General features: G+C 74.9%; 56 protein-coding genes and 1 pseudogene (2 of these 57 running past the window's edge). 34 read left to right on the top strand and 23 right to left on the bottom strand.

Going from position 1 to position 56562, the window contains the following annotated elements; genetic code table 11:
- The 4 genes from ABD990_RS07385 to ABD990_RS07370 form a co-directional block, all read left to right on the top strand.
- A protein-coding gene (locus ABD990_RS07385; RefSeq protein WP_345379267.1) for a lyase family protein crosses the window boundary here: on the top strand, positions 1-682 show its 3' portion. It extends 458 nt beyond the left edge of the window; 682 of the gene's 1140 nt are visible here — the last part of the coding sequence; its start codon lies off the left edge, out of view; it ends in the stop codon at positions 680-682.
- A complete protein-coding gene (locus tag ABD990_RS07380) occupies positions 679-1479 on the top strand; it encodes an IclR family transcriptional regulator domain-containing protein (RefSeq protein ID WP_345379266.1) in 801 nt (266 codons plus the stop codon). The genes ABD990_RS07385 and ABD990_RS07380 overlap by 4 nt, the downstream gene beginning before the upstream one ends.
- Positions 1480-1573: 94 nt before the next feature.
- Positions 1574-2494, top strand: a complete 921-nt coding sequence (locus tag ABD990_RS07375; RefSeq protein ID WP_345379264.1) for an LLM class flavin-dependent oxidoreductase — start codon at positions 1574-1576, stop codon at positions 2492-2494.
- 40 nt (positions 2495-2534) lie between these two features.
- On the top strand, positions 2535-3587 hold the full coding sequence (locus tag ABD990_RS07370) for a winged helix DNA-binding domain-containing protein (protein WP_345379263.1): 1053 nt from the start codon (positions 2535-2537) through the stop codon (positions 3585-3587).
- A 60-nt stretch (positions 3588-3647) separates the two neighbouring features.
- Here the strand turns inward: ABD990_RS07370 and ABD990_RS07365 are convergent, their stop codons facing one another.
- Positions 3648-3869: a hypothetical protein gene (locus ABD990_RS07365; protein WP_345379262.1), complete on the bottom strand. Its 222-nt coding sequence runs from the start codon at positions 3867-3869 to the stop codon at positions 3648-3650.
- 86 nt (positions 3870-3955) lie between these two features.
- On the opposite strand from ABD990_RS07365, the gene ABD990_RS07360 reads away from it, so the two are divergent.
- A complete protein-coding gene (locus ABD990_RS07360) occupies positions 3956-4918 on the top strand; it encodes a helix-turn-helix domain-containing protein (RefSeq protein ID WP_345379261.1) in 963 nt (320 codons plus the stop codon).
- A 175-nt stretch (positions 4919-5093) separates the two neighbouring features.
- Positions 5094-6461 (top strand): FAD-dependent oxidoreductase, encoded by a 1368-nt coding sequence (locus ABD990_RS07355; RefSeq protein ID WP_345379260.1) that lies wholly within the window; start codon positions 5094-5096, stop codon positions 6459-6461.
- Positions 6462-6490: 29 nt separating this feature from the next.
- On the opposite strand, the gene ABD990_RS07350 is transcribed toward ABD990_RS07355, so the two are convergent.
- From ABD990_RS07350 to ctaE, 5 genes are all read right to left on the bottom strand, one after another.
- A complete protein-coding gene (locus ABD990_RS07350; RefSeq protein WP_345379259.1) occupies positions 6491-6799 on the bottom strand; it encodes a hypothetical protein in 309 nt (102 codons plus the stop codon).
- A 365-nt stretch (positions 6800-7164) separates the two neighbouring features.
- Positions 7165-8862, bottom strand: coding sequence for a cytochrome bc1 complex cytochrome b subunit (gene qcrB, locus ABD990_RS07345; RefSeq protein WP_345379258.1), 1698 nt, complete (start codon positions 8860-8862; stop codon positions 7165-7167).
- Entirely contained in the window at positions 8859-9980 is a 1122-nt protein-coding gene (gene qcrA / locus ABD990_RS07340; protein ID WP_345379257.1) for a cytochrome bc1 complex Rieske iron-sulfur subunit, read from the bottom strand. Before qcrA ends, qcrB begins: the two co-directional genes overlap by 4 nt.
- The gene (gene qcrC, locus ABD990_RS07335; protein WP_345379255.1) at positions 9977-10831 is read right to left on the bottom strand and encodes a cytochrome bc1 complex diheme cytochrome c subunit; all 855 of its coding nucleotides are present in this window, start codon (positions 10829-10831) and stop codon (positions 9977-9979) included. Before qcrC ends, qcrA begins: the two co-directional genes overlap by 4 nt.
- 55 nt (positions 10832-10886) lie before the next feature.
- A complete protein-coding gene (ctaE, locus tag ABD990_RS07330; RefSeq protein ID WP_486362904.1) occupies positions 10887-11489 on the bottom strand; it encodes an aa3-type cytochrome oxidase subunit III in 603 nt (200 codons plus the stop codon).
- A gap of 229 nt (positions 11490-11718) precedes the next feature.
- Here ctaE and ABD990_RS07325 point away from each other — a divergent pair, with 229 nt between their 5' ends.
- The 3 genes from ABD990_RS07325 (at position 11719) to ABD990_RS07315 (ending at position 16740) form a co-directional block, all read left to right on the top strand.
- Positions 11719-12111 (top strand): response regulator, encoded by a 393-nt coding sequence (locus ABD990_RS07325; protein ID WP_345379543.1) that lies wholly within the window; start codon positions 11719-11721, stop codon positions 12109-12111.
- Positions 12111-13151, top strand: a complete 1041-nt coding sequence (trpD, locus tag ABD990_RS07320; protein WP_345379254.1) for an anthranilate phosphoribosyltransferase — start codon at positions 12111-12113, stop codon at positions 13149-13151. Before ABD990_RS07325 ends, trpD begins: the two co-directional genes overlap by 1 nt.
- 2389 nt (positions 13152-15540) lie before the next feature.
- Positions 15541-16740, top strand: a complete 1200-nt coding sequence (locus ABD990_RS07315; protein ID WP_345379253.1) for a glycoside hydrolase family 16 protein — start codon at positions 15541-15543, stop codon at positions 16738-16740.
- A 196-nt stretch (positions 16741-16936) separates the two neighbouring features.
- On the opposite strand, the pseudogene ABD990_RS34315 reads toward ABD990_RS07315, so the two are convergent.
- Positions 16937-17291, bottom strand: a pseudogene (locus ABD990_RS34315) (transposase); the annotation flags it as partial.
- Between the two features lie 122 nt (positions 17292-17413).
- Positions 17414-17545 (bottom strand): BBE domain-containing protein, encoded by a 132-nt coding sequence (locus tag ABD990_RS34310; RefSeq protein ID WP_425569515.1) that lies wholly within the window; start codon positions 17543-17545, stop codon positions 17414-17416.
- Between the two features lie 39 nt (positions 17546-17584).
- Between ABD990_RS34310 and ABD990_RS34305 the strand changes: the two genes are divergently transcribed.
- Entirely contained in the window at positions 17585-17851 is a 267-nt protein-coding gene (locus ABD990_RS34305; RefSeq protein WP_425569513.1) for a hypothetical protein, read from the top strand.
- A gap of 417 nt (positions 17852-18268) precedes the next feature.
- Here ABD990_RS34305 and ABD990_RS34300 read toward each other — a convergent pair whose 3' ends face one another.
- Positions 18269-18850, bottom strand: a complete 582-nt coding sequence (locus ABD990_RS34300; RefSeq protein ID WP_425569551.1) for an AAA family ATPase — start codon at positions 18848-18850, stop codon at positions 18269-18271.
- Between the two features lie 355 nt (positions 18851-19205).
- Between ABD990_RS34300 and ABD990_RS07305 the strand changes: the two genes are divergently transcribed.
- Genes ABD990_RS07305 through ABD990_RS07295 form a run of 3 tightly spaced genes read left to right on the top strand, consistent with a single transcriptional unit; the run spans position 19206 to position 20096 of the window.
- A complete protein-coding gene (locus tag ABD990_RS07305) occupies positions 19206-19403 on the top strand; it encodes a hypothetical protein (protein ID WP_345379251.1) in 198 nt (65 codons plus the stop codon).
- A 35-nt stretch (positions 19404-19438) separates the two neighbouring features.
- Entirely contained in the window at positions 19439-19927 is a 489-nt protein-coding gene (locus tag ABD990_RS07300) for a transposase (RefSeq protein ID WP_425569511.1), read from the top strand.
- A complete protein-coding gene (locus ABD990_RS07295; protein WP_037041250.1) occupies positions 19818-20096 on the top strand; it encodes an Lrp/AsnC family transcriptional regulator in 279 nt (92 codons plus the stop codon). The genes ABD990_RS07300 and ABD990_RS07295 overlap by 110 nt, the downstream gene beginning before the upstream one ends.
- A gap of 23 nt (positions 20097-20119) precedes the next feature.
- Here the strand turns inward: ABD990_RS07295 and ABD990_RS07290 are convergent, their stop codons facing one another.
- Complete coding sequence (locus tag ABD990_RS07290; RefSeq protein ID WP_345379248.1) at positions 20120-21856, bottom strand: DEDD exonuclease domain-containing protein; 1737 nt, start codon at positions 21854-21856, stop codon at positions 20120-20122.
- Between the two features lie 132 nt (positions 21857-21988).
- On the opposite strand from ABD990_RS07290, the gene ABD990_RS07285 reads away from it, so the two are divergent.
- From ABD990_RS07285 to ABD990_RS07270, 4 genes are all read left to right on the top strand, one after another.
- Complete coding sequence (locus ABD990_RS07285; protein ID WP_345379246.1) at positions 21989-23329, top strand: NYN domain-containing protein; 1341 nt, start codon at positions 21989-21991, stop codon at positions 23327-23329.
- A 107-nt stretch (positions 23330-23436) separates the two neighbouring features.
- A complete protein-coding gene (locus ABD990_RS07280; protein ID WP_345379244.1) occupies positions 23437-23763 on the top strand; it encodes a hypothetical protein in 327 nt (108 codons plus the stop codon).
- A gap of 269 nt (positions 23764-24032) precedes the next feature.
- Positions 24033-25241 carry an NlpC/P60 family protein gene (locus ABD990_RS07275; RefSeq protein WP_345379242.1) on the top strand — a complete coding sequence of 403 codons (1209 nt, stop codon included), beginning with the start codon at positions 24033-24035 and terminating at the stop codon, positions 25239-25241.
- Positions 25242-25364: 123 nt separating this feature from the next.
- On the top strand, positions 25365-26492 hold the full coding sequence (locus ABD990_RS07270; protein WP_345379241.1) for a glycosyltransferase family 4 protein: 1128 nt from the start codon (positions 25365-25367) through the stop codon (positions 26490-26492).
- 132 nt (positions 26493-26624) lie between these two features.
- On the opposite strand, the gene ABD990_RS07265 is transcribed toward ABD990_RS07270, so the two are convergent.
- Positions 26625-28436: an AMP-dependent synthetase/ligase gene (locus tag ABD990_RS07265; RefSeq protein ID WP_345379240.1), complete on the bottom strand. Its 1812-nt coding sequence runs from the start codon at positions 28434-28436 to the stop codon at positions 26625-26627.
- A gap of 201 nt (positions 28437-28637) precedes the next feature.
- Between ABD990_RS07265 and ABD990_RS07260 the strand changes: the two genes are divergently transcribed.
- Genes ABD990_RS07260 through ABD990_RS07235 form a run of 6 tightly spaced genes read left to right on the top strand, consistent with a single transcriptional unit; the run spans position 28638 to position 33056 of the window.
- Positions 28638-29039 carry a polyketide cyclase / dehydrase and lipid transport gene (locus ABD990_RS07260; protein WP_345379238.1) on the top strand — a complete coding sequence of 134 codons (402 nt, stop codon included), beginning with the start codon at positions 28638-28640 and terminating at the stop codon, positions 29037-29039.
- A gap of 55 nt (positions 29040-29094) precedes the next feature.
- Positions 29095-29883, top strand: a complete 789-nt coding sequence (locus ABD990_RS07255; protein ID WP_345379235.1) for a metallophosphoesterase family protein — start codon at positions 29095-29097, stop codon at positions 29881-29883.
- A gap of 22 nt (positions 29884-29905) precedes the next feature.
- Positions 29906-30346 (top strand): SRPBCC family protein, encoded by a 441-nt coding sequence (locus tag ABD990_RS07250; protein WP_345379233.1) that lies wholly within the window; start codon positions 29906-29908, stop codon positions 30344-30346.
- Positions 30347-30378: 32 nt separating this feature from the next.
- Positions 30379-31644: an ArsA family ATPase gene (locus ABD990_RS07245; RefSeq protein ID WP_345379232.1), complete on the top strand. Its 1266-nt coding sequence runs from the start codon at positions 30379-30381 to the stop codon at positions 31642-31644.
- Positions 31645-31657: 13 nt separating this feature from the next.
- Complete coding sequence (locus tag ABD990_RS07240; RefSeq protein WP_345379231.1) at positions 31658-32092, top strand: hypothetical protein; 435 nt, start codon at positions 31658-31660, stop codon at positions 32090-32092.
- 1 nt (position 32093) lies between these two features.
- The gene (locus ABD990_RS07235) at positions 32094-33056 is read left to right on the top strand and encodes an ROK family glucokinase (protein WP_345379229.1); all 963 of its coding nucleotides are present in this window, start codon (positions 32094-32096) and stop codon (positions 33054-33056) included.
- Positions 33057-33071: 15 nt separating this feature from the next.
- Here the strand turns inward: ABD990_RS07235 and ABD990_RS07230 are convergent, their stop codons facing one another.
- Positions 33072-33623: a hypothetical protein gene (locus tag ABD990_RS07230; RefSeq protein WP_345379228.1), complete on the bottom strand. Its 552-nt coding sequence runs from the start codon at positions 33621-33623 to the stop codon at positions 33072-33074.
- A 145-nt stretch (positions 33624-33768) separates the two neighbouring features.
- On the opposite strand from ABD990_RS07230, the gene ABD990_RS07225 reads away from it, so the two are divergent.
- Entirely contained in the window at positions 33769-34482 is a 714-nt protein-coding gene (locus ABD990_RS07225; protein WP_345379542.1) for a lysophospholipid acyltransferase family protein, read from the top strand.
- Positions 34483-34502: 20 nt separating this feature from the next.
- Here the strand turns inward: ABD990_RS07225 and ABD990_RS07220 are convergent, their stop codons facing one another.
- On the bottom strand, positions 34503-35819 hold the full coding sequence (locus ABD990_RS07220) for an ABC transporter substrate-binding protein (protein ID WP_345379227.1): 1317 nt from the start codon (positions 35817-35819) through the stop codon (positions 34503-34505).
- A gap of 169 nt (positions 35820-35988) precedes the next feature.
- Here ABD990_RS07220 and ABD990_RS07215 point away from each other — a divergent pair, with 169 nt between their 5' ends.
- Together ABD990_RS07215 and ABD990_RS07210 are read left to right on the top strand one after the other, a co-directional pair.
- Positions 35989-36477, top strand: coding sequence for a polyadenylate-specific 3'-exoribonuclease AS (locus ABD990_RS07215; RefSeq protein WP_345379226.1), 489 nt, complete (start codon positions 35989-35991; stop codon positions 36475-36477).
- Between the two features lie 78 nt (positions 36478-36555).
- On the top strand, positions 36556-37944 hold the full coding sequence (locus ABD990_RS07210) for a class II 3-deoxy-7-phosphoheptulonate synthase (protein ID WP_345379225.1): 1389 nt from the start codon (positions 36556-36558) through the stop codon (positions 37942-37944).
- 54 nt (positions 37945-37998) lie between these two features.
- Here the strand turns inward: ABD990_RS07210 and pknB are convergent, their stop codons facing one another.
- Positions 37999-39819 (bottom strand): Stk1 family PASTA domain-containing Ser/Thr kinase, encoded by a 1821-nt coding sequence (gene pknB / locus ABD990_RS07205; protein WP_345379223.1) that lies wholly within the window; start codon positions 39817-39819, stop codon positions 37999-38001.
- Between the two features lie 75 nt (positions 39820-39894).
- On the opposite strand from pknB, the gene ABD990_RS07200 reads away from it, so the two are divergent.
- The 3 genes from ABD990_RS07200 (at position 39895) to ABD990_RS07190 (ending at position 42144) form a co-directional block, all read left to right on the top strand.
- Positions 39895-40260 carry an Rv2175c family DNA-binding protein gene (locus ABD990_RS07200; RefSeq protein ID WP_345379222.1) on the top strand — a complete coding sequence of 122 codons (366 nt, stop codon included), beginning with the start codon at positions 39895-39897 and terminating at the stop codon, positions 40258-40260.
- A gap of 163 nt (positions 40261-40423) precedes the next feature.
- Positions 40424-40972 carry an SRPBCC family protein gene (locus ABD990_RS07195; RefSeq protein WP_345379220.1) on the top strand — a complete coding sequence of 183 codons (549 nt, stop codon included), beginning with the start codon at positions 40424-40426 and terminating at the stop codon, positions 40970-40972.
- A complete protein-coding gene (locus ABD990_RS07190; protein WP_345379219.1) occupies positions 40969-42144 on the top strand; it encodes a zinc-dependent alcohol dehydrogenase in 1176 nt (391 codons plus the stop codon). The genes ABD990_RS07195 and ABD990_RS07190 overlap by 4 nt, the downstream gene beginning before the upstream one ends.
- Before the next feature lie 8 nt (positions 42145-42152).
- Here ABD990_RS07190 and ABD990_RS07185 read toward each other — a convergent pair whose 3' ends face one another.
- The 4 genes from ABD990_RS07185 to ABD990_RS07170 all read right to left on the bottom strand — a co-directional run bounded on the left by ABD990_RS07185 (position 42153) and on the right by ABD990_RS07170 (position 47467).
- Complete coding sequence (locus ABD990_RS07185; RefSeq protein ID WP_345379217.1) at positions 42153-43097, bottom strand: phytoene/squalene synthase family protein; 945 nt, start codon at positions 43095-43097, stop codon at positions 42153-42155.
- Positions 43072-44697: a polyprenol phosphomannose-dependent alpha 1,6 mannosyltransferase MptB gene (gene mptB / locus ABD990_RS07180; RefSeq protein ID WP_345379216.1), complete on the bottom strand. Its 1626-nt coding sequence runs from the start codon at positions 44695-44697 to the stop codon at positions 43072-43074. The genes ABD990_RS07185 and mptB overlap by 26 nt, the downstream gene beginning before the upstream one ends.
- A gap of 129 nt (positions 44698-44826) precedes the next feature.
- Positions 44827-46335 carry a phytoene desaturase family protein gene (gene crtI, locus ABD990_RS07175; protein WP_345379215.1) on the bottom strand — a complete coding sequence of 503 codons (1509 nt, stop codon included), beginning with the start codon at positions 46333-46335 and terminating at the stop codon, positions 44827-44829.
- A gap of 7 nt (positions 46336-46342) precedes the next feature.
- Positions 46343-47467, bottom strand: a complete 1125-nt coding sequence (locus ABD990_RS07170) for a polyprenyl synthetase family protein (protein WP_425569505.1) — start codon at positions 47465-47467, stop codon at positions 46343-46345.
- 62 nt (positions 47468-47529) lie between these two features.
- Here ABD990_RS07170 and metF point away from each other — a divergent pair, with 62 nt between their 5' ends.
- Entirely contained in the window at positions 47530-48444 is a 915-nt protein-coding gene (gene metF / locus ABD990_RS07165; RefSeq protein ID WP_345379213.1) for a methylenetetrahydrofolate reductase [NAD(P)H], read from the top strand.
- A 16-nt stretch (positions 48445-48460) separates the two neighbouring features.
- Here metF and ABD990_RS07160 read toward each other — a convergent pair whose 3' ends face one another.
- Positions 48461-49093: an LppM family (lipo)protein gene (locus ABD990_RS07160; RefSeq protein ID WP_345379212.1), complete on the bottom strand. Its 633-nt coding sequence runs from the start codon at positions 49091-49093 to the stop codon at positions 48461-48463.
- A gap of 158 nt (positions 49094-49251) precedes the next feature.
- On the bottom strand, positions 49252-49851 hold the full coding sequence (locus tag ABD990_RS07155; RefSeq protein WP_345379211.1) for a GNAT family N-acetyltransferase: 600 nt from the start codon (positions 49849-49851) through the stop codon (positions 49252-49254).
- Positions 49852-50224: 373 nt separating this feature from the next.
- Between ABD990_RS07155 and ABD990_RS07150 the strand changes: the two genes are divergently transcribed.
- Both ABD990_RS07150 and ABD990_RS07145 read left to right on the top strand, forming a co-directional pair.
- Positions 50225-50548 carry a hypothetical protein gene (locus tag ABD990_RS07150; RefSeq protein ID WP_345379210.1) on the top strand — a complete coding sequence of 108 codons (324 nt, stop codon included), beginning with the start codon at positions 50225-50227 and terminating at the stop codon, positions 50546-50548.
- A 134-nt stretch (positions 50549-50682) separates the two neighbouring features.
- Positions 50683-51090, top strand: a complete 408-nt coding sequence (locus ABD990_RS07145) for an SAV_6107 family HEPN domain-containing protein (RefSeq protein ID WP_345379209.1) — start codon at positions 50683-50685, stop codon at positions 51088-51090.
- A 48-nt stretch (positions 51091-51138) separates the two neighbouring features.
- On the opposite strand, the gene ABD990_RS07140 is transcribed toward ABD990_RS07145, so the two are convergent.
- On the bottom strand, positions 51139-51960 hold the full coding sequence (locus tag ABD990_RS07140; RefSeq protein ID WP_345379208.1) for a ParA family protein: 822 nt from the start codon (positions 51958-51960) through the stop codon (positions 51139-51141).
- Positions 51961-52018: 58 nt separating this feature from the next.
- Between ABD990_RS07140 and ABD990_RS07135 the strand changes: the two genes are divergently transcribed.
- Complete coding sequence (locus ABD990_RS07135) at positions 52019-52825, top strand: class I SAM-dependent methyltransferase (RefSeq protein ID WP_345379207.1); 807 nt, start codon at positions 52019-52021, stop codon at positions 52823-52825.
- Positions 52826-53013: 188 nt separating this feature from the next.
- Positions 53014-53406, top strand: a complete 393-nt coding sequence (locus ABD990_RS07130) for a DUF3040 domain-containing protein (protein ID WP_345379539.1) — start codon at positions 53014-53016, stop codon at positions 53404-53406.
- Between the two features lie 209 nt (positions 53407-53615).
- Here the strand turns inward: ABD990_RS07130 and ABD990_RS07125 are convergent, their stop codons facing one another.
- A complete protein-coding gene (locus tag ABD990_RS07125) occupies positions 53616-55889 on the bottom strand; it encodes a transglutaminase TgpA family protein (protein WP_345379205.1) in 2274 nt (757 codons plus the stop codon).
- A gap of 58 nt (positions 55890-55947) precedes the next feature.
- Positions 55948-56562, bottom strand: partial view of a DUF58 domain-containing protein gene (locus ABD990_RS07120; protein ID WP_345379204.1) — the final stretch only. It continues 639 nt past the right edge of the window; only the last 615 of its 1254 coding nucleotides appear in the window; its start codon lies beyond the right edge, outside the window; it ends in the stop codon at positions 55948-55950.

Raw genomic sequence — 56562 nt, 5'->3', positions numbered from 1 at the left:
CGGCCAGCAGGCCCTGCCGACAACGTTCGGGCTGGTCGCCGCGGGCTGGGCCGCCGGGCTCGACACGGCGGCCCGCGAGCTCGGCGCCCGGGTCGACGCGCTGCCCGTCCAGTTCGGCGGTGCGGCCGGCACCCTCGCCGCCTCGCACCCGCACGGTCCCGCGGTGGCGGACGCGGTCGCCGACCTGCTGGGCCTCGCCCCGCAGGGGGTCCCCTGGCACACCGAGCGCACCCGGATCGGCGCGCTGGCCGCGGCGCTGGGGGTGGCGGCCGGAGCGTGCGCGAAGCCGGCGACGGACGTGGTGCTGCTGTCGCAGACCGAGGTCGGCGAGGTCTCGGAGGCCGCGCCCGGCGACTCGTCGTCCATGCCGCACAAGCGGAACCCGATCGCCGCGATCACCGCGCGTGCGTCGGCGCGCCGGGCCCCCGGCCTGGTCGCGACGCTGCTCGCCGCGATGGACCACGAGCACCAGCGCGCGGCCGGCGCCTGGCACGCGGAGTGGGGCACGCTGACCGACCTGCTCGCGGTCACCGGCGGCGCGGCGGCCCGGCTGCGCACCAGTCTGGAGGGCCTGCAGGTCCGCCCGGAGGCCATGCGCCGCAACCTCGCCGCGACCACCGACGGCGAGCCCGACACCGGGCACGCCGCCGAGCTCGTCGACCGCATCCTGGAGGCCCGGTGAGCGCGACCGGTCCCGAGCACGACCCCGCCGACCACGCGGTCCGGGCCGAGCACGTCCAGTCGCTCGCCCGCGGGCTGTCGGTGATCAAGGCGTTCGACGGGGCGCACCCGGCGCAGACCCTGTCGGACGTCGCCCGCGCCACCGGGCTGACCCGCGCGGCCGCGCGCCGGTTCCTGCTCACCCTCGTCGAGCTGGGGTACGTCCGCACGGACGGGCGGCTCTTCGCGCTCACCCCGCGCGTGCTGGAGCTGGGCTACTCCTACCTCTCGGCACTGTCGTTGCCCGAGCTGGCCGCCCCGCACCTGGAGGAGCTGGTCGAGACGGTGCACGAGTCCGCCTCGGTCTCCGTGCTCGACGGCGACGACGTCGTCTACGTCGCCCGGGTCGCGACCGCCCGGATCATGGCCGTGTCCATCACCGTCGGCACCCGCTTCCCGGCCTACGCCACCTCGATGGGCCGGGTGCTGCTGGCCGCCCTGCCGCCGGACGAGCTCGACGCCCGGCTCGGCGCCCTCGAGCCGCTGACCGACCGCACGGTCGCGGACCGGGACACCCTGCGGGACGTGCTCGGCGACGTCCGCGCCGCCGGCTACTGCCTCGTCGACCAGGAGCTGGAGGACGGGCTGCGCTCGGTCGCCGTGCCGATCCGGGACGCCGCGGGCACCGTCGTCGCGGCCGCCAACGTCAGCACCCACGCGTTGCGCAACAGCACCGCGTGGCTGCGTGACGAGGCCCTCCCGCACCTGCGCGCCTGCGCCGCGGCGGTCGAGGCGGACCTGAAGGGCGTACGGGGGTGACCCCGCCGGGCGCGGGAACCGCCAGCCGTGCTGCGATGGTGGGCCTGACACCCGATGCGCCGAGCCAGGCGCCGACGTAGACCCGGGGGGCCCCGTGGCCGAGCGACCGATCGTGCTGGGCGTGCAGCCGTGCGGGGAGGGGACCGATCCCGGACGGCACCTGGAGCGCCTGACCCTGGCGGCCCGGGGTGTCGACGTGCTGTTCCTCGCCGATCCGCCCGCCGGCCCCGGTCCGGGACCCGTCGCCGGACCTGCCGCGGTGCAGCCCCCGCTCGACGCCCTCGCGGTCGCCCTGCGGGTGGCCCCGGGCGTGCCGGGCACCGGGCTCGTGCCGCAGGTGCCCGCCACCGGGGCCGACGCCGTCGCCCTGCACGACGCCGTGGCCGCGCTCGACGCCGCCTCGCTCGGCCGGGCCGGGTGGGAGGTCGTGGTCACGGACCGCGTCGCGCCCACCCCGTCCGCCGAGCTGTGGGCCGAGGCCGCGGAGGTCGTGGAGGCGGCGCACCGGCTCCGGTCCGGCGGGTCCGGGTTCAGCGGCGAGTTCGTGCAGGTGCGCGACCGCATCCCCGTACCGCGGTCGCCGCAGGGCGGGCCGGTCGTGGTGGTCCGCGCCGACGAGCCCGAGGCGCTGCCGGTGGCGGCCCGGTGCGCGGACGTCGTGCGGATCTCCGCCGGTTCGGTCGCCGAGGCCGCGATGCGCCGGCTCGACGTCGAGGGCGCGGCCGCCGAGGCGGGCCGGGACCCGGCCACGCTGCGCGTGCTGGTCGACGTCGGCGTCGGGGCGGGGGAGGGGCTCCACCACTCCGGCTCCGCGGGGCTGGCGTCGCTGGCCCGCGAGGTCGCCCGCACCGGGGCGGACGGGGTGGTCTTCCTCCCCGCCCGGCCGCGCGGGCTGGAGAAGGTGGCGGACGACGTCGTCCCGCTGCTGCGGGCGCACCGGACCCCGCTGCGCACCCTGCGCGAGCGGTTCGCCCTGCCCCTGCCGGCCGCCGGGCTGGCCACCTCCGCGGGCTGAACCTCCCGTTCTGTCGGGGGCGGGTGGGACAGTGCCCGGCGTGGGGGAGCGGGTGCTGTCGTGGGGCGAGCTGAACCGCGCGCTGCTGGCGCGGCAGCTGCTGCTGGAACGGGCGGGCATCGGACCGGAACGCGCCGTCGAGCGGGTCGGCGGGCTGCAGACGCAGTACGCGCCGTCGGGGTACGTCGGGCTGTGGTCGCGGCTGCGGGACTTCCGCCGCGAGGACCTCACCGACGCGCTGACCGGCCGCCGGATCGTCCAGGCCTGGGTCATGCGCTGCACCATCCACATGGTGTCGGCGGCCGACCTCGCGCCGCTGACCGAGGCGGTGCGCGAGCCGCGGCGGCGGTGGTGGCTGCGCGCGCAGAAGGAGGCCGCGGGCCTCGACATGCCGGCCGTGGCCGCCGCCGTACGCGGCTATCTGGCCGAGGGGCCGTTGAAGCAGGCGGAGATCGTCGCGCGGCTGGTGGCGGACGGGTTCCCGAAGGTCGCGTTCCAGGGCGTGCAGCTGTGGCTCGACCTGGTCCGCGTCCCGCCGGCGGGGACCTGGGGGTCGCCCCGGGCGCACGTCTACGGGCTGGCCGAGCACTGGGTGCCGGCGGACGGGGCCGACCGCGCCAGCGGCGAGGAGCTCCTGGCCGAGCGCTACCTGCGCGGGTTCGGGCCGGCCTCGGCGCAGGACCTGGCCCGGTACGCCGGGTGGACGGTGACCGAGGCGCGGGCCGTGCTCACGCGGCTGGACACCCGCCGGTTCCGCGACCCCGCCGGCGGCGAGCTGGTCGACCTGCCGCGGTTGCCGATCCCGGCGGCCGACGAGCCCGCGCCCGTGCGGTTCCTGTCGACCTTCGACGCGGTGCTGCTGCTCGGGCACGCGACGCGGGCGGGCATCCTGCCCGCGGAGCACCGGGAGAAGGTGTTCGCCACGCGGATGCCGCAGTCCACCCCGACCTTCCTTGTCGACGGCCGGGTGGCCGGCACCTGGCGGTTCACGGACGGGCGGGTGGTGCCGGCGCCGTTCACGGAGCTGCGCCCCGCGGTGGCGCGGGAGGTCGCGGAGGAGGCGGAGCGGCTCACGGAGTTCCACCGGTCCTGAACACGTCGACAACACGCCGACGGGCCGACCCCGGTGGGGCCGGCCCGTCGGGGCGGGCATCTAGATCCGGAGCCGGGTCTCGATGTCGGCCGGCGAGTCGGGCAGCGCGCGCAGGTCCGCGAGGAGGCGTTCCCGGTCGCGGTCGGCGGGCAGCACGCCGGCGAACGGGGCCGCGGGGCGGAACTGCGCGAGGCGGAAGCGGCGTCGTCCGTCCCGGTGGGCACGAATCAGGCTCCAGCCGAGGACGACGAGGGCGGCGAGGGCGAGGATCGATGCGGTCATGGCAGGAAGTTTGCTCCAGGTCACTTCCTGCCAGAAGTGGCAGGGAAGACACCCTACGCAAAGATGCCGCCACTATGCTGGCGCGCATGCTGCGCAGCGTCGCCGTGCTCCTGATGCCCGAGCTCGCCGTGTTCGAGTTCGGCGTGCTGTGCGAGGTGTTCGGCATGGACCGCTCGGACGACGGGCTGCCGGTCCTCGAGTACCGCGTCTGCGGCGTGGAGGCCGGGAAGCCGGTCAGCACCACCGGGGGCGTCCAGGTCGTGCCGGAGTACGGGCTCGAGGGGCTCCGCGGTGCCGATCTCGTCGCCGTCCCCGCCACCCGGATGCGGGAGTTCCCGGAGGAGGCGCTGCAGGCCCTGCGGGAGGCCGAAGCGGCCGGCGCGATCCTGCTCAGCGTCTGCTCCGGCGTGTTCGTGCTGGCCGCGGCCGGGCTGCTCGACGGGCGCAAGGTCACCGTCCACTGGCACAGCGTCGAGGAGCTGCGCGAGCGGTATCCGACGGTCGAGGTGGACCCGGACGTCCTCTACGTCGACGACGGCAACCTCATCACCAGCGCGGGCACCGCCGCCGGCATCGACGCCTGCCTGCACCTCGTCCGCCGCGAGCTCGGCAGCGCGGTCGTCAACGGGATCGCCCGCCGGATGGTCGTGCCGCCGCAGCGCGAGGGCGGGCAGCGGCAGTTCATCGACCGGCCGGTGCCGGAGCACTCCGCCGACTCGCTCGGCCCGCTGCTCGACTGGATGCTGACGCACCTCGACCGCGAGCACACCGTCGCGGACCTGGCCAGGCGCGCCACGATGTCCGAGCGGACCTTCGCGCGCCGCTTCGTGAACGAGACGGGCACGACCCCGCTGCGCTGGCTCACCCGGCAGCGGGTGCTGCACGCGCGGCGCCTGCTCGAGGACACCGACCTGCCCGTCGACGCGGTGGCCGCCCGCTGCGGGTTCGGCAGCGCCACGTTGTTGCGCCACCACTTCCGCAAGGTCGTCGGGGTCGCCCCGGCCGACTACCGGCGTGTCTTCCGCACGGACGAGGAGCTCGTGGGCTGACCCATCGGGGCCACGAGGTGACCGATCTCACTCGCGGGGGCTCCCGGGCGGGCGATACTGGGCCGGACAGACGCGCATCCCCACCACCTGCGCCCCGGTCGCCGGCGGTGCCGGCCGCGGCCGGCACCCGTCGACCCCGACGACCGGGGGCGCGCGAGGAGCAGTGACGCCCGAGATGCCCGCGCAACCGAGAGTGGCGGTGGTCGGGGCCGGCCCGTCCGGCCTGTACGCCGCGGCCGCCCTGCTGGCCTCCGAGGTCCCCGTCGACGTCGACGTGCTCGACCGGCTGCCCGCCCCGTACGGCCTGGTCCGCTACGGGGTCGCGCCGGACCACGTGAAGATGAAGTCGGTCATCCGGGTGCTGCAGCAGCCGTTCGCCGACGGCTCGCGCGTCCGGTTCCTCGGCAACGTCCGGGTCGGGGAGGGCGGCATCCCGCTCGAGGTGCTCCGCGAGCACTACCACGCGATCGTGCACGCCTCGGGCAGCTCGGTGGACCGCGCCCTCGGCATCCCGGGCGAGGAGCTGGCGGGCAGCCACGGCTCCGGCGCCTTCGTGAGCTGGTACTGCGGGCACCCGGACTACGTGGACCTGGACCCGCAGCTCGACCACCCCGGCGTCGTCGTGGTGGGGGCGGGGAACGTGGCGCTCGACGTCGCCCGCGTCCTCGCCCGGGGGCACGCGGAGATGGCGGGGACGGACGTGCCGGACCGGGTGCTGGAGATCCTGCGCGGCAGCGCGGTGGCGGACGTCCACGTGGTGATCCGGCGCGGCCCGGAGCACGTCAAGTTCACCCCGGCCGAGCTGCGGCAGATCGGCGAGCTCGACGGCGTGCAGGTGCTGGTGCACGACGACGGCGTGCTCGCCGCGGGCGTCCCGGAACCCGAGGAGCGGCGGCAGAAGCAGAACCTGGCGCTACTCACGGAGTGGGCCGCCCACACGCCGGGTGACAGCCCCCGCCGGATCCACCTGCACTTCCTGCGCACCCCGGTCCGGCTGCTGGAGGAGGGCGGCCGGGTGGCCGGGATGGTGGTCGAGCGCAACGAGGTCCGGGACGGCAGGGTCGTCGGCACGCGCGAGGAGGAGACCCTCGAGGCCGGACTGGTCGTCCGCGCGATCGGGTACTCGGGCGAGCCGATCCCGGGCCTGCCCTACGACGAGCGCACCGGGATCGTGCCCAACGTGGCGGGCCGGGTCGTCGACGGCGACCGGCCGGTCCCGGGGGCCTACGTCACCGGATGGATCAAGCGAGGGCCCACCGGCGTGATCGGCACCAACAAGCACGACGCCGTCGAGACCGTCGCCTCCCTGCTCGACGACCTGCACACCCTGCCGGACCCGGAGTACCCGGACCCGGAGTCGGTCGTCGAGCGGCTGGAGGCCTACGGCATCGAGCCGGTCACCTGGTCGGACTGGGAACGGCTCGACGCCGAGGAGCTGCGCCGGGGCGAGGCCCGCGGCGGGGCGGAGCGGGTCAAGGTCGCCGAGCTGGCGGACATGCTCGCCGCCGCCCGCGGCGGGAACCGCGTCCGGGCCCCGCGGTAGGGCGGGGCGGGCCCGGAGGCCCCCTCGTCCTAGTACGGGTCGACGGACTCGACGCTCGGCAGGGCGCGGAGGCGGGTCGCGAACTCCGCGGCCTCCTCCGCGGTCATGCTGACCGAGCAGGTGAGCTCGCTGCAGCCGACGCCCTCGCGGACGTCGACGGCCATCTCCTTGACGAGGCCGCCGCAGGCGCGGAGCTCGGCGGCGACGCGCAGCACCCCGTCCATGCCGTCCGTGGTGACGATCGTGTGGCGGCGGAGGATGCGGCAGCCGGCGGTGCGGGCGGCGGGGGCGTGAGCGCTGCGGTGGATGTCGGTGGGGCGCTCGACGGTGATGCTCATGGACGTGCTCCGGGGAGTGCGTTCGTGGTGCTGCTGGGAACGCGAGCCAGGTCTCGGCAGGGTTCTCGGCTTCGGGGAGGGCGGGGCGAGAGGTCCCGCGGTGGCGCGACGGCAGCCTGGCTCAGCCGACGCGCGGGGCTACTACGAGCCCGGCGCGCGCGGCGAGGAGGATCGCTGCGAGTCGCACGTCCGCCACCGTAGCAGCCGCGCGTGGCCCGTGACACCTGGCTGCCCGGACAGGGTGAACGCCCGGACAGGTGACCGGCCTCCGGGGCGGGGTGACCGGCGAGGTGCGCGGGCCCGAGAACGGGAGAAGGGGCCCCGCGGTGCGGGACCCCTTCTCCGTGTTCTCGGACGACGGACCGTCAGTCGGTCTGGTCCTTCGGCCGCCCGGCGTCGGGCCGGCCGGCCAGCTCCAGCTCCTGGGCCGCCCCGGCGCGCCGGTCGCGCTCCTCGAGCTCGCGGTGGTGGTTGTCGGCGCGGGCCTGCTCGAGGGCCACCGTCTCCTCGACGGGGTCCGGGCCGAGCAGCGAGCCCGCGACCGGCGTACCGGCCGAGCCCAGCTGGTTCATCCGCTTGGGCACCGGGGCGCCCTGGTACTCCAGCGGGATCGGGTGGCCGTGCGCGTCCACCCCGGCCAGCGGCTGGTGCACCTCGATGAACTCACCGTGCGGCAGGCGCCGGATGATGCCCGTCTCGATGCCGTGCTCCAGCACCGCCCGGTCGCTCTTCTGCAGGCCGATGCAGATCCGGTAGGTCACCCAGTAGGCGATCGGCGGGACCACCAGCAGGCCGATGCGGCCCGCCCACGTGGTCGCGTTCAGCGAGACGTGGAAGAAGTAGGCGATCCAGTCGTTGACGCCGCAGAGCACCAGCCAGACGTAGAACGAGATGCCCATGATGCCGAGCGACGTGCGGACGGGGACGTCCCGCGGGCGCTGCAGCAGGTTGTGCAGCGCGTTGTCGCCGGTCATCTTGCGCTCGACCGCGGGGTAGATGCCCGCGACCACGAACAGCACCGGGAGGAACGCCACCGTGGCCCAGAACGCCGCCGGGATGGTGTACGTGCCGAACAGGTAGATCTCCCACGGCGGGAAGATGCGCGCCATGCCCTCGGAGAAGAGCATGTACCAGTCGGGCTGGGACCCGGCGGAGACGTGCGAGGCGTCGTAGGGGCCGAGATTCCAGATCGGGTTGATCTGGAAGATGCCGGCCATGATGCCGAGGACGCCGGTGACGATCGCGAAGAACGCGCCGCCCTTGGCCGCGAACGCCGGGAGGATCCGCACGCCGACGACGTTGGTCTCTTTGCGGCCGGGGCCGGGGAACTGCGTGTGCTTCTGGTACCAGACCAGCGCCAGGTGCACGCCGATCAGCGCGAGCAGGATGCCCGGGAAGATCAGCACGTGGACGATGTAGAGCCGCGGGATGATCTCCATGCCCGGGAACTCGCCGCCGAACAGCGCCCAGTGCGCCCAGGTGCCGATCAGCGGGATCGAGAGGATGAAGCCCGAGGCGATCCGCAGGCCGATCCCGGAGAGCAGGTCGTCCGGCAGCGAGTAGCCGGTGAAGCCCTCGAGCATGCCCAGCAGGATCAGGACCAGGCCGATGATCCAGTTCGCCTCACGCGGCTTGCGGAACGCGCCGGTGAAGAACGTGCGGAACATGTGCGCCACCATCGACGCCAGGAACAGCAGCGCCGCCCAGTGGTGGATCTGCCGCACGAACAGCCCGCCGCGGACCTCGAGGGAGATCTCGACCGCGCTCTCGTAGGCGCGCGACATGTGCACGCCGCGCAGGTTGTCGAAGGCGCCGTTGTAGACGACCTCGGTCATCGACGGGTCGAAGAACAGCCCGAGGTAGATGCCGGACAGCAGCAGGATGATGAAGCTGTAGAGCGCGACCTCACCCAGCATGAACGACCAGTGCGTGGGGAAGACCTTGTTGAACTGCTTCCGCAGCCCCGCCGCGGGGTGGTACCGCTGGTCCAGCTCGTCGAGCGCGGCGCCCGCCTTGCTCTTGGGGCCACCGGACTTGGTGACCGGTGTGGTGATGGCGCTCATGGCCTCCGCTCCCAGAATGCCGGTCCGACGGGCTCGATGAAGTCGCTCCGTGCCACGAAGTAACCCTCACTGTCCACGGTAATGGGCAACTGGGGAAGGGCGCGCGTCGCGGGACCGAAGACCGGGCGCGCGAACTCGGTGGCGAGGAACTGCGACTGGTGGCACGGGCACAGGATCCGGTTGTCCTGCGTCTGGTACAGCGACGCGGGGCAGCCCAGGTGCGTGCAGATCTTCGAGAAGGCGTAGTAGTCGCCGAAGTGGAAGTCCTCCTGGCCCTGCCGCTTGATCGTCTGCGTGCCCGGACGCAGGCGGATCAGCATGACCGGGGTGTCCGAGGCGCGCTGTGCGTGCAGCAGCGCCTCCTCGTTGCCCCGCTCCGACTCGCGGTAGGGGAACACCGTCTCCATGGAGCCGGGCTCCAGGTCCTCCGGCCGGACCCGGGAGATCTCGCCCAGGATTCCGGTGTCGCGGCGGAGGTAGACCGTCTCGCCGTTGACGGGCGCCCAGGGGGTGACCCACAGCGCGGCCTGGTCGCCGCCCTTCCACGGGTTGCGGATGAGCGGGCCGAGCGCCGCGATGCCGACGCCGATGCCGAAGATGCCGGCCGCGGCGCCCGCGGAGCGGGTGATCAGCTTGCGGCGCGCGATGTCGGTGGTCTTCCCGGCCGACGCCAGCTGGGCGATGATCGTCTTGCGGTCGACCTCGTCCGAGCGGCCGTCGTGCCGCTGCTGGACCGAGACCTCCTCCGGGAAGAACTTCCGCACGTACGCGATCACGCCGATGCCCAGGGCCAGCACCGTGAACCCGAACAGGAAGCCGATCGCCGGCGTGTACGAGGCGTACCAGCCGTAGCCGGGGGCGCCGGGCGCGACGTACTCGTGCGGCCAGGCGATGAAGGCGACGATGAAGCCGAGGGCGGACAGCGCCGACAGGAGGAACCAGGTCGCGACGGCCCGCTCGGCGCGCTTCTCGGCCCGGGTGCCCCGGACCGGCCACTTCGGCGCGTTGTGCACGACCTCGACGTCGTCGAGGGTGCCGGCGAGGCGGGCCAGCTCCTGCTGGCTCATCCCCTCGAGCTCCTCGGGGGTGGGGCGCCCGGGAGTGTCGGTGGCGCTCAATTCTTCGCTCCCAACCACATGGCGAAACCGACGACAGCGGTCAGGCCGACGACGAAGATGACCACGCCCTCGGTCGTCGGGCCGAGGCCCCCGAGGTCGTACCCGCCGACCTGGTTGCTGCCGTTGGTGACGGACTTGACGTACGCGATGATGTCCCGCTTCTCCTCCGGCGTGAGCTGCCGGTCGCCGAACTTCGGCATGTTCTGCGGGCCGGTGAGCATCGCGGTGTAGATCTGCTCCTCGGAGGGCGTCTTCAGCGTCGGGGCGTACTTGCCCGACGACAGCGCGCCGCCGACACCGGTGAAGTTGTGGCACGAGGCGCAGTTCAGGCGGAACAGCTGGCCGCCGCGGGCCGGGTCGTCGCCGCGGAGGGCGGCGCCGGTCTGCGCGGGGGTCTCGGGGCCGCCGCCGTTGGCCTGGATGTAGGCGCCCAGCGCGTCGAGGTTGGCCCGGCCCTCCTCGGTGTCCGGGTCGAACTCGGGCAGCGGGGGCTTGCGGCCGGCCTGGGCCTCCTGGCGCGCCAACGGCATGCGGCCGGAGGAGACCTGGAAGTAGACGGCGGCGTCGCCCACGCCGATCAGGCTGGGCCCGCGCTCCTCGACGCCCTGCAGGTTCGAGCCGTGGCAGGTGATGCAGGCGGAGTTGTAGAGCTCCTGGCCCTTGGCCACGAGCGCGGCGTCCGGCTGGGCGACCGCCTGGTTCTGCTCGACGTTGGGGGCGAACAGCGTGTACCCGCCGCCGACCGCCAGCAGGGCGATGCCGATCGCGAGGAGACCGGCGAACTTGCGCCGCATCTTGCCGTGCGGGCGCCGCTTCCGGGGCGCGGGTGGTGTGGTGGTCTCGGTGGTCATCGTCGGCGTCTAACCCTCACGGTCGGCGTTCGGTGCTTCCGGGGAGCGGGTTCGCTTACCGGATGAAGTAGATGACGGCGAAGAGGCCGATCCAGACGACGTCGACGAAGTGCCAGTAGTAGGACACGACGATCGCCGCGGTGGCCTGTGCCGGGGTGAACTTGCTCAGCCTGGTCCGGATCAGCAGGTAGACGAACGCGATCAGGCCGCCGGTCACGTGCAGGCCGTGGAAGCCCGTCGCCATGTAGAAGACCGTGCCGTAGGCGCTGGACGAGATCGTCGTCTCGTGCTCGGTGACCAGCGTGTGGTACTCGTTGATCTGCCCGAGCACGAAGAACGTGCCCATGAGCAGCGTGAGCGTGTACCAGCGCCGGAGGCCGAAGACGTCGCCGCGCTCGGCGGCGAACACCCCGAACTGGCACGTGAAGGACGACGCCACGAGGACGATCGTCACGACGAGTGCGTAGGGGACGTCGAGATGGGTCGGCGGCGGGGGCCACTCGCCGACGTTCTGGGCGCGCGCGGTGAAGTAGATCGCGAACAGACCGGCGAAGAACATCAGCTCGCTGGACAGCCAGACGATCGTGCCGATGCTGACCAGGTTCGGTCGGTTCAGCGAGTGGATCCGCGCGCTGATGTTGGGAGCCGCTGTCGTCACGCGGGCATTATGACCCCACGGGAACTTCTACAGCCTGTCGGGATACCCACTTCGTCAGGCAGAACCGGTCCGGCGACGGTCCGACAACGCCTCACCAGCCCCTCCGGGTTCCCGCGCGTGCGCGCCCACGGGTGTGAGGGTGCTGACTAGTATGCGGCGGGTGAGCAGCGCCGGAAGCCTTCCCGCGAGCAACAGCCCGTCCGCCGCGCCGGACCGGCGCACCTGGACCGTGCTCGTCTACAGCCACCGCCCCGAGGTCAGGGAGGCCGTCGTGACGGCGGTCGGGCGGCGCCCGGCGCCGGATCTCGGCCGGGTCCGCTACGTCGAGGCCTCCGGGGTCGCCGAGGTCCTCGCGGCGTGCGACGCCGGCGAGATCGACCTCGCGATCCTCGACGGCGAGGCGCAGCCGACCGGCGGGATGGGGCTCGCCCGGCAGCTCAAGGACGAGATCGCCGACTGTCCCCCGATCGTGATCTCCGTCCGGCGGGCTGACGACCGGTGGCTCGCCACCTGGTCGCGCGCCGACGCCGTGCTCGTGCACCCGCTCGACCCCCTGACCGCCGCCGAGACGGTGGCGGACGTGCTGCGCGGGCTGGGGTCCACGGCTCCCGCCACCACCTGATGGCGGACCAGACCTGGCCGGCCGTGCTCGGCCGGCTCATCGCGGGACAGGACCTCGCGGCCGAGGACACGGCCTGGGTGATGGACCGCGTGCTCTCGGCCGACGCCACGCCGGCCCAGCTCGCGGGCTTCCTCGTCGCGCTGCGGTCCAAGGGCGAGACCGCCTCGGAGATCACCGGGCTCGCCGCGGCGATGCTCGAGCACGCCAACCGGGTCACCGTCGCGGGGCGCGCGGTCGACATCGTCGGCACCGGCGGGGACCAGGCCAACACCGTCAACATCTCCACGATGGCGGCGATCGTCGTGGCCGCCGCCGGGGTGCCGGTGGTGAAGCACGGGAACCGGGCCGCGTCGTCGTCGTCGGGGGCGGCGGACGTGCTCGAGGCGCTCGGCGTGGTCATCGACCTGCCGCCGGGCGCCGTCGCGAGCTGCGTGGCGGAGGCCGGCATCGCCTTCTGCTTCGCCCCGGTCTTCCACCCGGCCATGCGACACGCCGGCCCGGTGCGCCGGGAGCTCGGCGTCCCGACGGCCATGAACATCCTCGGCCCGCTCACCAACCCGGCCCAGCCGTCGGCCGGCCTCGTGGGCTGCGCCGACCCGCGGCTCGCGCCGGTGATCGCCGAGGTGCTCGCCGGGCGCGGGGCCTCGGCGCTCGTCGTACGGGGCAACGACGGCCTCGACGAGCTCACCACCACCACGGTCAGCGCGGTCTGGGTCGCCGGCGGGGGAGAGGTGCGGCGGGAGACCGTCGACCCCGCCCGCCTCGGCATCGGCCCCGCCACCCGCGAGGACCTGCGGGGCGGCGACGCCCGCGCCAACGCCGAGGTCGCCCGGGACCTGGTGGCCGGGAAGCAGGGTCCTGTCCGCGAGGCGGTGCTGCTCAACGCCGCGGGCGCGCTCGCGGCCTTCGACGGCCCGGTGACCGACCTCGACGCCGCCCTGTCCGCGGGACTGGAGACCGCGGCCCGGGCCATCGACTCCGGCGCGGCCGAGCGGCTGCTCCTGAAGTGGGCCGAGGTCTCCACCCGGCTCAAGGGCTAGGTGTCCGGTGGGCTGCCCCGGTGGTGGGCGGCCCGTTCCGCGAGCGGGGCGATTCCGGGCTTCGTGATCGTTGTGAGCGGTACGCGAGGGCTGCCGAGGCAGCCGGCACGTCACTCTCGCCCTGATCATGACTCGAGTGAAGCGCGTTCGGAGCGCCGCGTAAGCGGTGTGACGCCCGCTGCTCGGGTGTGATCGCCGGTCGCGGTGCAGGGCGGTCGTCGGTGGCAGGGACGTGGTGCGCGTGCTGGTTGCATGATCAGCCCGAGTGTGACGTGAGTGCTGCCGGAGCAGCCGTCTGGTCACTGTCGCAGCGATCATGGCCGGTCGGCGGTCGCGGGGCCGTTCGGGGGCATGATCGCCGGTTGCGGTGGACGGCGCCGTGGGTGGCCGGGATGAGCCGCGCGTGCTGGTTGCATGATCGGTCCGAGTGTGACGCGAGTGCTGTCGGAGCGGCCGTCAGGTCACTGTCGCGGCGATCATGGCCGGCCGGAAGCGGTCGCGAGGCTCGTCGGTGCTGTGATCGCCGGTTGCGGTGGACAGCGCCGTGGTGCCGGAATGTGCCGCGCGTGCTGATCGCATGATCGGTCCGAGTGTGACGTGGGGGCTGTGGCGGCGGCCGTCAAGTCACTGTCGCGGTGATTATGGCCCGGCCGGAGGCCTTCGCGGGGCTGTTCGGTGCCGCTCGGGGGTGTGGCCGCCGGTCGCGGTGGACAGCGTCGTGGGTGCCGGGATGTGCTGCGCGTGCTGGTTGCATGATCAGTCCGAGTGTGACGTGCATGCTGCCGGAGCGGCCGCCTGGTCACTGTCGCGGCGATCATGGCCGGCCGGCGGCCGCGGGGCTGGTCGCGGAGGCTTTTGGTGCTCTGATCGCCGGTCGTGGTGCAGGGCGGTCGTGGGTGCCTGGGTGTGCCGCGGTCGACGACCAGGGGCGCGTGGCAGTCGAGAGGGCCTGCTCTGCGAGTCGACCCCACGTTCATGATCGTTGTGGGTGGTGCGTGAAGGCTGACGGGGCAGTCATCAGAGCACTCCCGCGATGATCACGCTGTGGGTGAAGTGTGTCCGGGGTGCCGCTGGGGCGGTGTGATCGTCGGCTGCGGTGCCTGGCGGCCGTGGACGGCCGGGATGTCCGCGCCTGGTGATCAGCGGTGGCTCGGCTCGGCGACGCTGAAGTGAAAGGTGGGGCCGGGTCTGCGGCCTGGCTCGAGGCGTTGCGTCCGCAGGCGTGCAAGGGGGCAGCGCCGTGCCGGAGGAGAGCACCAGCGTGCACGTAGGCGTCCAGTGCGTTCTTCTGCCGCGATCGAAGCACGCCGCCCGCTCCCTGGCCGCCCGGCCCGCCGACCGGAGCCGTGCTGGACCACGGCGCCATCTCACGATTCGTGACGATCTTGGCGACTGTCAGTCAGACACGCTGCTCAGCAGGGTGATCCGTGGCGCGCGTGGGTTTTCGGCCATCGCTGCGCCGAGTGACGCCCGACCGGGGAACGCGTCACGCCTTCGAGGGGCTTTGCCTGCTCCGCGGTGACCGAAAGCGGACATCCGCATCATGATTCCCGCCAGCACCACCTACCTCAACGACATCACGCGGTGCGGCGGGTAGTGACAGGCATATCGCGCTGAGTCACGACCCCGTCGAGCCGGGTTGCCCGCCCGGGCGACGGTGGTGCAGGCGAAAGGCGATCCGATGAAGCTCCGAACCCGCAGACAGCTCGCCCTGATCGCGACGATCGGTGCCCTGGGCCTGATCGGGCCCGGCGCCGCGCTCGCCCACGAGACGACGGGGCGGACCCCGGCCACCGCGCCGTCCGCAGGCCTCTCCGCGACCGCGCCCGCCGGCGCCGGGCTGCTCTCCTCCGACCCGGCCGGAACTCCGCTGCCGGCGTCGCAGGACCGAACCTCCGGCCTGTCGCCCGTCGCGGGGACCGCAGGGGCGCCGGCTCAGGCCGTGGACGCCGGGGCCGCTGCCCCTCAGCCCGCGGCGAGCGCGCCGAACCGGCCCACGGCCGGCGCCGCGTCCGGTCAGCCCGCGGGAACAGTTCCGGCTCAGCCTGCCGCGGGGACCCTGTCGGCACAGCCTGTCGCGGGGACCCTGCCGGCCCAGCCCGCAGCGCCAGCCGCTCCGGCGCCGGTCGTCGACCCCGCGGTGGCACCGATCGCCGGCGCGCCGGCAGCGGCTCCTGTCCCGCCGGCCTCGCCCGCCTCACCCGTGGGCGGGGCCGTGTCCGACCCGGCGGGCGCCGCTCCGGTGGGCGTCTCCGCTCCCGCAACGGGCCGGGCGCCGGTGACGGGTGCGGCACCCGTCGCGAGCCCGGCCGCCCCCGGGGCCGGCGCCCCGCCGACGGCCGGCGCGGTCACGGGTCCTGGTGGGGTCGCGGTGCAGGAGCCGCCTGCGGTGCCCCCGATCGACTCGCCGGCCGTCGGGACGCCGCCCGCGGTGCAGTCGCCGGTCGCGCCGTCGGCGCCGGCCGAGCCCACCACCGCCGCCGAGAAGTACGGCTGGGGCACGCCGCTGCCGGAGTCCGACGAGTTCGACTACACCGGCGGCCCCGACCCGGCCAAGTGGGACACGATCAACGGGTGCTGGGCCGGCCACAACGGCAACGGCAAGCGCTGCGGCGACCGCAGCACGGTGGACGGCGAGAAGTTGATCCAGACCGGCCTGCGCAACGGCGACACGGGCTGGCTCGCCTCGAAGCTCGACCAGCAGTACGGCCGTTGGGAGGCGCGGGTCCGCTCCTTCAACACGGGGGAGTCCGGCAAGGAGTACCACCCGCTGTTGATCGTGTGGCCGGAGTCGGACAGCTGGCCGCAGGACGGCGAGTACGACTTCCTCGAGAACCAGGCGCCCGGCGAGGAGTGCGCCAACGCCTTCATCCACTACCCGCACCCGCGGATGCCGGTGCAGCAGGAGTTCCTGGAGGAGAAGGACTGCGGGGCGCCGCTCTCCGAGTGGCACACCATCGCCTTCGAGTGGACCCCCGATCACGTGCGGGGCTACATCGACGGCAAGGAGTGGTACACGCTCGAGGACGGCGCCGGTCCCGGTGGCCGCAAGAACATCCAGGACATGCCCTCCGGGCACCTGACCATCCAGTTCGACAACTTCCACGGCGGCGGCATGCGCGAGGCCAGCTACGAGATCGACTGGGTGCGCATCTACTCGCTCGACGGTGCGGGGCAGCCCGCCGCCGGAGACCCCGCGACGACGCCGGGGGCCGGGGAGCCGGCGACCGAGCCGGGGACCGGCGAGCCGGCGACGGGCCAGGACCCGTCCGGCTCGACCTCAGACCCTGCCGCCTCGCCGGCATCGGGTGGGCCCGGCTCCGGCTCGGGCGGCTCGACCCCGTCCGGCGGTGACTCGTCCGGTGGTGATTCGTCGGGCGGTGACTCGTCGGGAAGCGACTCGTCGGGTGGTGACTCGTCCGGCAAGGACCCGTCCGGTGGTGACTCGTCGGGCGGTGACGCATCAGGCGACGACTCGTCCCACGGACACGGCTCCGGGGAGGAGCCGTCCTCCGAGGGGGCGATGACCGAGGCCGCGCCGGCCGCGTCGGCGACCCGGGCGTCGTCCTTCGACGCGAAGGACGACTAGTACTCCAGCCGTAGATCGTGATCATGTCGGCTGTCGGCGCTGGTAGTGGCTTTGCCTGGCGCGGTAGTGGTGACGGCGCCGCCGATGGCTCCAGTGCAGGACGGTGGTTAGGGAATGGACCGGGCCGGTGATCAGCCCGTTGATCAGGCGGGTGATCTCGTTGCAGGTCAGCGGGATCAACCCGGCGGGTTCGGCCGGCGTTCTCGACCCGGCCGGCGGTGCCGGTGTACTGGCGCTGCACCCCGACGGTGTGCTCGCCCTTCTTCAGGTCCCCGGACTCGTCGATGATCAGCACCCCCGTCCGGTTCGCCGAGGTGCTCGATCACGAACCCGCGCAGTTCCGCGGCGACCCCGTCGGTGTCCCAGCGGGCCCGGTCGAGCAGGTGCTGCATCCCGTCCGGGCTGGTCTCCCCGGCGTGTTCGGCGATGCTCCAACAGTTCTCGCGGGGCAGCTCGGCGAGCATCCCGCGCACGAACCTGGTGATGCGTTGCCGGGTGTCGACCCGGCCGAACCGACCGGTGACCCGGTCGAGGAGCCGACCTTCCCACACCGGCCACGAACCGGCCTCCAGGCTGTGGCCCGCGGCCACCGCATCGTCTTGAGTCCACACAACCCGAGATGATCATGCGGTGGCCGCGCCACGCCCCGGGCACCCCGCGCAGGCAGGCAAGATCACGAAGTTCGGCTGGAGTACCAGCTCGGCGGCGTGATGTTCGCTGCGTGCCGGAACAGGTTGTCCGGGTCGTGGGTGGCCTTGACGGCCGCGAGTCGGGCGTACTTCTTCGCGCCGAAGGCCTCCCGCACGTGGGTCCGGTCGGCTTGCAGCGAGTCGCGTTGAGGTAGGTGCCGCCGCTGGCGAACGGCGTCAACCTGGCCTTGGTGCTGCGGACCCATGCGGTCTCGACGGCGTCATCGGCCGGATCGGACCACATGCCCACCGGGTGCACCAGCCAGCTGGCGTCGCGGTGCGGAAAGGCGGTGGCCGCCTCGGGCACGTCGTTCACCGCCTGGCCCATCTGCGTGACGATGATCGCGCTGAGCGGTGACCGCTTGGCCCGCGTCGCCACCACCATCGCCTGCGCAAGCTGTGGCGGCAGGCTGTGGACGTAGGCCGCCGTCCAGTAGTTGCGCATGCCCCAGGGGTTGGGCTCGTCGGTCAACGCCTGCAGCGTCAGGTAGGACATCGGCCCGATGCTGTCGACCATCGGCGGACCCAACCTGCGCAGCGGGGCGAGCGCGCGTTCGCCCTGCGCGAGGTCGCCGAACCAGGCGAGGGTTGTGACGGCGATCGGCGCGCCGACCGCGGTCGGCGGCACGAAGGGTACGTCGGGGGCGGAGGCGAGGACGACGGCGCCGCCGAGGTCGGGGCCGGCGGCGGCCACCAGGCTCGAGTAGCGGGTCAGCAGCTCCTCGGCCATGGCCAGTGGATGCACCAGGACACCGGCGAGGAGCTGCGGCCCGACCTCGTGCAGCCGGTAGTCGAACCGGGTGTACGGGACGACGGCACGGGCCCGGCGCAGGATCCTCTCAGCCGAGGCCAGCGCCCCCGAGTCGAGCGCCCGCCGGCCCGCCTCGAGCATCAGCTCGGCCGCCACCTGCGCCCGATTGCCGTCGCGGTGCAGCTCGGCGGCGAGCAGGCACCACTCGCCCGGCAGGCCCGGATGCTGCTCCTCGATCACCTCGGCGGCGGAGCGGGCCAGGGCCGCGCGTTCCGGAGGCAGCAGCCGCGACGCGGAGCAGCCGGAGCAGGCCCTCACCGATCAGCGGAATCGACGTGGCGGGCGTGCGCCCCTCCGCCGCGACTCCCCAGTCAGGCACCAGCACGGCGAGGGCCCCGCGGAACGGCTCGAGCTGCGGCGTGCTCGGAAACCGGTGCCGTCGGCCGTAGGACAGGAAGGCGTTGGTCAGGGCCCGGAACGGGCCGGCGGACGGCGCCGCCCGGCCGGACAAAGCAACGACACCGACCTGCGCCGCCACGGCCAGAGCCTCACGTGCCAGCCGCGACTTGCCCACGCCCGGCTCGCCCACCACGGCGACGACGCCACCGCGGCCACCGCGCGCGTCGGCCAACAGCGTCCGTAGCTCGGCCATCTGCTCGCCGCGCCCCACCAGCACAGGGGACAGCACCCGGCTCACCCCAGCAGTGAAGCAGGCCGCGTTCACGGCGGATACGCATTCCCGCCAAGACCTACGGAGCAGTCAGCGCAGTCGTCGAGCGGCCACACGCCGGGTGGTGGTGGGCGACGCTGCCGCGGTGCATCGCCCCACCGTTCAACACGATGCAGTGTCCGCGGCCGAGGCAGGACCGGGGCGCACTGGTTGCGAGCGGTGCTCGCCCCCGCGGTGACGGTCGGCGCCCCGGTCACGGGCGAGATGGTCTATGCGTCCCGCAGTGTGGTGAGCGCTTTCTCGACGCCGCGGGACGAGGGCGATCGAGCTGCGCCGCCGGCTCGGCCCCGCCCGCGTGCCGGGGATCGTGCTGCTCGGCTGGATGGTGCTTGGCCCGCCGGAGCCCTTCCTCGCCGCGCTGCAGGGGCTGCAGGACGCGCGGGCATGGCGCGACGTCCGGGCCGGCCTGTTCAGCATCTGGGCCTCGGGCCTCGACATCCCGGCGCTGCACGCCTACGTCCACAGCATGAGCGAGTACGGCTACGACATGTAGTCGCGTACCGCCTGGGAGATCTCCGCCGCGACCAAATGGCGCTTCGATCACCCACTTCGCTGGCTCACTGGTCGCCGGTCTACCTCGCGTATGCCTCCCGGGCCGGGCACGCCATGCTGGATTGGGAGCTCTACCTGCCCCGCAGCTGGGCCGACGACCCGGACCGCCGTGCCGCGGCCGGGGTGCCCGTTGCCGCAGCCAGTCACCGGTGGGCGCCCGTGCGGCCGCACCACCGGGTGTGTGGCGCGTCCGGATGTCGTGCGGGGCAGCCCGCACAACTGCCCCCTTACCCCGGTCCGCACATCGGCCCCGCACACCCGCGCCGCACGCCGCGGTGTGGATCGCGGCGGCACGCTCGCGGCTGCACTAGCCTCCGCAGCGAACCGCCCCGAGGCCTCGTGAGAAGGAGAGCCCGTGATCACCGCGATCGTCCTGGTCCACACCCTCGCCGACCGGATCCCCGAGACCGCACAGGCGATCGCGGACATCGAGGGCGTCGCCGAGGTCTACTCCTGCGCCGGTGACGTCGACCTGATCGCGATCGTGAAGGTCCGTGAGCACGAGCAGCTCGCCGACCTCATCGCCGGGAGGATCTCCAAGGTCGACGGCGTGCAGCACACCGACACCCACATCGCCTTCCGCTCGTACTCCCGCGCCGACACCGAGGCCGCGTTCTCCGTCGGCTCGACGTAGGAGGCCAGGCGCCGCCGGCGCATTCACCCCCTCCCCGCCAGCACCTCGACGGCCGCGCGCCCGGCCTCCGTGCCCTCCCGCGCCTTGAGCGCCCATCCGCTCCACCGCGCGGCACCCCGCGCCGGCTCGGACCACGGCTCGCAGTACACGAGCCGGGTGCCGCCGGTGGTGAGCCAGCGGTAGATCAGCCGGACCTCCTCGGGCGGGGCGCCGTGCAGCGGCCCCTCGCCCGGCAGGATCGTCTGTGCCCCGGCCCGCAGCGCCTCGACGACCGGCATCGGCCGCACCCCGCGGCGCGCCACGTCCGCCGCCGCCAGCTGCCCGTACCGGACCACCGCGAGCTCCCAGCCGCCGCGCCCGTCCGGGCGGGCGCCGACGAGCTCGGGCTGGGCGGCCAGCTCGGCCAGCGTCTGGCGCCGCTCGAGGGCGGAGATCAGCGCCGCCAGCCGGTCCCGGTCGCCCGCCGCCTCCTCGAACCGCTCCTTGCCCGCCAGCTCGTCGACCGCGCGGGCGAGGTGGTGCAACGGGTCGTCGCTCGCCCCGTGCACCAGCGCCCGCAGCGACTCGACGGCGGGGGCGTACTCCTCGGGGGTCTGCAGGCCCGCGCACGGGGCACCGCACTTGCCCAGCTCGTGCAGCATGCAGGGTGTCGCCGACGGGGCCCGGGCCGGGATCCGCTGCGTGCACCGCCGCAGCGGCACGGCGTCGAGCAGCGTGTCCAGGGCCGTGGCGGCGGAGCGGTGCGAGGCGAACGGGCCCAGCGCGCCCTCGCGGGCACTGGTGACCACCGACAGCCGGGGGAAGGTCTCCGTGGTCGGCGCGACCCACCAGGTGCGGCCGGGGTTGCGCGAGCGGCGGTTGTACTTCGGCTTGTGCGCCGCGAGCAGCCGCAGCTCCCGCACGCCGGCCTCGAGCGCGTGCGCGCAGACGACCGAGTCCACCCGCTCGGCCAGCGCCACCATGTCCCGGATCCGCCGGCGCCGCTCGCCGGCCGTGAAGTAGCTGCGTACCCGGCGCCGCAGGTCGCCGCTGGTCCCGACGTAGAGCACCTCCTCCCGCGGCCCGCGGAACAGGTACACCCCCGGCGCCGAGGGCACCTGCTCGGCGAGGTGGCGCTGCTGCCGCTGGCGCTGGGTCGGCCGGTGCGCCGACGCCTCCCGGGTGAGTGCGAGCAGCTCCTCCAGGCTCTGCACCCCCAGGTTCCCGACCCGCTCGAGCAGGTGGTGCAGCACCTCGACCGTGGCCCGTGCGTCGGACAGCGCCCGGTGGTTCGGCTGCGTGCGGGTGCCGAAGTGCCGGGCGAGCGCGCCGAGCCGCACGCTGGGGCACTCGTCCCGGGTGAGGACCGCCCGCGCCAGCCGTGCGGTGCACAGGACGGGCGGCCGCGGCCACACCTGCCCGTGCCGCTCACAGGCCGAGCGGAGGAAGCCGGAGTCGAACGGGGCGTTGTGCGCCACCAGGACCGCGCCGGTGAGGAACTCCAGCAGGGACGGCAGCACGGCGGGCAGCCGCGGCGCGGTGCGGACCATCGCGGTGGTGATGCCGGTGAGCGCCACGACGTTCGGCGGGATGCCGGTCCCCGGGTCGACCAGCGTCGCGAGCTCGCCCAGCTCCTCGCCGCCGCGCACCTTGACCGCCCCGACCTCGGTGATCCCGTCCCGCTCGTGGCTCCCGCCGGTGGTCTCGAGGTCGAGCACGGCGAAGGTCACCTCGCGGAGCGGGGTGCCGAGCTCGTCGAACGACAGCTGGGGAGCGGTCACGGGGCGAACGGTAGTTCGAGCCCCCGACAATTCCTCGCACACCCGTTCGAGGCGTGTCGCGGGGAGGGCGCGGACGGGTGCGTCACGGCCGAATCCGTGGCCGCCCGTCCGGATCGGGGATAGCCTTGACCGATGTACGAGGAGGACGCCACGCCCGAGCACCCGCAGGGTGCCGCGGGGTCCTCCGGACGTGCCGTGGACCTGGACTGGAACCTGCTGCCGGACCCCGTGCGGCACCGGCTCGCCGAGGTCGCCGGCACCGCGCTCGCCGGCCTCCCGCCGGCCGAGGTGCCCCCCGCGCTGCGTCAGTTCGCCCGGTTCACCCCGGCCAAGCGCGCCCGGCTCGGCGGCACGAAGCTCGTCCGGGAGCTGCGGGACAACGCCGGCTTCCGCACCGCCGTCGTCGCGTGGTGGGAGGAGCACCGGCCCGGTGAGCTCGCCGCGGGACCGGACGAGCCCCTGACCGCCGCGGCCGCCGCCGTGCTCACCGGGGCACCCGACGCGCGGGGCGCGGTCGCCTCCGTCGCCCGCCGCGGGGACGCGGCCGAGGCCCGGGCGGAGCGCGACGAGGCCCTGTCCCGGGCGGACAAGCTGACCGTCGAGGTCGAGCGGCTGCGGGCCGAGCTGACCGAGGCGCGCGACCAGGCCCGCGAGGCGGCCGCCCAGCGCGAGCACGAGGTGGCGCACCTGCGGCGCAAGGTGTCCGAGCAGGGCAGCAGGCTGCGGTTCGCGCTCGACGCGCAGCGGGACCTGGAGGCCGAGGTCGCCCGGCTGCGGGCCGGCGTCGACGACCGGCTGGCCGAGGTGATCGCCGAGCGGGACCGCGAGCGGGAGCGCGCCGACGAGGAACGCCGCCGCGCCCAGCGCGCGCAGGCCGAGGTCGCGGCCGCCCGCCAGGCCGCCAAGGAGGCCCGGCAGGGCGACGAGGTGCGGCTCGGGCTGCTGCTCGAGACCCTCGGCGGCGCGGTGCAGGGCCTGCGCCGCGAGCTGTCCCTCGGTGGGGGCGGGCCGCGTCCCGCGGACCTCGTCGCGGGACCGGACGGCACCCGTGGCACGCCCGTCGTCAACCTCGCGACCCTCGACGCGCTGCTGGCCCTGCCCGCCGCGCACCTGATCGTCGACGGCTACAACGTGAGCAAGACCGGCTATCCCGAGCTGCCGCTGGCGGACCAGCGCACGCGGCTCGTCGGGCAGCTCGGCGCGCTCGCCGCACGCACCGGGGTCGAGGTCACCGTGGTGTTCGACGGCGCCGCGGTCAGTGCCGCGCAGACCCGCGGTGCCCGGGGCGTGCGGGTGCTGTTCAGCGATCCCGGCGTGATCGCCGACGACGTCATCCGCGACCTGGTGGCCGCCGAGCCGCAGGGCCGCCCGCTGCTGGTCGCCTCCTCGGACCGCGCGGTCGCCGACTCCGTCCGGCGCCGCGGGGCGCACGCGGTGCCCTCGTCCGTGCTCCTCGGCCGCCTTCGCTCCTGATCTCTCGTCGGCCGGTTCCCGCAGGTCACGGCCGCGTTCTCCGGAAACTGTCGGTGCCGCTCCGTACGGTGCGCACCGAGAGATCACCGGAGGCGAGGAGCGACACGATGATCGTCGACTGCGACAGCTGCGAGGTCCGCGGGCGGTCCTGCGGGGACTGCGCGATCGGGGTCCTGCTGGGCATGCCCGCGGTGCCGTCGGCAGCGCCGCTCGACCGGCCGGCCGACACGCTCGAGGTGGACGGATGGGTCGCGGTGGGCGGCGAGCACGTGCCGTCCGGCGCGCCACGGGTACAGCTCGACGCAGCCGAGCGGCAGGCGTTGGCCGTCCTGGCCGATCAGGGCCTGCTGCCGCGGTTGCGCTTGGTTCCCGCCTGTACCCGCAGCGTCACCGACATCGGGGGCGGCGAGACCGATCGTCGCAACGCTGTGTAGTGAAATGCGGCACCGATCGCGCCGGGTGGTCACGATCGGCGACGAGCGGATCGGCGACCGCTCACAGCACGGCTCCCCGGCCAGGTCTGGACGGGTGAATCACACGCTCGTAATCTCGCCGCGACCTCGCGTCGAGCGGCCGTCGTCCCCAGGACGGCCCGTGAGGTCACCGCCGCGGCACCGCCTGCACCCGCAGGACCCGGTGCCCCACCGCCCGGGACCCCCGACCCGGGCGGGCGCGGCGGGTGCGAGGGAGGAGTCGCGTCCGCGTGCTGTCGCCCCGAGAGCGGAGTGCCCGGCGGGCCCGAGCGGCCCGGGCCGGTGCCCGGGCGACCGGGCGGGCCGTGGTGTCGGCCGCCCTGGTCGTGGCGGCGGTCGTCGCCCTCCCGGTCGGCACCGCGAGCGCGGACCCGATCCTGCCCGGCATCCCCGGGGTGCCCGTGCCGGCACCCGCGCCCGCGAACCCGGCTGATCCCGCCGCTCCCGTGAACCCGGCGGTGCCGGCGGATCCCGCCGTGCCCGAGGTGCAGGTCCCGGTCGTCGCCGCGCCCCCGCGGACGCCGGACGAGGCGCGGCAGCAGGTCGCGGACGTGCGGCGCGAGGCCGAGGTCCTCACCGAGCAGTGGCACGCCGCCACGGACGACCTCACGGCCAGGCAGGCCGAGGCCGACCGGCTCCGCGAGGCGGTCGACCCGCTGCGCACCGCCGCGGACCAGGCCCGCGGGGACGAGGAGACCTACCGGGAGACGCTCGACGGCGTCACGCTCTCGTTCTACGAGGACGGTCGGCTGGACCAGTTCAACGCCCTGCTCGCCAGCTCCTCGCCGCAGGCCTACCTGGACCAGATGTCGGCGCTCGAGACGCTCTCGGCCGACCGGCTCGTCGCGCTCGACGAGCTGCGGGACAAGGTCGACCGGGCCGCGCGCACCCAGGCCGACGCCGACGGCGCGACGCTGCGCGCCCAGACCGCCGCCGACGAGGCCCGCCGGGCCGCGGACGAGATCGGGATCCGGAAGGCCGACGCCGAGAAGCGGATCGGCGAGGCCGAGGCCCTGCTCCGCCGGCTGAGCCCGGCGGAGATCGCCGATCTCAACGGGCCCGCCGAGGACGCGCCGGACGTCCTGCTGGGCACCGGCGTGGGCGCCGACGCGCTGCGGGCGGCGGCGACCAAGCTCGGCCGGCCGTACGTGTGGGGGGCGAGCGGGCCGGGGTCGTTCGACTGCTCGGGGCTGACCTCGTGGGCGTTCAGGCAGGCCGGCATCACGCTGCCGCGGTCGAGCAGTGCGCAGGCGCGGGTCGGCACGCCGGTGTCCTGGAGCGAGATGCAGCCCGGTGACCTCGTCTTCTACTACTCACCGGTGAGCCACGTCGGCATCTACGCAGGCGGCGGCAAGATGATCAACGCGCCGCAGAGCGGGGACGTCGTCAAGTACCAGACCGTCTCGCGCAGCGCGTTCAGCGGCGCCCGCCGCATCTGACCTCGTCCGCTCCCCGTCCCCGGCGGCCGGATCGCCTCCCGCGATCCGGCCGCCGCGGCGCGTCGGGCCGGGGCGGAGTCACGCCGCGGCGGCCGCTCCCACCCTGCCCGATAGGTTCGCCGGGTGGCCCGCACGCTCCTCGTCACGAACGACTTCCCGCCCCGCCGGGGCGGCATCCAGAACTACCTGCGGGCCCTGGCCGACCGGTTGCCGCCGGGCGAGCTCGCGGTCTACGCACCGGCCTGGGAGGGCGCGGCCGGGTTCGACGCGAGCCTCGGCTTCCCGGTCCACCGGCACCCGACGTCCTTGATGCTCCCGGTGCCCGCGGTCGCCCGGAGGGCGGCCGCGTACGCCCGCGAGCACGGCGCCACCACCGTCTGGTTCGGCGCGGCGGCGCCGCTGGCGCTGCTCGGGCCGGGGTTGCGCCGCTCCGCGGGGATCCGGCGGGTGGTGGCCAGCACGCACGGGCACGAGGTGGGCTGGTCCATGCTGCCCGGCGCGCGGCAGGCCCTGCGTCGCATCGGCGACGACGCGGACGTCGTCACCGTGGTGTCGCGGTACACGCGGGGGCGGTTCGCGTCGGCGTTCGGTCCCCGGGCGGCGCTCGAGCACCTGCCGCCCGCCGTCGACACCGAGGTGTTCCGGCCGAACCCGGCCGCCCGGGAGGCACTGCGGGCACGCTACGGGCTGGGGGAGGCTCCGGTGGTGACCTGTCTGTCCCGGCTGGTGGCGCGCAAGGGGCAGGACGCGCTGATCGCGGCCCTGCGCCCGCTGCGCGAGCGGGTGCCCGGCACCCGGCTGCTGATCGTCGGCGACGGGCCGGACCGGGACCGGTTGCCCCGGCTGGCCCGGCGCCACGGGGTGGCCGAGCACGTCGTGTTCACCGGGGCCGTGCCGCCGGAGGAACTCGCCGCGCACCAGGCGGTCGGGGACGCGTTCGCGCTGCCCTGCCGTACCCGCGGCGGCGGGCTCGACGTCGAGGGGCTCGGCATCGTGCTGCTGGAGGCCTCGGCGTGCGGGGTGCCGGTGGTGGCGGGGGACAGCGGCGGCGCGCCCGAGACGGTGCGTGAGGGCGAGACCGGGCACGTCGTCGACGGCCGGGACCGGGCCGCCCTGGTCGACGCCCTCGCCGACCTGCTCGCCGACCCCGACCGGGCGCGGAAGATGGGCGCCGCCGGGCGGGCGTGGATGGAGGAGGAGTGGACCCTCCCCACCCAGGTCGCCCGCCTGCGGACCTTCCTCGCCGGGTGACTGCACTGTGGATCCACAGTGCGCACCCGATGCCGTCGGACGCGCACCGTGGATCCATGACGCGGGCCCGAGCCGCCTCCGGCAGGCCGGGGCGGCTCAGGCGGGCTCAGCGGCCCAGGCGGGTTGGCCGACTCAGGCGGGCTGGGGCGTCTCGGCCGGGGCGTAGATGGCGGCGATCTCCGCGGCGTACTGCTGCGCCACCACCGCACGCTTGACCTTGAGCGTGGGCGTGAGCTCCCCGCCCGCCTCGCTGAAGTCCACCGGCAGGATCCGGAACTTGCGGATCCGCTCGGCCCGGGACACCGCCTGGTTGGCCTCCTCGACCGCGGCGGCGATCTCCCCGCGCAGCTCCGGGTCGTCGACCAGGTCGGCGGCGGAGGTCGGGTCGCCGGTGGCGGTCTTGCCGTTGCGCTCGCGCCAGCTCGGCAGGGCCTCCGGGTCGATGGTCACGAGCGCGCCGATGAACGGCTTGCCGTCCCCGACGACCATGCACTGCCCGACCAGAGGGTGTGCCCGCAGCCGGTCCTCCAGCACCGCGGGTGCGACGTTCTTGCCGCCCGCGGTGACCAGCAGCTCCTTCTTGCGCCCGGTGATCGTCAGGAATCCGGCGTCGTCGAGCTCGCCGATGTCGCCGCTGTGGAGCCAGCCGTCCTCGATCGCCTCGGCGGTGGCCTTCTCGTTCTGCCAGTAGCCGCGGAAGACGATGTCGCCGCGGAGCAGGATCTCGCCGTCGTCCGCGATCCGGACGGCGTGGCCCGGCACCGGCCGCCCGACGCTCCCGACCCGCTGCGCGGACAGCGAGTTGACGGTGACCCCCGCGCTGGTCTCGGTGAGGCCGTAGCCCTCGAGGATCGGCAGGCCGATGCCGCGGAAGAAGTGCCCGAGGCGCTCGCCCAGCGGCGCGCTGCCGGACACGGCGGCGACGACGCGCCCGCCCGTGGCCGCCCGGAGCTTGCCGTAGACGAGCTTGTCGAACACCGCGTGCCTGACCTTGAGCCCGAGGCCCGGGCCGCCGGTGTCCCGGGCCCGCGACCACGCGATCGCGGTGTCCGCGGCGGCGTCGAAGATCCGGCCCTTTCCCTCGTCGTGCGCCTTCTGCCGGGCACCGTTGTAGACCTTCTCGAACACCCGCGGGACGGCGAGCAGGAAGGTCGGGCGGAAGCTCTGCAGGTCCGCGAGCAGGTTCTTCGTGTCCGGGGTGTGCCCGATGACCGTGCGGGAGGCGATGGCGCCGCACTGGATGACCTTGCCGAACACGTGCGCCAGCGGCAGGAACAGCAGCACCGAGCCGGTGTCGGTGAGCAGCTCGGAGAGCACCGCACGGGTCGAGGCGATCTCGGTGAGCAGATTGCGGTGGGTCAGCTCGCAGCCCTTGGGCCGCCCGGTCGTGCCCGAGGTGTAGATCAGGGTGGCCAGGTCGTCCGCCTTCACGGCCCGGCGGCGCTCGTGGACCTGCTCGTCGGCGAGGTCCTTGCCCGCGGCGACGAACTCGTCGACCCCGCCCGAGGCGATCTCCTTGACGAACCTCAGCGTGATACCGGCCTGCGCGACCAGGGCCGCGTGGTCGGCCGTCTCGACCACGATCCCGACGGCGCCGGAGTCGGCGAGGATCCACTCGATCTGGGACGCGGAGGAGGTCTCGTAGATCGGCACCGTGACCGCGCCGACGGCGAGGACCGCGTAGTCGACGAGCGTCCACTCGTACCGGGTGCGGGACAGCAGCGCCACGCGGTCGCCCGCCTCGACGCCAGCGGCGATCAGGCCGCGCGCGACCGCCGTGACCTGCGCGGCGAACTCGGCGGCGGTGACGTCCCGCCACCCGCCGGCCTCCTGGACCCGCAGCGACGTGGTCCGCGGGACCTCCGCCTCGTTCGCGTAGACGGCGTCGAGGAGGTTCTCCTCCGCTCCGACCGTGACGGTCGCGGGGACGCTGTACTCACGCACGATGCTGACCTCCTGGCCGGCGTTGGCAGGTTACTCGCGAGGAAAGATAGCGCGTCGCGGCGCGGATCGGCAGGCCGCGTGTGTCCGGCTTGTCCGGTTCGCCGCACCCGGCACGCGCGGCCCCCGTCGTGGCCCGCGCGAGCCCCCGTCGCAGGTCCCGCAGGTGCGGGCGGGAGGATCGGGCACGCGAGGAGGTGGCCGGTGCCCAGTGTGGACGTGGTGGACGAGACATTCCTGGCCGTGCCCCGTGCGCGCGTCGCGGCGGAGTTCGCCGATCCGGGGGCCTGGCCGGGCCTCTGGCCGGACCTGCGGCTGGAGGTGCTGGCCGACCGGGGCGACGAGGGGGTGCGCTGGACCGTCGGCGGGGCGCTGACCGGGAGCATGGAGGTGTGGCTGGAGGCGGTGCTCGACGGCACCGTCGTGCACTACTTCCTGCGGGCCGACCCCACCGGGCCGGACGGTCTGCCGACGACCTGGTCCCCTCGCCGCGCCACCGCCGAGACCCAGCGCCGGCAGCGGGCCGCGAAGCGGATCGCGTTCGCGCTCAAGGCGCGCCTGGAGGCGGGCCGGGCGCCGGGGGACCCGCCCGCGGCGCTCACCTGACGGCGCTCAACCTCACGACGCCGATCCGACGACGCTCACGTAGCGTCTGCAGATCATGCGGGTGCATGTGGTCTCCGACGTGCACGGCAACGTCGAGGCCCTCGCCCGGGCGGCCGACGGCGCCGATGCGGTGTTCGTGCTCGGCGACCTGATCGACTTCGTCGACTACCGGGACCCCGAGGGCGGCATCCTGGGCCGGGTCCTGGGCCCGGAGGTCAGCCGGCAGTTCGGCGACGTGCGCCGGTCGGGCGGGCCGGGCGAGCTGCGGGAGTTCGCGCGGCAGGCCTGGGCGCGCATCCCCGACCCCGCGGCCGTGATCGAGGAGGCGATCGCCGAGCAGTACGAGGCGCTGTTCCCCGTCCTCCCGGACCCGACCTGGGCCATCCCGGGCAACGTCGACGTCCCCGACCTCTGGCCCGCGCACGTCCGCCCCGGCACCCGGGTGCCCGACGGCGAGGTGGTCGAGATCGGCGGGCTGCGCGTCGGCTTCGTGGGCGGAGTGCCGCTGCCGCCCGGCTTCCCGCCGCGCAGGGGCGGTCCCTGGCGTCCGCACCTCGTGCCGTCCGAGGACTACCTCGCCGCGGTCGGCAAGCTCACGGACGTCGAGCTGCTGTGCACGCACGCCCCACCCGCGGTGCCCGCACTGCACTACGACGTCGTCACGAAGCGGCGGGAGCTGCCCGGGCAGGGGCTGGTGGAGCTGATCGAGCGCGACCGTCCCCGCGCGGCGCTGTTCGGGCACGTCCACCAGCCGCTGACGCAGCGGGCCCGGCTGGGCCGCACCGAGTGCGTCAACGTCGGGCACTTCCGCAGGACGGGCGAGCCGTACGTGCTGCGCTGGTGATCCGCCCGGTAACGTGCGCGTCATGGCCGACGCGACGACGTCCTCGATCACCATCGACGCCGACCCCGAGACGGTCATGGCGGTGATCGCGGACTTCGAGGCCTACCCCGAGTGGGCGGACCAGGTGAAGACGGTCGAGATCCTGGAGAAGGGCGGCGACAAGGCCGACCGCGTGCGCTTCTCCATGGACGCCGGTCCGATCAAGGACACCTACACGCTCGACTACGACTGGGCGCCGGACGGCCGCTCGGTGAGCTGGACGCTGGTCAAGGGCCAGATGCAGAAGGCGCAGAACGGCTCGTACACGCTCGAGTCCGCGGGCGGCGCGCCCACCACGGTGACCTACAGCCTCGCCGTGGACCTCAACATCCCGATGATCGGCATGTTGCGCCGCAAGGCCGAGAAGGTGATCATCGACACCGCCCTGAAGGGCCTGAAGCGCCGCGTGGAGAGCCGCTCCTGAGCGCACGCCCCGTGGCGGCTACGCTGCCGCGCGTGCGGGTCGTGCTGTTCACCGGCAAGGGGGGCGTCGGGAAGACGACGCTCGCCGCGGCCACGGCCGCCCGCCTCGCCCGGTCCGGGCGCAAGACCCTCGTCGTCTCGACCGACCCCGCGCACTCCCTCGGCGACGCCCTCGGCGAGCGCCTCGACGACACCACCGAGCACGAGCCCGCCGACCTCGGCCAGGGGCTGTTCGCCGCGCACGTCGACACGCGGGTGCTGCTCGACGACACGTGGGCCGGGCTGCAGGGCCACCTGCGCACGTTGCTCGCCGGGGCCGGGATCGACGAGCTGCTGGCGGACGAGCTGACCGTGCTCCCGGGCGTCGAGGACCTCCTCGCCCTCGCCGAGGTGCACCGGCTCGCGAGCTCGGGGCTCTGGGAGGTGGTGGTCGTCGACTGCGGCCCGACCGCCGAGACGCTGCGCCTGCTCGGGCTGCCCGAGGCGCTCTCCGGGTACCTCGAGCGGCTCTTCCCCGCGCACCGCCGGGCCGTCCGCGGCATGATCGCCGGGCTGGCCCCGGGACGGGGCGGCGCCGAGCAGGCCGCGGGCTGGGACCGGACGGTCGACGCCCTGGACCGGCTCGCCGCGCAGCTCGCCGGGCTGCGCGCCCTGCTGGCCGACCGCGAGGAGACCTCGATCCGCCTGGTCCTGACCCCCGAGCGGGTCGTCGCCGCGGAGACCCGCCGCACGCTGACCGCCCTGGCCCTGCACGACCTGCAGGTCGACGGCCTGGTGGTCAACCGGGTCATGCCCGCGCCGCCGCCGTCGCTGCGCGGACCGACCGCGCGCTGGCTGCGCGAGCGGCACACCGAGCAGCAGGCCGTGCTGGCCGAGCTGCGGGCGGAGTGCGCCGACGCCGTGCCGCTGGTCACGGTGCCGTACACCGCGGCCGAGCCCACGGGCGTGGAGGCGCTGGTGGCGCTCGCCGCGGGCCTCTACGGCGACGCCGACCCGGTGGCCCCCGGCCCCGCCGCCGGCCCGGCCCTGCGCCTGGAGCGCACCGCGGGCAGCGGGACCTCCGCGGACTCGGAGTTCGAGCTGGCCCTGCGCCTGCCGGGCGCGGCCGACGGCCCGCTGGACCTCACCCGCGTGGGCGACGAGCTGGTGGTCACCGTGGGCGCCACCCGGCGCCGGGTCAGCCTGCCGGCCGTGCTGCGCCGCTGCGAGGTCACCGGCGCCCGCCTCGTGGGCGAGGGCCACGCCACGGACCTGGTCGTGGTCTTCGCGCCGGACCCGGCGGTCTGGATGCAGCGGTGACCGGGGGGCGCGGGTGAGCTGCGCGCACGCCGAGGGCCTCACCCGGGAACTGCGCGCCCTCGCGACGGCCGCGGTCGAGCGTGTCGGGCCGCTGCTCGACGCCGCCCGCTCGGCCGAGGGCACGCCGTCGAGCTGCGCGTCCTGCCCGGTGTGCGCCCTGCTCGCGCTGCTGCGCGGCGAGCGCCCGGAGCTGGCGGTACGCCTGGCCGAGCACGCCGCGGGACTGCTGACGGTGCTGCGGACGTTGCTGGAGGAGCTGCCGGACCCGGCGGCGGAGGGAACGGCCGGCAGTGCTGCGGGGCGTGGATCCGAGGAAGAGGGCGGACATGGCACGACCCGCGGTGCGGACGGCGGAGACGCCGCACACGGTGGCGACGGCGTACGCGGCGGAGCCGGGGGGCGCGGGCCCGCCCGGCGGGTCCAGCACATCCCCGTGGTGCGGGTCTGACGTGCTGACCGTCGGGGTGGACGTGGGCGGGACCAGCGTCCGGGCCGGGGTCGTCGACCCCGAGGGCGAGGTCATCGACAGCGCGAGCGCGGCGACCCCCAAGAGCGACGAGGCCCTCGAGGCGACCATCGCCGTGTGCGTGAGCGAGCTCGCGAACCGGCACGAGGTGTCCGCGGTGGGCCTGGCGCTGGCCGGGTTCATCGACGCCGACCGCGGCCTGGTCCGCTTCGCGCCGCACCTGTCGTGGCGGGACGCGCCGGTGGCCGAACGGATGCGCAAGCGGCTGGGCGTGCCGGTCGTCGTCGAGCACGACGCCAACGCCGCCGCCCTCGCCGAGCGCCGCTACGGGGCCGCCGCCGGTGCGTCGACCGTGGTCTTCGTGGCCCTGGGCACCGGGATCGGCGGGGCGCTGCTGCTCGACGGCGCGCTGTTCCGCGGCGCCTTCGGGGTGGCGCCGGAGTTCGGGCACGTCCGGGTGGTGCCCGACGGCCGCCCGTGCGAGTGCGGCAAGCGCGGCTGCTGGGAGCGGTACTGCAGCGGCACCGCGCTCGCCACGACCGCGCTGGAGATGCTCGCCGATCCCGACGCGTCCACCTCCGTGCTGCATCGCGAGGCCGCCCGGGACCCGGGCCGGGTCACGGGCCAGCGGGTCGCGGCCGCCGCGCGCGACGGCGACCGGCTGGCCCGGCGCGCGGTCGCCGACATGGGCCGGTGGCTGGGCGAGGGCCTGTCGCTGATCGCCGACGTCTTCGACCCCGAGCTGGTCGTGATCGGCGGCGGGGTCTCGGTCTCGGCGCCGCTGTTCCTCGACGAGGCCCGCGAGCACTACGCGCGGATCGTCACCGGCGCGGGCAACCGGCCGCTGGCGCGGATCCGCACCGCGCAGCTCGGGTCGGCGGCCGCGGTGGTCGGGTCCGCCGAGCTGGCGCGCGAGGCCATCGTGAGCGGCCGGGCGGCGCGCTGACGGGCCGGCCGGGGCCTAGACGGTGCCCTCGTCGTCGTACGGGTCCACGTCCTCGTCGGCGGGCTGCCACAGCCGCATCAGCAGCCAGGTGAGGCCGCCGGCGATCGCCACGAGGCCCAGCGGCAGCCCGTAGACCGAGGACATCCCGATCCACTGCGGCGCCGCGACGAGCACGATCCCCAGCACGACCAGCACCAGCCCGACGCCCACCGCGGCGCCCACCCGGGGCAGCGGCGGCGGCTCCGGCGGGATGTAGTGCTCCTCCGGGTCCAGCCGGGGGTCGATCTCGGGGACCGGCGGGGGTGCGGGGGCGGCGCGCCGCTCCGTCGCCGGCTCCGGGTCGGTCGCCCCGGTACCGGTCGCCGCAGGGCCGGTCGAAGCAGGGCCGGTCGTCGCAGGACCGGACGCCGCTGTGCCCGGACCGTCGCCCGGTTCGTCACCGGGCCAGCGCGGGACGGTGCCCTCCGCCCGCCAGGAGGCCACGACCTGCTCGAAGGGATCCGGGTCCGACCGGCGGCCCTCGCGCCCCGGGTCGCCCTGCACGCCCTCCGGCTCGCCCGTGCTCATGCTCGCGGCCTCCTCGGGGTCTGCGGGGACAGACCCGTGCATCCTGACACGGACACGCCCGCCACGGGCGCGGGAGTCCCTTGTTGTCGCAACGGCGCGACGCTCCGTACGCTTGGGCTCCCTTGTGGTGAGGAGGCCCAGCCCGGTGCTGTACTGGTGGTCGAAGTACGTCCTGCTCGGCCCGTTGCTCCGGCTGTACTGCCGCCCCACCATCGAGGGTCTGGAGCACATCCCTTCCACGGGTGCCGCGATCCTCGCGAGCAACCACCTGGCGGTGGCCGACTCGTTCCTGTTGCCCCTGCAGGTGCCGCGCCGGATCACGTTCCTCGCCAAGCGCGAGTACTTCACCGAGCCCGGCCTGAAGGGCTTCGTCAAGAAGCAGTTCTTCAGCGGCGTCGGTCAGGTGCCGATCGACCGGTCCGGCGGCAACGCGGCACAGGCGGCGATGGACACCGCGGTCCGGCTGCTGCGCGCGGGCAACCTCCTCGGCATCTACCCCGAGGGCACCCGCTCGCCCGACGGGCGGCTCTACAAGGGCAAGACCGGGGTGGCGCGGATGGCGCTCGAGGCCGGCGTCCCGGTGATCCCGGTGGCGATGATCGGCACGGACAAGGTCAACCCGATCGGCTCCAAGATGTGGAGGCCCGGGCACGTGCACGTCAAGGTGGGCGAGCCGCTCGACTTCTCCCGCTACGAGGGCATGGCGGGGGACCGGTTCATCGAGCGGTCCATGACGGACGAGATCATGTACGCCCTGATGGAGCTCTCCGGACAGACCTACGTGGACGTGTACGCCGCGTCGGTCAAGGAGAAGGCCGCCCAGGCCGAGAAGGAGCAGCAGGGCAGAGCGGCGGCCTGAGCCGAGCGGCTCGGCCCCGGTCAGCCCGCGGCGATCGCGGCGTTGGCCGCGTCCTGCGCCTGCTGCAGCCCGGGCCCCACGGGCAGCCGCCCGGCGAAGACCTCCCCGAGGATCGGTTCGAAGGCCCGCGAGCCCGTGCCGAACTTCGGTCCCGCCGGCGGGTCGATCGTGGCCGTGCCGCCGAGGCTGCCGAAGTACCCCGTCTCGACGCCGCGCTCGCGCCAGTAGTCGAAGAACTTCTGCTGCGAGCCCGTGACCGCGGGCAGCGCGGCGCCCCGCCCGCCGACGGGGTCGGCGCCCGGCTCGGAGCCGATCCAGTCGAGGACGCGCGTGACGGCCTCGGGGTGCGAGGTGCGCGCGTTGCCCGCCGCGATCACGCTGTTGACCACCGACACCCGGCCCGCGGGCCCGGCGACCATCGGCGCCACGCCCCAGTCGAACGTGGCGCCGTCGGCGACGTTGCGCAGGTTGTAGGTGCCGGACTGGAACACGGCGAGCCGCTGGTCGAGGAAGGCGTCCCGGGCGTAGTCGGGGTTGACGTTGGTGTCGTCGGCCGCCGGGGCGACGTGGTGGGTGTTGATCAGGTCGACGAGGTACTGGAACGCCTGCGCCGACTGCGGCTCGGCGAAGGCGAAGGTGCCGTCGGGCTTCTGGAAGCGCCCGCCGTTGGAGCCGACGAAGTCGTAGTAGATCGCCTGGAGGTCGCGGCCGGCGTTGAAGCCGTACCGGGCCACGTTCGCCGGGTCGAAACCGGGCTGGTCGGCGGTCCGGCCCTGCGCGTCGACGGTCAGCTTCCGCATCGCCGGCAGGAAGGTGTCCTTCGCCGGGTCGGTGTGCCAGGTCAGTGCGGTGGGGTCGACGCCGGCGTCCGCCAGCATCCTCCTGTTGTAGTAGATGACGATCCGGCCGTCCGTGAGCGCCGGGACGCCCCACAGCGCCCCGTCCCGGGTGTACTGGTCGACGGCGGCCGGGACCCACTTCTGCTTGCGGCCGGGCAGGATTCGGTCGACGTCGATGAGCGCGCCGGAGTCCGCCAGGGCGCCGAAGTACGCCGAGTTGAGCCAGAAGATGTCGTCGCCCTTGCCGGCGGCGAGCTGGGCGTTGAGGCTCACGAAGTAGTCCGAGTACGGGACGACGTCGAGGTCGACGCGGATGTCGGGGTTCTGCCGCTCGAACTCGGCGAAGGACGTGCCGTAGGCCTTGGCCACCTGGTCGTCCCACAGGCGCAGGGTCACGGTGGTGGCGGGCGCCTGCGGCGGGCCGGCGCACGCCGCGGCGAGCACGGCGCAGAGCAGCACGACCAGCCCGGGGAGCAGGGCGGTGCGGGAGCGGTGCATGGGATCTCGCTAGGAAGGCGGTCGGACCGAGGCCGAGGGTCGGTGGGTAGGTCGTCCCGGACGTCCGGATCGTGACCGTGCAACCACATCTTCGCCCGTCCGGCGCAGTCCCGGCGCGCGCCCCGCCGATCGGGCGACGTAGAGTCGCGGCAGGTCGGAAAGGGTTGGCATGCGCTTCTTCTACGACACCGAGTTCATCGAGGACGGCAGGACGATCGATCTGGTGTCGATCGGCGTCGTCGGCGAGGACGGGCGCGAGTTCTACGCGGTGTCCACGGAGTTCGACCCGGACAAGGCCGGCCCCTGGGTGCGGGCCAACGTGCTGCCCAAGCTGCCCTCGCCCGCCGACAAGGCCTGGCGGTCCCGGGCGGCGATCCGCCGCGACCTGCTGGCGTTCCTCACCGGCGCACCCGGCGAGGTCGAGCTGTGGGCCTGGATCGCCGCGTACGACCACGTCGCCCTCTGCCAGCTGTGGGGCGCCATGCCCGCGCTGCCCCGCGCGATCCCGCGGTTCACCCGCGAGCTGCGCCAGCGGTGGGAGGACGCGGGCCGCCCGCCGCTGCCGCCGCCCACGTCCGACGCGCACGACGCGCTGGCCGACGCCCGGCTCAACCTGCGCCGCTGGCAGGTCATCGAGACCGCCGTCCCGACGCCCTGACCGGAGCGGGCATCCGCGTGCTGACCGGGCCGGGAGCCGGGGGCCGGGCCCTCGGGGGGACCGCATACCCTCGTGGGCGTGAACTGGTCCGTCGACGCCCCCGTGGACGTCCTCCCGGAGTTGCCGCCGCTGCCCGGTGATCTCCGCACCCGGCTGGACGACGCGCTCGCCCGGCCCGCCGCCCAGCAGCCCGAGTGGCCGGACCCCTCGGTCGTCACGCACACCCGCACGGTCCTCGAGAGCGTGCCGCCGGTCGTGCTGCCGCCCGAGGTCGACCGGCTCAAGCAGCGCCTGGCCGACGTCGCGAACGGGAAGGCCTTCCTGCTCCAGGGCGGGGACTGCGCCGAGACGTTCGTCGACAACACCGAGCCGCACATCCGCGCGACCATCCGCACCCTGCTGCAGATGGCCGTCGTGCTGACCTACGGCGCCTCGCTGCCGGTGGTGAAGGTCGGCCGGATCGCCGGGCAGTACGCCAAGCCGCGCAGCTCGCCCGTCGACGCGCTGGGCCTGCCCTCGTACCGCGGCGACATCGTCAACGGGCTCGCCCCGAACGAGGCCTCCCGCACGCCGGACCCGTCGCGGATGATCCGGGCGTACGCCAACGCGAGCGCCGCGATGAACCTGGTCCGCGCCCTCACGGCGACGGGCATGGCCGACCTGGCGATGGTGCACGCCTGGAACAAGGACTTCGTGCGCACGTCCGCGGCGGGGGAGCGGTACGAGGCGGTCGCCGCGGAGATCGACCGCGCGGTCCGGTTCATGGACGCCTGCGGGGTCACGGACCACCAGCTGCACGCGGTGGAGTTCTACGCCTCGCACGAGGCCCTGCTGCTGGACTACGAGCGGGCCATGCTGCGGCTGGACCTCGACCGCGACAACCCCGTGCTCTACGACCTGTCGGCGCACTTCCTCTGGATCGGCGAGCGCACCCGCCAGCTCGACGGCGCGCACGTCGCCTTCGCGGAGCTGCTGTCGAACCCGATCGGCCTCAAGATCGGCCCGAGCACCACGCCCGAGCAGGCCGTGGAGTACGTCGAGCGGCTGGACCCGCGCAACGAGCCGGGCAGGCTCACGCTGATCAGCCGGATGGGCAACGGCAAGATCCGGGACGCGCTGCCGCCGATCGTCGAGAAGGTCACCGCCTCCGGCCACAAGGTCATCTGGCAGTGCGACCCGATGCACGGCAACACCCACGAGTCCACGACGGGCTACAAGACCCGCCACTTCGACCGCATCGTCGACGAGGTGCAGGGCTTCTTCGAGGTGCACGGCGCGCTCGGCACGCACCCCGGCGGCATCCACGTCGAGGTCACGGGCGAGGACGTCACCGAGTGCCTCGGCGGCGCCCAGGAGATCTCCGACCTCGATCTCCACGGCCGGTACGAGACCGCCTGCGACCCGCGGCTCAACACCCAGCAGTCCCTCGAGCTGGCCTTCCTCGTCGCGGAGATGCTGCGCGGCTGACCCCCGCCCGTGCGTGGCAGGTGGTGCTCCTGCCGCGCACGGGCGCCGGAGGCGCTAGAAGACCGTGAGGGTGACGGTCGCGCCCTCCTCGACCGACGTCCCCGGGCCCGGGTCCTGGTCGACCACGCGCGGGTTCTCCCGGCCGAAGGGGAAGGTCCGCTCGACGTCGACGGTGAGCCCGCGGCGCTCGAGCCGCTCCCGGGCCTCGTCGAGCCGGTCGCCGATCACGAGGGGGACGTCGACCTCCGCCGGCGGCTCCACGCCCTTGCTCAGCACCAGGGTCACCGAGCCGCCGATCGGGAGCGGCGTGCCGGCCGGGGGATCGGTGCGCAGCACCGCGCCCTGCGGCACCGTACTGCTGAACTCCGTCGCCGCGTCCGAGGTCGCGGGCGTGAGCTGTGCCGTCCGCAGCGTCTGCTCGGCCGCCGCCACCGTGCTGCTCTCGGCGATCGCGGGGACCACCGGGCGGCCCGTGGAGACCGTGAGGGTGACGGCGCTGCCGCGCAGCAGCCGGGAGTCCGGGGCGGGGTCGGCGGCGGCCACCCGGTCGGCGGCGACGTCGTCGTGGTGCTGCTCGGTGACCGACCAGGCCAGGTCGGCCTCGGTGAGCAGCTGCTCGGCCGCGCTCCGGTCCAGCCCGACGACCGCGGGCATCGCGGTCCAGCGGCCGGACCCGAGCCACCACGCCGCCCCGCCGACGACCAGGCCGAGCAGCAGCAGGAGCACGATCCACAGCGCGAACACCCGGCGGCCGCGCCGCCGGGCGATCCGGTGGTCGGGCAGCGCGTCGGGTCCGGGTGCCGACGCGGTGCCGTGCCGCCCCGGCCGCCGCGGCCGCTCGGTGGGCGGGTCCTCCGTGCACCCGTCCGGGAACTCCCCGCGGGTCAGCGCGCGGGTTCCACCGGATCCGGCGGGCTCGGCCGGCGCCTCCAGCGCGAAGCCCGCGAAGCCCTCCTCCGGCAGGGTGTCCTGCTCCTCGATCGGCGGCGGGGGCGGCAGCGGGACCGGCACCCGCGGCACGGCCAGCCACTCGCGCAGCCGGACGAGCTCGTCGAGGAAGGCCGCGGCGTCGGCCGGGCGGCGGCCGGGGTCGCGGGACGTGGCCCGGCGCACCAGCTCGTCGAGCTCCGGCGGGACTTCGGTCGCGATCGCGGAGGGGGGCGGCACGTCGTCGTTCACGTGCCGGTAGGCCACGGACAGGGCGTTGTCGCCGGTGTAGGGCGGGGCACCGGTGAGCAGCTCGTAGCAGAGGACGCCGGCGGCGTAGACGTCGCTGCGCGCGTTCGCCTGGCCGGTGGCGACCTGCTCGGGGGACAGGTAGGCCATCGTCCCGAGGATCATCCCGGCGTGGCTGACGCCGGCCTCGGCGGCCGCCGTGACCAGGCCGAAGTCCGCGACCTTCACGCTGCCGTCCCGGCCGAGCAGGACGTTCTCGGGCTTGACGTCCCGGTGCACCATGCCGAGCCGGTGGGCCTGCGCAAGCCCCGCCAGGACCGGCTCCAGGACCGCGAACGCCGCCGGCACGCCGAGGGCACCGCGGCGGCGCAGCACGTCCCGCAGGGTGCCGCCGTCGACCAGCTCCATGACGAGGAACAGCGTCGGCTCGCCGCCGGGCGGGGTGCACCGGCCCTGGTCGTGGACGTCGACGACGTGCGGGTGGTCGATCCGCGCCGCGGACCGCGCCTCCCGCTCGAACCGGGCCCGGAAGGCCGGGTCCGCCGCGAGCCGCGGATCCATGACCTTGATCGCGACCGGTCGGTCCAGCCGGGTGTCCAGCCCCCGGTGCACGGTCGACATCCCGCCCCGCGCGAGGACGGGACCGACCCGGTACCGCGCGTCGATCAGGGCTCCGGGGGAGCCGGGCGGGGCGGTCACGCCCCGACGGTACCGCCCGGTTCCCTCCTCGCGGCGTCTCCCCTCGGCGGGCCGTGCTGTGGCATGGTGACGCGCGTGAGTGAGACGAACGGGGCGAGCGCCGTCCTGTCCGACGACGTCGCCGTCCTGCCCGCCACCGAGGTCGCCGCGATCCTCTCGGTCCCGCGGACCCGCGTGCACCAGCTGATCAAGGACGGCCAGCTGCTCTCGCTGAAGCGCGAGGGCACCACCTGTGTCCCCGCGGACTTCCTCGAGGGCAACGCCGTGGTCAAGGGGCTGTCCGGCACGATCACCGTGCTGCGGGACGGGGGCTACCCCGACGCCGACATCCTCCGCTGGCTCTTCACCGAGGACGACAGCCTGCCCGGCACCCCGATCGCGGCCATCCGGGCCGGACGGCACCGCGAGATCAAGCGGCGCGCCCAGGCCATGGCCTTCTGACCGGCCTTCTGACCGGCCTTCTGACCGGCCTTCTGACCGGCCTTCCGACCCGGGCCTGACAGGCCTTCCGGTCCCGCGTCCGGACGTCTCCGCCGGTTTCGGGGGTCGCCGCCCGGGTACGCGCGCCTCCCATCGGCGGCGCGCGCCGCCGGGTGAGGAGGACGTGACAGTGGACCTGCACGCCACGACGACGATCCGGCGACCGAGATCCGAGGTCTACGCGTACTGGGTCGTCTTCGAGAACCTGCCGACCTTCATGGAGCACCTCGACTCCGTCCGGACCGTGCCGGGCCGCGCGAGCCACTGGGTCGCGAGCGCCCCGTTCGGGACCACCGTGGAGTGGGACGCGGAGGTCGACGAGGAGATCGTCGACCAGGTGATCGCCTGGCACTCCGTCGGCGAGCCCGAGGTGCCTAACCGGGGCCGGGTGAGCTTCGTGGCCGCGCCGGACGGCGAGAGCACCGAGGTCCACGTCGCGCTGACGTACGACCTGCCCGGCGGCGCGATCGGCAAGGCCGCGGCGAAGTGGTTCGGCGAGGAGCCCCACCAGCAGCTCGACGACGACCTGCGTCGGCTCAAGCAGGTGCTCGAGACCGGCGAGGTGGTCCGCTCCGACGGCGCGCCCGAGGGCAAGCGCGCCCGCGAGGAGTTCCCGCAGCGCCCCGCGCAGCCGATGACGGCCGAGGAGCGCACGGAGGTGCTGGGGCGATGAGGGCGAACTGCTGGGCCGGCCGCAACTCCGTGGAGGTCCGTGACGTGCCGGACCCGGGCATCCTCAACCATCGGGACGCGATCGTGAAGATCACGTCCACGGCGATCTGCGGCTCGGACCTGCACCTCGTCGACGGCTACGTCCCGACCATGCAGGACGGCGACGTCCTCGGGCACGAGTTCATGGGCGAGGTCGTCGAGGTCGGGCCGGGCGTGCGGCCCGAGACCCTGCGGGTGGGCGACCGGGTGGTGGTGCCGTTCCCGATCGCGTGCGGCGCCTGTGCGGCGTGCGCGGCCGAGCTGTACTCGTGCTGCGAGAACACCAACCCCAACGCCGGCATCGCCGAGAAGCTGTTCGGCCACCCGTGCTGCGGGATCTTCGGCTACTCGCACCTGACCGGTGGGTTCGCGGGCGGGCAGGCGGAGTACGCGCGCGTCCCGTTCGCGGACGTGGGGCCGTTGCGGATCGAGAACGACCTGTCCGACGAGCAGGTGCTGTTCCTCTCCGACATCCTCCCGACCGCGTACATGGGCGCCGAGATGTGCGACATCAGCGCCACGGACGTCGTCGCGGTGTGGGGTGCCGGGCCGGTCGGCCAGCTCGCGATGGACAGCGCCCGCCTCCTGGGCGCCGCCCGCGTGATCGCGATCGACAAGGAGCCGTACCGGCTGCGGATGGCCGAGTCGGCCGGGCACGTCCCGGTGAACTTCGAGCAGGACGACGTCCGGTCGGTGCTGCTCGAGCTGACCGGCGGGCGCGGCCCGGACAAGTGCATCGACGCGGTGGGCCTCGAGGCGAGCCACGGCAGCGCGCACGTCGGGATGTACGACCGGGTCAAGCAGGCCGTCCGCTCCGAGACCGAACGCCCGCACGCCCTGCGCCAGGCGATCCTGTCGTGCCGCAGCGGCGGCGTCGTGTCGGTGATCGGTGTCTACGGCGGGCTGCTGGACAAGTTCCCGGCCGGGGCGTGGATGAACCGGTCGCTGACCCTGCGCACCGGGCAGTGCCACGTCCAGCGGTACATGCGGCCGTTGCTGCGGCGGATCGAGGCCGGCGAGCTCGACCCCACGCGGATCATCACGCACCGGATGCCTCTGCAGGAGGCCCCGCGGGGGTTCGAGGTCTTCAAGAACAAGCAGGAGGACTGCGAGAAGGTCGTCCTCACCCCGTGACCGGGGGATCAGGGCCGGTGACGGGTCCAGACGGCATGCGCGAGCGCCGGGCCCGCCACCGCCAGCCGGCGGCGCTGCGGGACCTTGACCCGCCGGTGCAGTACCTCGTAGCCGGCGGCGGCGATCTCGTCGAGGATCCCGCCGTAGAGCGTGGAGGCGCAGCGCACGCAGTCCCGGGACTCCGCCGCCAGCATCGCGATCCCCGGCTCCGCGCGCCGGTAGACGGCGCGGGTGCGGGCGACGAGGTGGGCGAGGGCGCGGCGGACCCGGGGCTCGGTGGTGCGCCGGGCGCGGCACCAGACGAGCAGCTCGCGGTCCACGCCGAACGCGGCGAGCTCGTCCGCCGGGAGGTAGACGCGGCCGCGGTCGAGGTCCTCCCCGACGTCCCGCAGGAAGTTGGTCATCTGGAAGGCCACGCCGAGCGCGGCGGCGTGCGGCGCGGCCTCCGCGGGTGCCGCGGAGCCGAGGACCGGCAGCACCTGCAGGCCGATCACCGCCGCGGAGCCGTGGACGTAGGTGTCCAGCTCCTCCGTGGTCGCGTAGCCCGTGACGTGGGTGTCCATCCGCATGGAGGTGAGGAACGGCGAGAACAGGCGCTGGTCGATGCCGTGCCGACGTACGGTGTCGACGACGGCGGTGACCACCGGCTGGGTGCCCGGGTCGTCCCCGGCGAAGGCGCTGACCAGGTCGAGGCCGAGCTCGTCGAGCACCGCCTCGCGCTCCTCCGTGGAGGCGCCGGCGCCGAGGTCGTCGACGATCTCGTCCGCGTGCCGGGCGAAGCCGTAGAGGGCGTGGATCGCCGGCCTGCGGTCCGGGGTGAGCAGCCGGGTGGCCAGGAAGTACGTGCGGCCGTGCCGTGCGTTGAGCGCGCGGCACTCGGCGTAGGCCCGGCGCAGCGCGGGATCGGTGATCCCCGCCGCGTCGAGCTCAGCGGCCGCCGACTGCGCGCGCACCGGGCTCGGAGAGGGGCTCGGAGGTGAGGCACGTGCGCGCCGGGACGGGCTTCGGGCGGCGGAATCCCAGCGGGTCCGGCCGCAGGAGGGAGCGGGCCGCGATCCAGGCCAGGACCGCGCAGACCGCGAGGTAGCCCCAGTTGTAGAGGGCGGCCTCGCCGCTGGGGTAGTAGACGATCATCAGCCACAGCGAGCCGAAGACCAGCCACTGCAGTCCGCGGGCGCTCCACGGGACCATCGCCAGGATCGCCATGCCCCAGCTCAGGTACCAGGGCAGCGTGGCGGGGGAGAGCAGGGCGACGGCGAGCAGCGCGATGCCGGCGCGGCGCACGGCGTCGGGGCCGCCGCCGCGGGCGCGCCACCACTGCACTGCGACGATCGCGACCAGGAGGATCGCGCCGATCACCCGGGCGACGTTGATGAAGGGCTGCTTGGGCAGCGGCGCGACGCCGCCGAGGGCGGTGTGCACGAACTCGCCGAGCCCGGTGGGCAGCGACAGCCAGTTCACGATCATCGACGGAGCGCTGAGCGCGGGCAGCCACCCCAGGTCGACCTGCGCGGCGAGGGTGACGCCCGCGAAGACCAGGACGAACACGGCCACGCTCGCCGTGCCCGCCCGGACCAGGCGCCGCGGGAAGGAACCCTCCAGCCGGGCGGCCCAGATGAGGACGAGGAAGGGCAGCGCGACGGCCGCGCTGGCCTTGGTCGCCATCGCCAGGGTGACCAGTGCGATGCCGAGCACGTGCCGGCCGCGCAGCATGGCCAGGCAGCCGACGGCCAGGAACCCGACGAGCAACAGGTCGTTGTGCCCGCCGCCGACCAGGTGGATGACCATGACGGGGTTGGCGACGACGACCCACAGGGCCACCGCGGGGCGGCCGCCGAGGCGCCGGGTGAGCTCGGGCAGCGTCCAGATCAGCAGGACCAGGCCGAGGCACATGATCAGCCGCATGCCGATCACGCCGAGCACCATGTTGGTGCCCGCCTGCACGGTCACCCAGGCCCACGCCTTCGCGATCAGGATGAACAGCGGGCCGTAGGGCGCCGGGGTGTCCTGCCAGAAGTAGTGGACGTTGTCGGTGAAGACGCCCGGCATCGCCTCCGGGCCGACCGCGTAGGGGTCGAAGCCGAACACCGGCAGCGCGCCCTGCGCCAGGTAGCTGTAGACGTCCCGGGTGAAGAGCGGCGGGGCCACCAGCAGCGGCAGCATCCACACCACGGCCGTGGTGAGCACCGCCCGACCGCCGGCGCGGCGGGCGAGCACCTCCCGGCCCAGCTGCACCCACGCCCACGCCATCAGCACCACGCCGAGGTACATCAGCGCGGTGGCCAGCTCCTTGCCGTGGCCGTAGCGCCAGAACCCGAACGGGCCGTTGCCCAGGATCGGGTCGTGGATCAGCGTGCCGCCGCCGCCCACGCCGCCGACCAGCAGCACGACCGAGGCCGCGAAGCCGAGCCACAGCGGCCTGCGCGGCGGGTTCCCGAGGCGGGACCACAGCCCGGGGGCGGGGCGCGGCGCGCCCGTGCCGGCGGCCGGTGGCGAGTCCCGCGCACCCTCGTCCGGGGCGAGCGCCGTGGCCGTGGGAACGTCGCTGGGCACCGGGGAACCCGCCGGGTCGGTCGGTTCCGGCCCGGTCGCCGGTCGGGTGGGCTGCGCGGTCATGACGGGGCCCATGCTCGCACGGGCGGCCTCCCGGTCCGATCCGGACCCCGCCTGATCACGGACCGGTCACGCCCCGGTCACGCGGGCGGCGGCCAGCCTCCCGGACAGCACGACGGGGGGGATCCCGACCCCCGGCGTGGTCCCGCAGCCCGCGAGCACCACGTTGCCGAACCGCCGCGGCAGGTTCCGGCTCCGGAAGGGGCCGGTCTGCGCGAAGGTGTGCGCGGCCGAGAACGGGGTGCCCGCGGCGAGTCCCTGGCGGGCCCAGTCGGCCGGCGTGACCAGGGTGGACACCTCGACGTCCCCGGTCAGGCCGGTGATCCCGCGCTTCTCCAGCACCCCGAGCAACTCGTCCCGGTACGCCGGGCCGACCCGGTCCCAGTCCAGCGGGCCCCGCTCGAGGTTCGGGCACGGGGCCAGGACGAAGAGCAGGTCCCGGCCCGCGGGCGCCAGCGTGGGATCGGTCGCGGTCGGGCGCGTGACCAGCAGGGACGGGTCCGACATCAGCCGGCCCCGATCGATGATCTCGGTGAAGGTCCGCTCCCACGCCGCCCCGAAGGAGATGGTGTGGTGGGCGAGCTCGTGGCGCGGCGTGGTCACCCCGAGGTGCGCGACGACCGCGCTGGGCGCCCAGCGCACCGGCAGCGGGCGCCGCGGTGCGCCGCCGAGCAGCCGGTGGGCGACGGGCAGGTCCGGGGTGAGCACGACGGCGTCGCAGGCCAGCCGCTCGGGCGCGGCGCCCGCCGACCCGGCCTCGACGTGCCGGACCGCGGTGACCCGCCCGTCCCGCCGTTCCAGCCCGGTGACCTCGCGGCCGGTGAGCAGCTCGGCGCCGGCGTCGACGGCCGCGGCCGCCAGTGCGGTGCCGACCTGCCGCATCCCGCCGCGCGGGAAGTACACGCCGGCGATCGTGTCCATGTAGGCGATCACGCCGTACGCGCCGAGCGCCCGGTCGGGGGCGACCCCGGCGTAGAGGGCCTGGAAGGAGAAGATCCGGCGCAGCCGCTCGTCGGGCAGGAACCGGGCGATCCGCGGGCCGAGCCGGCCGAACCCGCCCAGCGCGGCCAGCCGGACCAGGTCGGGACCGAGCAGGGAGAGCGGCGAGTCGAAGTTCGCGCCGATGAAGGAGTCGATCTCGGTGCGGTAGAGGTCGGTCAGCCAGGCGCGCAGCCGGCGGTACCCGTCCGCGGACTCCGGGCCGCAGGTGGCGCGGACCTCGGCCTCCATCGCCTCGGCGTCCGTGTGGACGTCGATCGTGGTGCCGTCGGCGAAGGTGGTGCGGTAGGCCGGGCCGAGGCGGACCAGGTCCAGCCGGCCCGCCAGCGAGTCGCCGACCGCGCCCAGCGCCTCGTCGAGCAGCTCCGGCATGGTCAGCACGGTCGGCCCGGTGTCCACGAGATAGGTCCCCGAGGGTCCCTCCAGGTCCAGCCGGCCCGCGCGGCCGCCCGGGTGGGCGTCGCGCTCCACGAGGGTCACCCGGCGGCCGGCGCCGAGCAGGTGCAGCGCGGCGCACAGACCCGCGAGCCCGGCCCCGACGACCACGACGTGGTCGGTGGGCCCGTCCACACGTCTCACCGGCGCGTCACCGGTGCCGGCGGGTGGCCCGCACCGCCAGCTCCTGCAGCGCGGTGGCGGCGGGCTCGGCGATGTCGGCGGCGGTGAGCGCGTCGAGCGCGGCCCCGGTCAGCGCGGCGATGCGCTGCTCGACGGCCTGCACCGCACCGAGGTCGGTGAACAGGTCGCGCAGCCGCTCGACGGCCGCGGGGTCCAGGTCGGGGTCGCCGAGCGCGCCGGTGATCGCGGCCCGGGCGGGTCCCTCGCCGGCCCGCTCCAGCGCGAGCGCCACGAGCAGCGTGCGCTTGCCCTCCCGCAGGTCGTCCCCCGCCGGCTTGCCGGTGACCTCGGGGTCGCCGTACACGCCGAGCAGGTCGTCCCGCAGCTGGAAGGCCACGCCGATGTCGGCACCGAACCGCCGGTAGGCGGCGACGAGCCGCTCCGGCGCCCCGGCGAGGGCCGCGCCCAGGTGCAGCGGCCGCTCCACTGTGTAGGCCGCGGTCTTGAAGCGGTCGATGCGCAGCGCGGCACCGGGCGAGGCGTCGCCCGTGGCCTGGGTGAGCACGTCCAGGTACTGCCCGCCGAGAACCTCGGTGCGCATGCCGCGCCACGGGTCGCGGCACCGCCGCAGGGTCTCCGCATCCAGCCCGGAGTCCTGGTACATGTCGTCCGCCCAGGTCAGGGCGAGGTCGCCGAGCAGGATCGCGGCCGCGGCGCCGAAGCGGGCGGGCGGGCCGGACCAGGCGGCGTCGGCGTGCAGGCCGGCGAACTCCACGTGCACCGTCGGCCGGCCGCGCCGGGTGGCCGAGGCGTCCATCAGGTCGTCGTGCACCAGCGCGGAGGCCTGGATCAGCTCCAGCGCGCTGATCGCCCGGAGCACGGCGGGTGCCTGCGCGTCGGCCGGGTCGCCGCCCGCGCCGCGCCACCCCCACCAGGCGAAGGTCGGGCGGATCCGCTTGCCCCCGCTCAGGACGAACCGGACGAGCGAGTCGACGGCCTCGGCGAAGACCGGGCCGATGGCGGCGGCGTCCTCGCGGCGGCGCAGCAGGTAGTCCTCCAGGGCCTGCTCCACCTCCGCCCGGAGCTCGGCGGCACCCTCGGGCTCGGGGGCCGGGCTCGGCAGGACGTTCGCGGGCGGGGAGGGATGAACCACGCGGCGAGCGTATCGGCGGGACGCACCTTGGGCGCGCCGACGCACGACCGTAGGCTGAACAGGTGACCACGCGAACCGCGCAGCCGCGCACCTCGGTGATCGACCGGATAGGGCGGGACCGCCCCGTCTTCTCGGTCGAGTTCTTCCCGCCCAAGGACGAGCAGGGGGAGGCGGAGCTCTGGAAGGCGATCCGCCGCCTGGAGCCCCTCGATCCCGCGTTCGTGTCGGTCACCTACGGCGCCGGCGGCTCCAGCCGGGACCGGACGATCCGGACCACGGCCCGCATCGCCACGGACACCACGCTGGTCGCGATGGCCCACCTCACGGCCGTCTCGCACTCGGTGGCGGAGCTGCGGCACGTCATCGGCTCGTACGCGGCCGCCGGCATCCGCAACGTCCTGGCGGTCCGGGGCGACCCGCCCGGGGACCCGCTGGGGGACTGGGTGGCGCACCCCGAGGGCCTCACCTACGCGGACGACCTGGTCCGGCTGGTCAAGCGGTCCGGCTCGTTCTGCGTGGGCGTCGCGGCCTTCCCGTACGGCCATCCCCGCTCGGCGGACCTCGACAGCGACCTGCAGCGGCTCCTGGCGAAGATCCGCGCGGGGGCGGACTTCGCGATCACCCAGCTGTTCTGGGAGCCGGACGGGTTCCTGCGGCTGCGGGACCGGCTGGCCGCGGCGGGCTGCGAGGTGCCGCTGTTGCCCGGCATCATGCCGCTGCTCAGCGTGAAGACGCTGCGCCGCGGGCCGGAGCTCTCCGGCGCGCCGCTGCCGCCCGGGCTGGCCGAGCGGATGGAGCCCTACGCGGACGACCCGGTGGCCTTCCGCGCCGCCGGCCTCGACCTCACCGAGGAGCTCTGTCGGAAGCTGCTCGGCGAGGGCGTGCGCGGGCTGCACTTCTACACGCTCAACCGCTCGCTGGCCACGGCCGAGCTGGTCGAGCGGCTGGGGCTGGCCCGCCAGCCCGCCCTGCCCTGACGCGAGCGGGGCCGGGTCAGCGGCGCACCGGCGGGTTGCGGGTGCGCCGGGCCAGCACGACCACGGCCGCGACGGCGCCGAGCACGACCACCGCGAGGCCGAGGCTCCACGCCGTCGCCGAGGGGGCCTGCGGGTCGTCGTAGGCCACCACGGCGTCGACGTCGCCGACCTCGCCCGGGGTGAAGGTCCAGCTCACCGTGCCGGCCTCGGAGTCGCCGTTGGTGTCGAGGACCTCGCCCGGGAAGCTGACCTTGAGCTGGAAGTCGGCCCGGTCCACGGGCACGGTGGTGAGGTCGGCGGCGCCCTCCAGCACGATCCGGTTGCCGGCGCGCCGCAGCGTCAGGTGCGCGCGCTCGCCGGCCTGCCCGCCGGTCGCGGTGAGCTGCCCGACCTGGTCGAACGTCAGCCCCGAGAAGCGCAGCACCGATCCGGTGTAGCCGTCCTGCCGGTACTCCGAGACGTCCACGTCGGACGCGAGCGCGGGCGGCACGGTGATCGCCGGTCCCGTGTCGTCCGGGCCCTTCTCCGGGGTGGCGATCACGATCTCGCCGGTCACGGTGTCGTCCGGCTGCACGGCGAGGGCCGCCCGCACCCGGCCGCACCCGCCGAGCAGCGCGACGGCCGTGGCCACGAGCAGGAGCACGGACACGATCCGGCGGAACCGGGACGTGCGGCCGGAGCGCCGTGGACCGGGGTGTCGATCACGGTGCGGATCATGGTGTCGATCACGGCGGGGAGCGGGCGGGGACTGCACGGCGGTCATCGTGCCATCGCCCGGCGCCGGGACCGCACAGCGACGGGCCGGGCTCACCCGCGCTCGGGTGCCGGCGGCAGCGGCAGGGTCCGGCCGAGCACGGCGAAGGGCCTGCTGTCCCCGGTGAACCGGTGGTCGCGCAGCACGTCCTCGAACCCGAGCCTGCGGTAGAGGCGCCACGCCCGCCCGGGGGCGCGCGGCGCGTACTCCGGGGTGGACAGCAGCACCATCCGGTGCCGGACGCCGTCGAGCAGCGCGCGCAGCATGCCCTCGCCGAGCCGGGAGCCCTGCGCGTCCGGCCGCACGTGCAGCTCGGTGAGCTCGAAGTAGTCGTGCAGCCAGTCCGGCTGGGCGGGGTCCCGCGCGGCGCCGCGCGCGGCGAGCCCGCGGCGGACCTCCTCGAACCACCACTGCCCGGGCCCGCCCGAGTAGCCGTAGGCGATGCCGATCAGGTGTCCGCCCGGGTCCATCCAGCCGACGCAGCGCCACCCGGCGCGCCGGGTGTGCTCGAGCCAGAGGTTGCGGCGCTGGCGGGCGGTGCCGGGCGGGTAGCCCATGGCGGCGACGTAGACGTCGAGCGCCTCGCCGAGGTGGTCGGCCAGCTCGACCGACGACAACGTGACCAGCCGCGGCCGGGCGGGCGCGGCGGTCATCGCCGGGGCTGCGGGCGCGGGCGGCTCATGCCGCCATCTCACCACGGGACGCAACCTCGGGCAGGGGCCGACGGGCCGGCACCGGTCCCCACCTCGGCACGCGTCGGTCCCGTCGGTGGTCACCGGTAGGAGAAGGGGTGCGCGGGGTCCCTCGACGGTGGTGCGGGCCGACTTGACGACCCGGGCCGGACGCGCTTCACTGAGGAAGTCGAACGCATGTTCGATCCAGGTCGGTCCCGGGGGCGGGGTGGGGGAAGCACCCCTCCCTCGGGTCGGTCTGCGCTGTCCGTACCGACCCCGCCGGGCCCGCACCGGCGCGGGCCGGTGCTCGTGTCCAGCCGGATCCCAGCCGGCCGGAAGGGGAGTGATCTCCGTGAGCACCTTCTCCCGGGTGTTCGGGCCCCGCGAGCCCGCACCGGTCCAGGTCCGCTGGCTCGAGGGCGAGCCGGTGGAGTTCGAACGCAGGCCCGCCCGCCGCGGGTCCCGGTACCTGGTCACGGACATCCGCGAGCGGTGGATCGAGGAATCGCCGTGGCCGTTCCCGTCGCCGATGCCGATCGGGGGCGACCAGCTGCGCTGCTGGCGGGTCGAGGCCCGGTCGGCGGAGTCGCCGCAGGAACCGGCCCGGGAGTTCGTGCTCCGCATGCGCGCGGGCCCCGGGGTCTGGGACCTGGTGCGCGTGCCGGAGGCGGGGTGAGCGCCGGGATGGGCACGGGCCGGGCACGGGGGTGCCTGCCGGCGGTCCGTCCGCCGGGCGCGGCACGGGACAGGGCGCACGGGCCCGCGGTGGTGCGGGCGTGCAGGGCGAGCGGGAGGACCGGAGGAGCGGAGATGACGATCACGACGAGCGAGCGGGCGCCGGCCGCGCCCGTGTCGAAGGCGGCGCTGGGCCTGCTGCGCCAGGCCGCGGAGTGCGTGGCGGACGGCTACCGCGCGCCGGAGCCGCTGCTGCGGTACCCGGCGGCGTACCTCGCCGCGCTGCGGGCCGGGGCGGCCGTCCTGGCCGCGCGGGCGGTCCCGGAGCAGCGGCGCGGGCGCCCGCGCAGCGTGTGGCAGCTGCTCGGCGACATCGCGCCGGAGCTGGGGGAGTGGGCGGCGTTCTTCGCGTCCTGCTCGGACACCCGCGCGGCCGCGGAGGCCGGTATCGCGCGCCTGGTGAGCCGGCGCGAGGCGGACGACCTGCTGCGGCAGTCCGAGCAGTTCGTGGGGATCGTGCGGGAGCTGCTCGTCGACCGGTGAGCCCCGAGGGAGCGGCGACCCGCGGTGCGGCGCCCGGCGGTGCAGGTGTCAGGTCCGGGAGCGGGAGCGCAGCAGCCGGCCGAGGAGGGCGGTGAACACCGCCGACACCTCGCGGGCGCCCGGCGTGTCCCAGGACTGGATCGGCAGGCAGGCGCCTTGTGCCTGCTGCACGGCGGAGCGGTCCGGCAGCACGCTGCCGAACACCAGCGGGCCGAACAGCTCGCGCAGCTCCGCGATCCGATAGTCGTGCTCGGCGTTGCGCGGGCGCACCCGGTTGACCAGCACGCCGAGCGGCTGCAGGGCCGGGTTCCCGCGCTCGCGCTCGGACTGCACGGCGTCGAAGGCTCGCTGCACGCCGGACACCGCGAACATCGTCGGGTCCGTCACGAGGATGGCCCGGTCCGCGGCGGCGAGCGCGCTGCGGGTGAGCTGGCCCAGCGAGGGCGGGCAGTCGATGATCACGAGCTGGTAGGGCTCGCCGGGCTTCTCGTCCGTGCGGCCGAGGCTCGAGCCCAGGTCGGGGTCGTCGAGCCGGGAGAGTGCGCGGGCCAGCCGCTCGAGCTGCTTGGTGCTCGGGTCCGGGTGGTTGTGCCGCTCGTTCTGCTCCGACCCCACCAGCACGTCCAGCCCCTCGCCCCACGCGCTCGTCGCGATGGCGCGACGCAGCACGGAGCGGCTCGGCTCGTCCAGCACGTCGGCCACTGTGCCGGTGGTGGGCTCGACGTCCAGGGCGATGGTGGCGTTGGCCTGGGGATCCAGGTCCACGAGGAGGGTGGGGATGCCGTGGTGCAGCGCGGCGCCGGCGAGACCGAGGGCGACGGTGGTCTTGCCGACCCCGCCCTTCAGGCTCAGCGTGGCGACGACCTGCACGGCGATCAACCTACCGTCTCGCCGCTCCCGCCTGTGCGGGCGCCACTAGGCTGCCCGTGTGAACGCGGCGGCAGGCGAGCGTCCGGGAAGCGTGGACGGCGGGGCGGTCCGCCGTGTCCTCGACGCGGAGGTCGAGCGGGCGCGGGTCGCCCGGCCGGACGGCAGGCCCCGTGTGGTCGACGTCGGTGGGGGCAGCGGCTCGTGGGCCGTGCCCCTGGCCGCGGTGGGATGCGCGGTGACCGTGGTGGACGTCAGCCCCAACGCGCTGGCCGCGCTCGAGCGCCGCGCCCGGGAGGCCGAGGTGCACGCCCTCGTCACCCCCGTGCAGGGCGACGCGGACCAGTTGCCCGAGGTCGTGGCCGATCTCATCGACTCGGGCGGTGCCGACCTCGTCCTCGGGCACGGGCTGCTCGAGGTGGTCGACGACCCGGCGCGGGCGGCCGCGTCGCTCGCCGCGGTCGCGGCACCCGGCGCGGCGGTGTCGGTGCTCGCCAGCAGCCGGCACGCGGCCGTGCTCTGGCACATCCTCGCCGGACGCCTCGAGGAGGCCCGAGCGGTCCTCACCGATCCCGACGGGCGCTACGGCCCGGACGACACGCTGCGCCGCCGGCTCGACGGGCCCACGGTGACCGCGCTGCTCGAGGAGACCCGCCGCCTGCGGGTGGAGGTCGTCCAGGGCGACGGGCTGCTCGAGGCCTGGCTGCCCCACGCCGTCCGGGACGGCGGGGCCACGGCCCTGCGCGGCGCCGCCGAGCTGGAGGACCTCGCCGCAGGGGTCCCGGCCCTGCGCGAGGTGGCCGCGCGGCTGCACGTCCTCGCCCGCGCCGTCACCCCCCGAGGTCCCCGACCAGGGCGGGAGGAGTGACGTCGATCACCTCCCGTCAGGTGTGGACGGCCGTTCGAAGATCGGTCCGTCCGGGTTGTGACCTCCGGGTAGTGGACCAGCCCTTTGCCTCGTATCCTCTTGGTCAGACGCCCATCCCGGGCGCTCGTCCCGCCACCCGCGCACCACGGTTGGTGGGACATCCCGTGACCGTTGTGCCGGAGGACGTCATGCCCCTCTCCGAGCACGAGCAGCGCCTGCTCGAACAGATCGAGCGTGCTCTCTACGCCGAGGACCCCAAGTTCGCCTCGACCGTGCGCGGCTCCAAGCTGCGCAAACCGAGCCGGCGCCGGCGGCTCCAGGGCATCGCGCTCTTCGCGGTGGGTCTGGTCCTGCTCGTCGTCGGCGTGGCGGTCGCCCCGCTCCGCGACCTCGTCGGCGCGGTCCCCGTCGTCAGCGTGGTCGGCTTCCTGGCCATGCTCGGGGGCACGATGCTGGCGATCAGCGCCCGCGGCGTCGCCAAGTCCGGCGACGGCTCCGACGACAAGCAGGCCGAGCCGGACAAGAACCGCTTCACCGGCCGGATGGAGGAGCGCTTCCGCCGCCGGTTCGAACAGGAGTGAGCACCGACCACGAGTGAGAGCCGCGACCCCGGGGGTCGCGGCTCTTCTCGTACCCGCGCCATGGGTTCCGGCCCTTCCGGGCAGTGTGATCATCAGTCGTGGACCGGAACGGTCGATTTTCGACCCTCCCCGACCCCCGACGGACGATCACGCCGGTGCCTCGGGGTGGCGCTTCGTCGAGCCCCGGTCGGCCGGCCGACCGACCCGGATCAGCCGGCTCTGCTCGAAACGCGCTCCCTGGCGGTGCTGAGGAGGGAGCGGGGGAGCAGGGTCTGCACCCAGGCCCGCCAGCCCCGCCGCCCGGAGCCGTCGAGGGCGGCGAGCACGGTCTGCAGCGGACCGGTGAGGGCGCCAGGGGCGGGCGACTCGTCCCCGTACCACTCCGCCTCGACCATCCGCACGATCTCGCGCAGCTCGTCCCGGACCGGGTCGTGGGCCGGGCCGTCGAGCTCGTGCGCCCCGACGATCGCGCGCGCGGTGCCGCGCACCGTGTCGCCGTCGGACACGGCCGAGCCGCGGTCCCGCGAGGTCGCGAGCACCTCGTCCCACGCCGCGCGGCCCGCGCCCGGACCGCCGGCCGCCGCCGCGGCGAACCGCCGCTTCCGCAGCATCCGCCGCGCGACGGCGGGGCCGGCCACCAGCGCCACGACCAGCAGCGCCACGAGCGGGCCCCACACCGGAACGCTCCCGCCCTCGTCCGCGACCGTCGGGTCCGGCTGCGTCAGGTCGACGGGCGGCGGCTCCGGCGTCGGTTGCGGTGCCTCGGCCTGCGGCTCGGGCTGCGGGACCTCCTGCTCGGGCCCGGCCGGCTGCTCGGCGCCCGGCGGGGCGTCCGCCACCGCCTCGAGCACGTACGGCGGGACGACGGTGCGGCCGTCCGTCAGCGGGGTCGGGTCGAAGGTCGTCCAGCCGTGGCCGGGGAACCAGGCCTCGACCCAGGCGTGAGCGTCCCGCGTGCTCACGCTGCGGTAGCCGTCGCCCTCGGTCCCGGCGGTGAACCCGACCGCCACCCGCGCCGGCACGCCCTGCGTCCGCAGCATGACGGCCATCGCCGAGGCGAACTGCTCGCAGTACCCCGCGCGGCCGACGGTGAGGAAGTCGACGAGCGCGTCGTCGCCGCTGCCCGGCGCCGTCTCCAGGCTGTACCGGAACTGCGACTGCGGCCCGGTGAAGTGCTCGACGAGCGCGATGGCCTTGTCGAACGGGGTCGCGGCGTCCCGGGTGACGTCCGCGGCGATCTGCGCGACCCGCGGGTCCACCCCGGTGGTGTCCCGATAGACGGGGTCCACGCGGGTCGGGCCGGCGGCGCCGCGCAGGTCCTCGGCCGACGGCGCGGACAGGACGGCCGTCTCCTGCCAGGCCTCCTCCTCGCGCGGACGCTGGGTGTAGGCGATCCCGCTGCTGCGGTCGTAGGCCCAGCGGTCGGCGTCCACGCCGGTCACGGACTCGGGCTGGCCGTAGAGCGGGAGCCAGTAGTCCCGGAAGGCGACGTTCTGCACCGCGACGCTGACCCGCTCGCCCTCGGCCGGGTCCTCGGTCAGGGGCCCCGCGAGCGGGACGCCGGGGCGGGGCGTGGCGGCCTGCCACCCCGAGTTGGCGCGGTAGTCGGAGAGCGTCAGCGCGCGCAGGTAGGTCGGCCGGGGCAGCCCGGTGGTGCGGAAGAGCTCGACCGGGTCGCTCTGGGTGAGCTGCCCGCGCAGCGACGTGAACGGGTTGAGTCCGATCGCCCCGCCGGCACCGCCGGCCCCGCCGCCGGCGAACCGTCCGGCCGTGCCGACGACCGTCGCCGCGCTGCCCACCAGCAGCCCGAGCACCCCGGCCACGGCCACGACCGCGATCCCGCCGGTCACCAGGGCGCTCCCGCGCCGCCCGGCCCCGTCCCGGGCGACGAGCAGGAGCCCGTACCCCGCGACCGCGCAGGCCACCGCCCACCAGGGCAGCAGGGTCTCGGAGAGCGCCGCCGGCACCGCGACCGTGCACAGCAGGGGCACACCGGCCGCGGCCGGCGCCCCCGCCGACACGGAGACCGCGTGCACGATCACCGCGAGCAGGCCGAACGCGGCCGTGATCAGGAACAGCATCCCCGGCGTCGGGACGACGGGCGCGACCCCGGAGTCGATCTGCGTGGCGGCCTCGGCGACGTGGTCCCCGAAGGCGCCGAACGCCGCCGGGCCGGGCAGGAAGCCGGCCACCGCCCCGTCGCCGAACAGACCCGTGAGCAGGAGGAGGACGCCGAGGAGCTGGCCGAGGGCGACCGCCGGCCCGGGCAGCCGCTGCAGCGCGACCCCGAGCCCGACGACGACGCCGACGGCCAGCGCGCCGTCCGTGAACCAGGTGCCGCCCTGCACCACCGCGGCCAGGCAGGTGCCCGCGAGCAGGACGGCGAGGCCGGCGGCCACGGCGGCCACCCACCGGACCCGGGGACGGACGGGCGGGGGAGCGGCGGCGGGTGGGGCCGGGCGGACCGCGGTGGGGGCACTCATCGTCGACCTCCGCACTCGATGAGCGGCCAGGTGACCCGGACGTCCGACCGCAGCGCGCTCACCGCGCACCCGCAGGGCTCACGGGGCTGCCCGCGACCAGCGCCGCCCACGCCTGTTCCGGGGTGTGGTCCACGGTCGCCACGGCGACGTGCCAGCCCGCACGGCGGAGCACCTCGGCCGCCGCGACCGGATCGGCCGCCCGCTCGCCGGCGTCCTCCCAGGTGGCGGCGTCGAGCAGGACGGCGTACCCGCCGCCGGGGTGCCGGCCGGCGAGCTGCCCGGCCTGCTCGGGCGTGCACGCCCCCAGCACGGCGACGACGTCCCGTCCGGCCGCGGTGGAGGGGCCGGACAGGTCGGGGCGCGCGGCGGGGCGGAGCACCGCGAGCCCGTCGAGCAGGGGGTCGAGGCCCTCGGCCGGGCCGACCGGCGCGCCGTCCTCGGTGACCACCTCGACCGGCTCGCCGCGGCGCAGCAGGTGCGCGCCGATGCTGGCCGCCAGCGTGATCGCGAACTCGAGGCTGGACCCGGTGCCGTGGCCGCGGTGCGCCCCGTCACGCCGGTCGAGCAGCACGGTGACGCCCGCGTGCCAGGGCCGCTCCTCGAGCCGGACCATCAGCTCGTCGTGCCGGGCGGTGCTCTTCCAGTGCACCCGGCGCAGCTCGTCGCCCTGCCG

The sequence above is a fragment of the Pseudonocardia yuanmonensis genome (assembly GCF_039542425.1).
Lineage (GTDB): Bacteria > Actinomycetota > Actinomycetes > Mycobacteriales > Pseudonocardiaceae > Pseudonocardia > Pseudonocardia yuanmonensis.
Note: the sequence above shows the minus strand (reverse complement) of the source record. Positions and strands in the feature narration are given on the sequence as shown.

Bases quoted from the DNA above. Each gene is read 5' to 3' on its own strand.
- ABD990_RS07280 (WP_345379244.1), top strand. From the start codon at position 23,437: ATGATCGTCGACTGCGACAGCTGCGAGGTCCGCGGGCGGTCCTGCGGG.
- ABD990_RS07355 (WP_345379260.1), top strand. From the start codon at position 5,094: ATGCCCGCGCAACCGAGAGTGGCGGTGGTCGGGGCCGGCCCGTCCGGC.
- ABD990_RS07350 (WP_345379259.1), bottom strand. From the start codon at position 6,799: ATGAGCATCACCGTCGAGCGCCCCACCGACATCCACCGCAGCGCTCAC.
- ABD990_RS07365 (WP_345379262.1), bottom strand. From the start codon at position 3,869: ATGACCGCATCGATCCTCGCCCTCGCCGCCCTCGTCGTCCTCGGCTGG.
- ABD990_RS07285 (WP_345379246.1), top strand. From the start codon at position 21,989: ATGTACGAGGAGGACGCCACGCCCGAGCACCCGCAGGGTGCCGCGGGG.
- qcrC (WP_345379255.1), bottom strand. From the start codon at position 10,831: ATGACCACCGAGACCACCACACCACCCGCGCCCCGGAAGCGGCGCCCG.
- ABD990_RS07155 (WP_345379211.1), bottom strand. From the start codon at position 49,851: ATGACCGCCGCGCCCGCCCGGCCGCGGCTGGTCACGTTGTCGTCGGTC.
- ABD990_RS07220 (WP_345379227.1), bottom strand. From the start codon at position 35,819: ATGCACCGCTCCCGCACCGCCCTGCTCCCCGGGCTGGTCGTGCTGCTC.
- ABD990_RS07360 (WP_345379261.1), top strand. From the start codon at position 3,956: ATGCTGCGCAGCGTCGCCGTGCTCCTGATGCCCGAGCTCGCCGTGTTC.
- trpD (WP_345379254.1), top strand. From the start codon at position 12,111: ATGGCGGACCAGACCTGGCCGGCCGTGCTCGGCCGGCTCATCGCGGGA.
- ABD990_RS07125 (WP_345379205.1), bottom strand. From the start codon at position 55,889: ATGAGTGCCCCCACCGCGGTCCGCCCGGCCCCACCCGCCGCCGCTCCC.
- ABD990_RS07230 (WP_345379228.1), bottom strand. From the start codon at position 33,623: ATGAGCACGGGCGAGCCGGAGGGCGTGCAGGGCGACCCGGGGCGCGAG.
- ABD990_RS07130 (WP_345379539.1), top strand. From the start codon at position 53,014: ATGCCCCTCTCCGAGCACGAGCAGCGCCTGCTCGAACAGATCGAGCGT.
- ABD990_RS07250 (WP_345379233.1), top strand. From the start codon at position 29,906: ATGGCCGACGCGACGACGTCCTCGATCACCATCGACGCCGACCCCGAG.
- qcrB (WP_345379258.1), bottom strand. From the start codon at position 8,862: ATGAGCGCCATCACCACACCGGTCACCAAGTCCGGTGGCCCCAAGAGC.
- ABD990_RS07255 (WP_345379235.1), top strand. From the start codon at position 29,095: ATGCGGGTGCATGTGGTCTCCGACGTGCACGGCAACGTCGAGGCCCTC.
- ABD990_RS07300 (WP_425569511.1), top strand. From the start codon at position 19,439: ATGGCGCTTCGATCACCCACTTCGCTGGCTCACTGGTCGCCGGTCTAC.
- ABD990_RS07190 (WP_345379219.1), top strand. From the start codon at position 40,969: ATGAGGGCGAACTGCTGGGCCGGCCGCAACTCCGTGGAGGTCCGTGAC.
- ABD990_RS07215 (WP_345379226.1), top strand. From the start codon at position 35,989: ATGCGCTTCTTCTACGACACCGAGTTCATCGAGGACGGCAGGACGATC.
- ABD990_RS07145 (WP_345379209.1), top strand. From the start codon at position 50,683: ATGACGATCACGACGAGCGAGCGGGCGCCGGCCGCGCCCGTGTCGAAG.